General features: G+C 42.4%; 46 protein-coding genes, 1 tRNA gene and 1 pseudogene (1 of these 48 running past the window's edge). 33 read left to right on the forward strand and 15 right to left on the reverse strand.

The features are described from left to right. Positions 1-243: 243 nt before the first annotated feature. Positions 244-2,235, forward strand: a complete 1,992-nt coding sequence (gene tkt, locus ASN18_RS05645; RefSeq protein ID WP_085051775.1) for a transketolase — start codon at positions 244-246, stop codon at positions 2,233-2,235. On the opposite strand, the gene lgt is transcribed toward tkt, so the two are convergent. Continuing rightward, complete coding sequence (lgt, locus tag ASN18_RS05650; RefSeq protein WP_085051776.1) at positions 2,204-2,992, reverse strand: prolipoprotein diacylglyceryl transferase; 789 nt, start codon at positions 2,990-2,992, stop codon at positions 2,204-2,206. The two genes, tkt and lgt, sit on opposite strands and share 32 nt — an antisense overlap. 296 nt (positions 2,993-3,288) lie before the next feature. Here lgt and ASN18_RS05655 point away from each other — a divergent pair, with 296 nt between their 5' ends. The 4 genes from ASN18_RS05655 (at position 3,289) to ASN18_RS05670 (ending at position 7,630) form a co-directional block, all read left to right on the forward strand. Continuing rightward, a complete protein-coding gene (locus ASN18_RS05655) occupies positions 3,289-4,095 on the forward strand; it encodes a hypothetical protein (protein WP_085051777.1) in 807 nt (268 codons plus the stop codon). Between the two features lie 289 nt (positions 4,096-4,384). Beyond that, the gene (locus tag ASN18_RS05660) at positions 4,385-5,866 is read left to right on the forward strand and encodes a methyl-accepting chemotaxis protein (protein ID WP_085051778.1); all 1,482 of its coding nucleotides are present in this window, start codon (positions 4,385-4,387) and stop codon (positions 5,864-5,866) included. A gap of 84 nt (positions 5,867-5,950) precedes the next feature. Further along, positions 5,951-6,937 (forward strand): Tim44 domain-containing protein, encoded by a 987-nt coding sequence (locus tag ASN18_RS05665; protein ID WP_236861546.1) that lies wholly within the window; start codon positions 5,951-5,953, stop codon positions 6,935-6,937. Between the two features lie 21 nt (positions 6,938-6,958). Next, positions 6,959-7,630 carry a YkgJ family cysteine cluster protein gene (locus ASN18_RS05670; protein ID WP_085051779.1) on the forward strand — a complete coding sequence of 224 codons (672 nt, stop codon included), beginning with the start codon at positions 6,959-6,961 and terminating at the stop codon, positions 7,628-7,630. Here ASN18_RS05670 and ASN18_RS05675 read toward each other — a convergent pair. Next, positions 7,624-8,943, reverse strand: a complete 1,320-nt coding sequence (locus ASN18_RS05675; protein ID WP_157072850.1) for a hypothetical protein — start codon at positions 8,941-8,943, stop codon at positions 7,624-7,626. The two genes, ASN18_RS05670 and ASN18_RS05675, sit on opposite strands and share 7 nt — an antisense overlap. Before the next feature lie 82 nt (positions 8,944-9,025). On the opposite strand from ASN18_RS05675, the gene ASN18_RS17080 reads away from it, so the two are divergent. Further along, a complete protein-coding gene (locus ASN18_RS17080) occupies positions 9,026-9,259 on the forward strand; it encodes a hypothetical protein (RefSeq protein WP_157072851.1) in 234 nt (77 codons plus the stop codon). A 294-nt stretch (positions 9,260-9,553) separates the two neighbouring features. On the opposite strand, the gene ASN18_RS05680 is transcribed toward ASN18_RS17080, so the two are convergent. Continuing rightward, positions 9,554-11,581, reverse strand: coding sequence for an LPS-assembly protein LptD (locus tag ASN18_RS05680; protein WP_085051781.1), 2,028 nt, complete (start codon positions 11,579-11,581; stop codon positions 9,554-9,556). 87 nt (positions 11,582-11,668) lie between these two features. Between ASN18_RS05680 and purH the strand changes: the two are divergent. The 3 genes and pseudogenes from purH to ASN18_RS05695 all read left to right on the forward strand — a co-directional run. Next, positions 11,669-12,247: pseudogene (gene purH, locus ASN18_RS05685) on the forward strand (bifunctional phosphoribosylaminoimidazolecarboxamide formyltransferase/IMP cyclohydrolase); the annotation flags it as partial. Positions 12,248-12,258: 11 nt separating this feature from the next. Further along, positions 12,259-13,131 (forward strand): damage-control phosphatase ARMT1 family protein, encoded by an 873-nt coding sequence (locus tag ASN18_RS05690; protein WP_085051783.1) that lies wholly within the window; start codon positions 12,259-12,261, stop codon positions 13,129-13,131. A gap of 3 nt (positions 13,132-13,134) precedes the next feature. Beyond that, positions 13,135-14,427 carry an IMP cyclohydrolase gene (locus ASN18_RS05695; protein ID WP_085051784.1) on the forward strand — a complete coding sequence of 431 codons (1,293 nt, stop codon included), beginning with the start codon at positions 13,135-13,137 and terminating at the stop codon, positions 14,425-14,427. Positions 14,428-14,504: 77 nt separating this feature from the next. Here the strand turns inward: ASN18_RS05695 and ASN18_RS05700 are convergent, their stop codons facing one another. Then, complete coding sequence (locus ASN18_RS05700; protein WP_236861547.1) at positions 14,505-16,127, reverse strand: methyl-accepting chemotaxis protein; 1,623 nt, start codon at positions 16,125-16,127, stop codon at positions 14,505-14,507. Positions 16,128-17,212: 1,085 nt separating this feature from the next. Between ASN18_RS05700 and ASN18_RS05705 the strand changes: the two genes are divergently transcribed. Both ASN18_RS05705 and ASN18_RS05710 read left to right on the forward strand, forming a co-directional pair. After that, positions 17,213-18,484, forward strand: coding sequence for a glycosyltransferase family protein (locus ASN18_RS05705; protein WP_157072852.1), 1,272 nt, complete (start codon positions 17,213-17,215; stop codon positions 18,482-18,484). 30 nt (positions 18,485-18,514) lie between these two features. Then, positions 18,515-19,231, forward strand: coding sequence for a class I SAM-dependent methyltransferase (locus ASN18_RS05710; protein ID WP_236861548.1), 717 nt, complete (start codon positions 18,515-18,517; stop codon positions 19,229-19,231). Positions 19,232-19,240: 9 nt separating this feature from the next. On the opposite strand, the gene ASN18_RS05715 is transcribed toward ASN18_RS05710, so the two are convergent. From ASN18_RS05715 to asnB, 9 genes are all read right to left on the reverse strand, one after another. Continuing rightward, a complete protein-coding gene (locus tag ASN18_RS05715) occupies positions 19,241-20,191 on the reverse strand; it encodes a methyltransferase domain-containing protein (protein WP_236861549.1) in 951 nt (316 codons plus the stop codon). A 111-nt stretch (positions 20,192-20,302) separates the two neighbouring features. After that, positions 20,303-21,739 carry a B12-binding domain-containing radical SAM protein gene (locus ASN18_RS05720; protein ID WP_085051788.1) on the reverse strand — a complete coding sequence of 479 codons (1,437 nt, stop codon included), beginning with the start codon at positions 21,737-21,739 and terminating at the stop codon, positions 20,303-20,305. Positions 21,740-21,751: 12 nt separating this feature from the next. Then, complete coding sequence (locus ASN18_RS05725) at positions 21,752-23,173, reverse strand: B12-binding domain-containing radical SAM protein (protein ID WP_085051789.1); 1,422 nt, start codon at positions 23,171-23,173, stop codon at positions 21,752-21,754. Beyond that, positions 23,170-24,075 carry a glycosyltransferase family 2 protein gene (locus tag ASN18_RS05730; protein ID WP_085051790.1) on the reverse strand — a complete coding sequence of 302 codons (906 nt, stop codon included), beginning with the start codon at positions 24,073-24,075 and terminating at the stop codon, positions 23,170-23,172. Before ASN18_RS05730 ends, ASN18_RS05725 begins: the two co-directional genes overlap by 4 nt. A 69-nt stretch (positions 24,076-24,144) precedes the next feature. Then, positions 24,145-24,933, reverse strand: coding sequence for a polysaccharide deacetylase family protein (locus tag ASN18_RS05735; RefSeq protein WP_085051791.1), 789 nt, complete (start codon positions 24,931-24,933; stop codon positions 24,145-24,147). After that, positions 24,930-25,796: an alpha/beta hydrolase gene (locus ASN18_RS05740; RefSeq protein WP_236861551.1), complete on the reverse strand. Its 867-nt coding sequence runs from the start codon at positions 25,794-25,796 to the stop codon at positions 24,930-24,932. The genes ASN18_RS05735 and ASN18_RS05740 overlap by 4 nt, the downstream gene beginning before the upstream one ends. Further along, a complete protein-coding gene (locus ASN18_RS05745; RefSeq protein WP_085051793.1) occupies positions 25,786-26,922 on the reverse strand; it encodes a radical SAM protein in 1,137 nt (378 codons plus the stop codon). The genes ASN18_RS05740 and ASN18_RS05745 overlap by 11 nt, the downstream gene beginning before the upstream one ends. Next, complete coding sequence (locus tag ASN18_RS05750) at positions 26,915-27,946, reverse strand: glycosyltransferase family 2 protein (protein ID WP_236861552.1); 1,032 nt, start codon at positions 27,944-27,946, stop codon at positions 26,915-26,917. The genes ASN18_RS05745 and ASN18_RS05750 overlap by 8 nt, the downstream gene beginning before the upstream one ends. Next, positions 27,939-29,864, reverse strand: a complete 1,926-nt coding sequence (gene asnB / locus ASN18_RS05755) for an asparagine synthase (glutamine-hydrolyzing) (RefSeq protein ID WP_085051795.1) — start codon at positions 29,862-29,864, stop codon at positions 27,939-27,941. Before asnB ends, ASN18_RS05750 begins: the two co-directional genes overlap by 8 nt. 132 nt (positions 29,865-29,996) lie before the next feature. Here asnB and nuoI point away from each other — a divergent pair, with 132 nt between their 5' ends. From nuoI to ASN18_RS05775, 4 genes are all read left to right on the forward strand, one after another. Beyond that, entirely contained in the window at positions 29,997-30,728 is a 732-nt protein-coding gene (gene nuoI, locus ASN18_RS05760) for an NADH-quinone oxidoreductase subunit NuoI (RefSeq protein ID WP_236861554.1), read from the forward strand. Then, positions 30,725-31,123 carry a bacteriohemerythrin gene (locus tag ASN18_RS05765; RefSeq protein ID WP_085051797.1) on the forward strand — a complete coding sequence of 133 codons (399 nt, stop codon included), beginning with the start codon at positions 30,725-30,727 and terminating at the stop codon, positions 31,121-31,123. Before nuoI ends, ASN18_RS05765 begins: the two co-directional genes overlap by 4 nt. A 317-nt stretch (positions 31,124-31,440) precedes the next feature. Further along, positions 31,441-33,264, forward strand: coding sequence for a tetratricopeptide repeat protein (locus ASN18_RS05770; protein WP_085051798.1), 1,824 nt, complete (start codon positions 31,441-31,443; stop codon positions 33,262-33,264). A gap of 11 nt (positions 33,265-33,275) precedes the next feature. Continuing rightward, a complete protein-coding gene (locus tag ASN18_RS05775; protein ID WP_085051799.1) occupies positions 33,276-35,063 on the forward strand; it encodes a tetratricopeptide repeat protein in 1,788 nt (595 codons plus the stop codon). On the opposite strand, the gene ASN18_RS05780 is transcribed toward ASN18_RS05775, so the two are convergent. Further along, entirely contained in the window at positions 35,056-35,841 is a 786-nt protein-coding gene (locus tag ASN18_RS05780; protein ID WP_085051800.1) for an ATP-binding protein, read from the reverse strand. The two genes, ASN18_RS05775 and ASN18_RS05780, sit on opposite strands and share 8 nt — an antisense overlap. Before the next feature lie 17 nt (positions 35,842-35,858). After that, on the reverse strand, positions 35,859-36,494 hold the full coding sequence (locus ASN18_RS05785; RefSeq protein WP_085051801.1) for a DUF2155 domain-containing protein: 636 nt from the start codon (positions 36,492-36,494) through the stop codon (positions 35,859-35,861). Positions 36,495-36,896: 402 nt separating this feature from the next. Between ASN18_RS05785 and ASN18_RS05790 the strand changes: the two genes are divergently transcribed. The 18 genes from ASN18_RS05790 to ASN18_RS05875 form a co-directional block, all read left to right on the forward strand. Then, complete coding sequence (locus tag ASN18_RS05790) at positions 36,897-37,478, forward strand: hypothetical protein (RefSeq protein WP_085051802.1); 582 nt, start codon at positions 36,897-36,899, stop codon at positions 37,476-37,478. 116 nt (positions 37,479-37,594) lie between these two features. Further along, positions 37,595-37,870, forward strand: a complete 276-nt coding sequence (locus ASN18_RS05795) for a hypothetical protein (protein WP_157072853.1) — start codon at positions 37,595-37,597, stop codon at positions 37,868-37,870. 583 nt (positions 37,871-38,453) lie between these two features. Beyond that, complete coding sequence (locus ASN18_RS05800) at positions 38,454-40,049, forward strand: alginate export family protein (RefSeq protein WP_085051804.1); 1,596 nt, start codon at positions 38,454-38,456, stop codon at positions 40,047-40,049. A gap of 143 nt (positions 40,050-40,192) precedes the next feature. Beyond that, a complete protein-coding gene (gene extKL, locus ASN18_RS05805; protein ID WP_085051805.1) occupies positions 40,193-41,470 on the forward strand; it encodes a multiheme c-type cytochrome (seleno)protein ExtKL in 1,278 nt (425 codons plus the stop codon). A gap of 84 nt (positions 41,471-41,554) precedes the next feature. After that, on the forward strand, positions 41,555-42,619 hold the full coding sequence (locus tag ASN18_RS05810) for an FG-GAP-like repeat-containing protein (protein WP_085051806.1): 1,065 nt from the start codon (positions 41,555-41,557) through the stop codon (positions 42,617-42,619). 427 nt (positions 42,620-43,046) lie between these two features. Further along, on the forward strand, positions 43,047-43,673 hold the full coding sequence (locus tag ASN18_RS05815; RefSeq protein ID WP_085051807.1) for a class I SAM-dependent methyltransferase: 627 nt from the start codon (positions 43,047-43,049) through the stop codon (positions 43,671-43,673). Between the two features lie 114 nt (positions 43,674-43,787). Next, complete coding sequence (locus ASN18_RS05820) at positions 43,788-45,755, forward strand: 4-alpha-glucanotransferase (protein ID WP_085051808.1); 1,968 nt, start codon at positions 43,788-43,790, stop codon at positions 45,753-45,755. A gap of 46 nt (positions 45,756-45,801) precedes the next feature. Beyond that, positions 45,802-47,913: a glycogen debranching protein GlgX gene (glgX, locus tag ASN18_RS05825; RefSeq protein WP_085051809.1), complete on the forward strand. Its 2,112-nt coding sequence runs from the start codon at positions 45,802-45,804 to the stop codon at positions 47,911-47,913. A 226-nt stretch (positions 47,914-48,139) separates the two neighbouring features. After that, positions 48,140-49,243, forward strand: coding sequence for a DUF262 domain-containing protein (locus ASN18_RS05830; RefSeq protein WP_085051810.1), 1,104 nt, complete (start codon positions 48,140-48,142; stop codon positions 49,241-49,243). Continuing rightward, positions 49,243-49,785 carry a HEPN domain-containing protein gene (locus tag ASN18_RS05835; RefSeq protein WP_085051811.1) on the forward strand — a complete coding sequence of 181 codons (543 nt, stop codon included), beginning with the start codon at positions 49,243-49,245 and terminating at the stop codon, positions 49,783-49,785. Before ASN18_RS05830 ends, ASN18_RS05835 begins: the two co-directional genes overlap by 1 nt. Before the next feature lie 170 nt (positions 49,786-49,955). After that, entirely contained in the window at positions 49,956-52,178 is a 2,223-nt protein-coding gene (gene glgB, locus ASN18_RS05840; protein ID WP_085051812.1) for a 1,4-alpha-glucan branching protein GlgB, read from the forward strand. Positions 52,179-52,403: 225 nt separating this feature from the next. Next, positions 52,404-53,375 carry a peptidylprolyl isomerase gene (locus ASN18_RS05845; RefSeq protein ID WP_085051813.1) on the forward strand — a complete coding sequence of 324 codons (972 nt, stop codon included), beginning with the start codon at positions 52,404-52,406 and terminating at the stop codon, positions 53,373-53,375. Positions 53,376-53,520: 145 nt separating this feature from the next. Continuing rightward, complete coding sequence (locus ASN18_RS05850; RefSeq protein WP_085051814.1) at positions 53,521-53,793, forward strand: integration host factor subunit alpha; 273 nt, start codon at positions 53,521-53,523, stop codon at positions 53,791-53,793. Between the two features lie 6 nt (positions 53,794-53,799). Next, a complete protein-coding gene (locus ASN18_RS05855; RefSeq protein ID WP_085051815.1) occupies positions 53,800-54,207 on the forward strand; it encodes a MerR family transcriptional regulator in 408 nt (135 codons plus the stop codon). An 11-nt stretch (positions 54,208-54,218) separates the two neighbouring features. After that, positions 54,219-54,293: transfer RNA gene (locus tag ASN18_RS05860), tRNA-Pro, on the forward strand. A 141-nt stretch (positions 54,294-54,434) separates the two neighbouring features. Then, the gene (locus tag ASN18_RS05865; protein WP_085051816.1) at positions 54,435-55,961 is read left to right on the forward strand and encodes a CheR family methyltransferase; all 1,527 of its coding nucleotides are present in this window, start codon (positions 54,435-54,437) and stop codon (positions 55,959-55,961) included. Positions 55,962-55,972: 11 nt separating this feature from the next. After that, the gene (locus ASN18_RS05870; protein ID WP_085051817.1) at positions 55,973-56,980 is read left to right on the forward strand and encodes a chemotaxis protein CheW; all 1,008 of its coding nucleotides are present in this window, start codon (positions 55,973-55,975) and stop codon (positions 56,978-56,980) included. Positions 56,981-57,004: 24 nt separating this feature from the next. Next, positions 57,005-57,671 carry the 5' end (the start) of a methyl-accepting chemotaxis protein gene (locus ASN18_RS05875; protein ID WP_085051818.1) on the forward strand. The gene runs 1,496 nt beyond the window's last position, so the window shows 667 of its 2,163 coding nt (coding positions 1-667); its start codon is at positions 57,005-57,007; its stop codon lies beyond the right edge, outside the window.

The raw sequence follows: 57,671 nt of genomic DNA on the forward strand, positions 1-57,671 counted from the left end.
TCGGATACCTATCCCCAGCCGCTTATGAAAAACAGCTCTAAGAACTGTGGCATGAAGAATTTGGTGTCCACTATTGATATCACAGCTCAGTGTTGACAGGACTACTGCCGCCGTACTTCTTACCACCGGCATTTATCGCACAGATTTATTCACGCCGCCCCTAATAATCAAAATATTTTAGTTTGACAAAACATATTCCAGAGGAATAAACTTAGTGGATTCGATTTTACCTGGAGGCAATAGATGACCAAACTTGATGAGTTATGTATCAATACAATAAGGATGCTTTCAATCGATGCTGTACAGAAGGCTAACTCAGGGCATCCTGGAATGCCTATGGGCGACGCAGATATGGCATACGCATTATGGATGAAGTTCTTAAAACACAATCCATCTAACCCTAACTGGTTTAACCGTGACAGGTTTGTTCTTTCGGCAGGGCATGGCTCGATGCTGCTATATAGTTTACTGCATCTGACTGGTTATGATATTTCATTGAATGATATAAAAAATTTCAGGCAATTCGGCAGTAAAACCCCCGGACATCCTGAGTATGACGTGGAAACTGGTATAGAAGTATCTACCGGGCCGCTTGGTTATGGATTTGCCGTTGGAGTAGGAATGGCAATGGCCGAGCGCTACCTTGCCGAGACATTCAACAGGCAAGGGTTTAACATAGTGGATTACAATATCTATGCCATAGTAAGCGATGGCGACATAATGGAGGGGGTATCATACGAATCAGCATCGTTGGCCGGTCATCTGAAACTCGGTAAAATAATATATCTGTATTCTTCCAATAATACTACTATAGATGGCTCTACGGATTTGACATTCAGCGAGGATGTCGCCAAGAGGTTTGAGGCAATGAACTGGCATGTCGAACAAGTCGATGGATATAAACTGCCAGCAATTGAGAAGGCGCTCTCCAGAGCAAAAGAGGAAAAGAAGAGGCCGTCATTAATAATAGCGACCACACATCTGGGCTACGGCAGCCCCAACAAACAAGATATTTCTGACATTCACGGCGCCCCTCTTGGAGAGAAAGAGGTTGAGCTTACGAAAGAACATTTCGGCTGGCCGCAAAAGACTTTTTATGTCCCGAAAGAGGTCATAAAGCACTGCCGTCAGGCCATAGACAACGGGAAAAAAGAAGAGGCAGAGTGGAATGCCCTGTTGAAAAAATACAAGACAAAGATGCCGGAGCTTGCAGTGCTGTTTGAGCAATTCATGAGCGGTAAGCTAAACGCTACTTGGAAGGACGCCCTTCCTCAGTTTGACACGACAAGCGGAGCCATAGCAACACGCAGTGCCTCTGGAAATGTCCTCAATGCCTTATCCGAGGAAATCCCCAATCTGATAGGCGGCTCTGCAGACCTGTCACCATCCAACATGACCTGTTTAAAAAAACATGGACGTTATGGTCAGACGAAAGTTGGCAGAAACATCCACTTCGGCATTAGGGAATTTGCCATGGGTGCAGTCCTCACCGGTATGGCCTTAAATAAATTGTTAATACCGTATGGCGGGACATATCTCGTGTTTTCCAGTTTCATGTACCCGGCAATCAGAATGTCTGCGCTGATGAAGGCGCACGTCATATACATATTGACCCATGATTCGATAGGTGTAGGGGAGGACGGCCCAAGCCACCACCCTATAGAGCAGTTGACCACGTTGAGGCTGATTCCAAATCTCCTGGTACTCAGGCCTGCTGATGCCAATGAAACTGTCAAGGCGTGGGAAGTAGCCCTTGAATATGAAGGCGGCCCTGTGGCATTGGTTTTGACGAGGCAGAGTGTGCCTGTGCTTGACAGAAAGCAATATGCCTCACATGAGGGGCTTTGTCAGGGGGCTTATGTGCTTGCAGATTCAGGTAAAACGCCTGAGCTGATACTGATTGCTTCTGGCTCAGAGGTACATCAGGCACTTGGGGCATATACCCAGTTGCTCAAAGAAGGCGTTGCAGTGCGATGTGTTAGTATGCCATCGTTTGCGTTGTTTGAAAGGCAATCGGATGAGTACAAGGAATCTGTCCTGCCGTCAAGCGTAAGGAAACGCCTTGCTGTTGAGGCAGGGTCTTCACTTGGCTGGTATAAGTATGTGGGACTTGACGGGGCCGTAGTTGGCATTGATACATTTGGGATTTCTGCGCCGGCAAAGCAGTTGTTTGAGCATTTTGGCTTTACGGTTGAAAATGTCCTCAAGCACGCGCGTGTGCTTTTAGAGAAATAGTCAGACCGGCAGCGCCGACTAAAATCATAACTGAAGACAGGAGCTGTCCCATAGTCAGGATGCCTGCAAGCATACCTAACTGTGGGTCAGGCTCTCTGAAAAATTCAACAGTGATTCTAAAGACGCCGTAGAGGATTACAAACAGGCTTGTCAGGGCACCGCGTCTTGTGCTTAACGTATCCTTTATAAACCACATGATGCCGAACAGGACAACGCCCTCAAGGAAAAATTCATAAAGCTGCGATGGATGCCTCGGCAGATGCCCACCCCCCGGAAAGACCATTGCCCAGGGGACATCGGTTACGCGCCCGAAGAGTTCTGCGTTAATAAAATTTCCTATCCGCCCAAGTCCAAGCCCGATGGGGACAGTAACGCTGACCATATCGCAGAGCATCAGAAAATCGATATTTTTACGGCGGCAAAAGATGAACCCGCCGGTAATTGCCCCAATCAGTCCACCGTGAAAAGACATCCCCCCGTGCCAGACGGCAAATGCCTCAAGCGGATTGCTGAGGTAATAGCCGAAGTTATAAAACAGGGCATATCCAAGCCGTGCGCCCACAATCAGGCCGCTTACGGTAAACAGGTACAGGTTTTCGAGGTCTTCGCTTTTTATGACAATGCTGCGGCGTTTCAGTTGATATTTAACGAGGTAATAAGAGCTGACAAATCCAATCAGGTACATAAGCCCGTACCATCGGATTTGGACTGGGCCTAATTTTATAAGATAAGGCCGTATCTCAGGATAAGGCAGCATAGTTGCAGGTAATCTAACATAACCTGTAGAAAAATGTAAGGCTGCAATGGCAGCCCAACTTCCGAAAACTGGACAGAGTTAATATTAAAGATTTTGACAATAGAATTCCAGAGATGGTAACCTGAAGTTAGCAGGCGAACGGAGACAGGCTCTGCTTAGGAGCAACTGTCGAGGGATAGCGTGTTAGGACTAATCAGACTGTTAGCTGGGCGTGAACGAAGATTTGCGCTCTACAAAAACATTAATGTGAATCGGGGTTGTCCAATTCACGCTGAACCAAGAAAAAGGAGGGTGTTATGCCAAGGTTAATGAGTGGGCCTAGTGAAGAAACACTTCTGGAAGATATGTATTCTAATGTCAGTGGTAAATGTTGTGATGAAGAAAATCTTAAATTGAACGGTTTTCTTTCTATGGAAGGTAGTAACTATAATGCTTGTGAAGAGATACGCCTAATGGTTGTTGGACAAGCTCCTAATGGATGGGGTGATGTTATTGATTGTCCTAGTGGAGGAGGAATCTATTCGCGAGTTAAAGACAGTGTTACAGAGAGAATACATGGTAAATGTCCGATGTCGTGGGTTAATCTTTGTGATTTATCTCCGATATCTCCACGATTTCCACTCATGGCGATAGGACCACATTATCCTGCAGCAGGAATTGATTTTTGGGCAGTTATTAAATGTGTTGCCTGTGGATTAGGATTTAAATGTGACGACTGGTATTCATATATCGTATACTCTAACCTTTATAAACTATCGCCATCAGGTAAGGGCAATCCAAAGGGATGCCTCAAAAGAGCACAACTGTATGATTGCATAAAAATGTTGAAATTAGAAATTGAGACATACAAACCTACCCACTTACTTTTCTTAACTAACACAAAAACTAAGACAGAGTTTTGGTTTGATAATTTTGAGTGTATTTTTGTTCATCCATTATTAAGTGTCACTTCTGGTTTTGTAAAAAAATATGACCGTAGTTGTAGCCTTGGTCATCCTACTACTTTTACAGATAAATTCAAGATTGTTGTCACTGAACACCCCTCTAGGGCTAAAGGTACGGTTGTTGCGACCAAAGTTAGAGATATATTAGCTTATTTTTAAGAAACTATAGTGAGAAAGTTGGTGATTTTGTGTTTGTTGTTTTTCTTCTTATTCCAAGCAGTGGAAGTAGCCACAATTGACTATAATAAGATTCACTCTTGTCCAAAACGGCATTTACAGTTGACCTCTGATACAGTGTCAGAATAAAGACATAATGGTGGTATTCGCTTAACCTGTCAATTGCCTATCAATTGTTTGGAACTCGAAATTGCGCTGAAGAAACTAATTATTGTATAATGTAAGAGGAGCGAGCAGCAGTAGTCACAAACAAAAAGGGAGGAGCGGGATAATGGCAAAGCTATCTATCTCTACCAGGACAGTCATTCCTATTGTGTTGGTATCACTACTGGTTATATCAGCCATAGTTACCACAACGGTAATTATGTCCAGGCAAATGGTTGTAGACGAAGTAAGAAATGGTGCGCTAAAAGGGTACAAAGACACGATATTAAATACCCTCACTACGATGATGCTTAACGGTAGTATCAAAGAAGGGAAGAAGGAATTTTTTGAGCAGATGAAAAACATATTAGACGTAAAGGTACTAAGAGCCGATGCGCTGGACAAAGACTACGGCAAGGGAGAGGCACATGAATACCCCTCAGACGCAGTTGAAACTGAAGTAATTAAGACAGGTAAGGAAAAAATTGTAATTGAAGGCGATAAGATACGCGGTGTTTACCCCTATATAGCAAGCAAGAACTTCATGGGGAAGGACTGTCTGCTCTGTCACAACGTAAAAGAAGGTGAGGTGCTTGGCGCAATAAGCCTGGTTGTTTCTATGAAGGCCTCGATGGATGGAATTAGCAAGGTTAAATATATCTTCATATTGGTTGGGGTTGTCGGCTTGATAATCATAATCATCGTTTTTTCGATAACATTCAGGATCACCCACAAACCATTAGTTGAAATGTCAGAACAGATTCAATTGGTATCTGACGGCTATTTAAACGTTCACTGTTGTGAGTATGATGTGGACGATGAGTTAGGGGTCCTTTCGAGGGGAACTAAGAAGATGGTCGAAAAGGTCAGAGAAGTCATCTCTGAGGTCAGAGAGACAGCTAACACATTGACTGACGCCAGCGGGAAGCTCTCGATGGGGGCACAGCACTTATCTGAAGGGGCCTCCGAGCAGGCGGCCTCTGTCGAAGAGACATCGGCTTCGATGCACGAGATGACCTCAAACATCAGCCAAACTACGGACAACGCAAAGCAAACAGAGGCAATAGCAACTTCTGCGGCAAAAGACGCTATCGAAAGCGGCAAAGTTGTATCAGAAGCCGTAAGCGCTATGAAGGAGATAGCTGGTAAAATATCAGTTATAGAGGATATTGCAAGGCAGACGAATCTCCTGGCTCTGAATGCGGCGATTGAGGCAGCCCGTGCCGGAGAACACGGCAAGGGATTTGCAATTGTGGCCTCTGAGGTCAGAAAACTTGCGGAGAGGAGCCAAAAAGCAGCGGCTGAGATCAGCCAGCTTTCTGTCACAAGCGTAACTGTTGTTGATAAGGCCGGTTCTATGCTGACCAAGCTAGTGCCTGAAATAAGAAAGACGGCTGACCTTGTGCAGGAAATAACTGCAGCGAGCAAAGAGCAAAATTCGGCAGCAGATCAAATCAACAAGGCTATTCAGCAGTTAGACCATGTAGTTCAGCAGAATGCCTCAGCCGCAGGTGAGATATCCACAACCGCAGATGAGTTATCCTTGCGCTCAGAGCATCTCAGAAAGACTGTTGAGTTTTTTAAGTCTGGTACCGGCAGTGCCATATGATTTAAGGAAAAGCTCCTGATAGTCAGGAGCAGAGGTAGCGTGACTACACGCATATTAACCGGAATTCACCAATTGGAGGTGGCTGTGAGTAAGTTTGATATGAAGAGATACATAATTGGGTTTGTGGCGGTTTCTGTTATTGGATTGTTTTTTGCTGATGAGACTTTTGCCCGTGCTGGAAAAAGCAGCGGGAGTTCAAGCAAGAGCAGCATAGGAAGCAGAGGCTCACGGACAAATGTTCCCCCGAAGCAGCCAACAAGTACTGCTAGACCCTCACAACAACAGGCACAACCTGTTCAGCCTGCTATGCAGCCTGCCCCCGCAGCCGGTGGTTTTTGGCGCGGTCTTGCCGGTGGTATGATTGGCGGTATGCTTGGCGGAATGTTGTTTCACTCCCTCGGCTTTGGAGGCAGTGTTCATGGGGGCTATGGTGGAGCTGCTGTCGGCGGCGGTGGTATCGGTCTTTTCGATATTATTGTTCTTGCCGTCATTGGTTATGTCATTTATAGAATCGTCAAATCGAGAAGACGGGAGAATTCTTACAATGTAGATTATGCCGGTGGGGATTATTCAACGCAGTATCAGGCAGGGCAGCCACCTGATGATCTGCCATATCAGCAGACTGAACTGGAGGCCGGTCTTGAAGATATACGCCGCTATGACCAGTATTTCGACGAAGACAGGTTTAAGGGTATTGTCTCTGATATATTTTATAAGGTACAGACCGCGTGGTCACGCAGGGATTTAAACCCGGTGAGAAATATCATGGCATCTGATATTTTCGGGGACCTCAACGCAGATATTGAAAAGATGAAGGCAGAGGGACGAGTTAACAAACTTGAGAACATCGGCGTCAGAGAGGTCAGGCTGTCTGAGGCATGGCAGGAGACCGGCAAGGATTTCATTACGGTTGAGATTGCTGCCTCAATGCTTGATTATACTACAGATGAGACCGGCAGGATCATCGACGGTGATAACAATGTGCCGGTAGGATTCCTTGAGTACTGGACGTTTGTCAGAGACAGAGGCTCATCTAACTGGCAGTTGACAGCGATTCAACAGCCTCAGTAATAATTTGTAAAAGGAGAAACTATGGAGATCATAACCCCCGGCACTAAGACCGGATGTACACGTTGTGGGGAGTGCTGTGTAAAGGGAAGCCCCACGCTTCACTTTGGAGATTCCAAGCTCATAAAGGACGGCACGCTCGACTATAAAGACCTGTTTACGATTCGTGAGGGCGAGCTTGTTTACAATAACATGGACGATGAGTTCATTGCTATCGATTGTGAGCTTATCAAGATAAGGGAAGTGAAGGGTTCCCGGAAGTGTATCTATTATGACGAAGGGGCGGGCGGTTGCGGCATATATGAACTAAGGCCGACTCAATGCCGTGCCTATGAGTGCTGGGATACGGAGAAGTTCATGACAGCATTCACTGAGGAGAAGCTAACACGCGCCGAGCTGCTAAAGGGACAGACAACGCTTATTGATATTGTAAATTCACACGGCGACAAGTGCTCATATAGTAAACTCCTTGAACTTTTCACTGCAATAGGAGACGGGAAAGATTTAACAGGCGAAGTCCTTGAAATACTAGGTTACGACACATACATGCGCCCACTTTTAGTGGAGAAGACGGGCGTTCCGGAGGAATATCTCGACTTGCTGCTAGGGCGTCCACTCATAGATACTGTAATTATGTTTGGCTATAAAGTGGAAAAAGATGACCAGGACTGCTACTGTCTTCTGCCGCTTCAGTGACGCCTGAAGACAAGCGCTATGAACTCTGTGGGTTTATAGCGCTGCTGTATGGTCTTTTCTATTTGTTCCGGTAGTTCAGGCATGTTTAAAGGCAGTGGCGGCTTCTCCAGTATGAATGGTGGTGCTGCATTGCCTTGTGGTGAGGCAATTACGGCGTCAAGCGTATAGTTGGCGATTATCCATTTATATAAATCTTTTGCATACGATTGAAAATTGCTGTATCCAAATATCTGCATCGAATCGTTTGTGATAACTATGTAGTCGATTTTCTCGTCTTTAAGTAATCCAATCATTTTATCCTCGCTGATCATGTTTAGTTCCGGCGGCACAAAGGTATAATATCTCAGCGGATTGTCTCTCTGTGCCAGCAGATTCACGCTTACGCCTTCAGGAAATACAACTAATGTAGATTGAGGGGGGGTTGAGACACGTAAATATTGATAGAGCAAAGTTATTTTCATTGTCCTGTTATTATCGAAAAAGTAAAGCGCTCCATAATTTGTATCTAATCGTAAGGTTCTTATTTGATAACAGGCATGGCTTATAGAATAAAATGACAGCGATGTCTGTACTATTAATATGATTACTGATATATAGTAACTGTGGTAGTCAATATTTTTAAAATTAAACAACTGTTCACATATAGAAGGGAATGTTTTAAAAAAGAATATATAATAACATATCAACCCCATCGGCAAAAGATAAAAACCATATGACGACGGTACATAGTTCAGCAGTATTCTAACTGTTAATGTAAATGACACTAAAAAAAGAGTAAGCAGGATTAAATAGTCTTTTTTATAAATCTCTGCGTGTATAAATTTATAGAAATAGCTTATAATACCTCCAATAAATATCAAAAATAATATTTTTAATTGGTTGTAGCCGTTATATTTATACAGCATTTGGCCAAGTAGAACTGTTAGTCCGGCCATTATGGAGTATAATATCAGCTTTAAAAAGAGATTATTATTGCAGTTTCTAATTGCCTTAGCTGTCGATATCAGGACAAGCAGAGTAGCTATTTGCAGTGCAGAACTTTTTAATATGCTTAGGATACTACGCTGTGGGTTGTCAAAACCTGAAAGTACTTTTATAAACGTACTTTCACCTTTTAAACTAGCCATTATAAAATCAACGACATCGGATTTAAATCCCGCAAATGCGTTATTAAAAAACAGATAAGCGCCATAAGATAAAACAGTCAGTATAACAGGCAGCAAAAAGTATAATATTTCGCGGGCATGGAGTCCTTTTTTATAAAACAGGCATATGCCAATTAAAAAGAACGCTGCCCAGACAGTTACTGCCATATCTGCCCTGCACAAAAACGCCGCCCACAATGTGACAACCCAGAGGGACAGATATTTTAATTTATCACAATACAGATAATGAATGAAAGACAGTGTAGATGCCAGAATAAACACAAAATACAGAGTCGAGTTCGAGTTGTATGGAATGATAAAGTTAAGAATACCCAATAAAGTGGTATTGTTAAACGCAAAGATAAATAGGAAATTTATCGAAACTAATGCCGACAGCCCTCTGTCTAGAAAAAATCTGGATAGTTTATACAGCATAAGGCTTACGCTTAATGTAATAACTATGCCAAGAAATACAACGGTATAAAAACTCTCGCCGGTAAATTTGAAAAGGAAAGCAAGTAAATATGGCTGTAATAGTCCAACATTAGTATAGATATCCTTATATAGAACGGCCCCTTTTAAAATCTTATCCGGTATATAAATATTAGTTGTAAAGGTATCGACAAGTATATCGCCCCATTTAAGCCAGCTTGTATTAGTGAGATATAATAGGCACAGCAGGATGGATAAATAGTATAAGTACCGGTAATACAGTTTCAGCCGTGTAGCTTCTTTAGAAATAAAAATCATTCAAGAATGCTTAATAACTGCTGCGGCATCAGCCCCCGGTATTGCCAAACGTGAACAGCTGCTGCGTTCCAATGCCCTTTAAATCTAGCAGCATATATACGCCAAATGAATCAGGTGTGCGTGCAACTCTGAAATTAAGCCCCCAACACTGTTGCTTATAAAACAAATCCAGGCTGTAGTACTTGGCCTCACCGATTCTCGCATCATACCATGTGTTGGTTCTTAAGGCGTATTCCTTGCTTAGTACGAAGTCAAATGTGCCGGTTAGATACGTAATATTGTTGGGCACGTTATATCGCTCCCCTAGTGAGAATGTAACTTGGTCAGACAACTTTAGGCTGACTGTTGAGTTGACTTTAGTTATTGTGCCGGTTTTGAAATCATAATATGCCTCGGCCTTCAAGGTAAACGGTTTTTTAAACGTCAGTTGTAGTTTCATTGGCTGAAGCCTGTAACTTGTGTCAAGGGCGTCATATGAGTTTACAAGATTAACAAATAGAAATGTCCCGTTATTGTTCCTGAGATAATTCATAAGGGCAAGCTCGGTAGAGGCGGTCTTTTTGAACAGCTCCGTAGAGTCCAAAATCGGGGCAGGGTAGGTGTCGTTGTCCGTGTATATGTCGTTTGATATGTAGTTGAATCTCACCGACGGTTCAAATATATGCGTAAATGATGAGTAGTCTTTGACCAGTGTGGCATCGAGTGAGGCGTTATAGACCCCGGCAAAATTGTTTATAGTGTTCCTGCCATCGACAGTCTGCGAAAGTTTGTAAAAGGTCTCGCGCGCGCCAAGCGTTTGGGTGAACCTTATGCCGTCTCCTATTGACCAGTAAACCTTTGGGTATATGTCGAACCGCTCTCCTTTTATGCTGTGTTCGGAGATGAAGTTCGTCATCGCTGACCTCATAGAAAAGGCGTCTACCGGTGTTATTTCTATAGGATGGACGGTAAACCCAAGCTCAGGGACACGCTGTGATACGTAGCCGTTTGAGTTTTGCAAATCCACCCAGTACTGTGAAAGCAGATATGTCCTGATTTTCTCGGTTGAATACGCAACCTCGCCTGTGGATTCGATGTAACGCGAGATGCTCTTTTGAACCGATGGGCTGTACAACTGGTAATAGTCTTTTTGATTCAGATAATTAACATCCAACATGGTTGAAAACCCGCTCTCTGTAATATGGTTGTGCTTCCCTACGATTTGAAAATAGTTCTTGTCGTCTTTTCTGTCTCGCAGATGATAAAGCCACCATCTGCCCTCGATGCCGCCTTTCTCAATGTATCTATATTCGATACCCTGGCCTTCGCCTCTTTTTGAATAATATTCCGGGACTATAGTCATGTCCCTGTTTTCAGATATTGCCCAAAAAAACGGTACGCTGACAAAAGTCCCTTTGAAAGAATTATAACCTACTACCGGCATCAGGAAGCCGGTCTTTCGCCTTAGCGCCTGAGAGAATATAGGTGAATAAAGTAACGGGACGTCATTTACACGCATAGTAACGTTTTTCGAGACTACCTCTTCATTCAACTGTATTGAGGTCTCATCTGCATAAAAACACCAGGCCGGTACAGGGGCGTCACAGGTTGTTATGGAGCCTTTTTCAACGTAGTAGTTGTCGGAGTTGAGTTTTTGTATTGTCTCGCCTCTGACGTGGTAGTTGTCTTTTTTGAAGAGCAGTCTTGCTCGGGTCAGAAAACCGGTGTTATTATCGGTATAGAGTTCTGCCTCTTCTGCAAGCGCCCTGACATCGTTGTCTTCATATATTACGTTTCCCTTGAGTACGGCCAGAGAGCTGTCCTCGTAGAATTCGGCGTAGTCTGCTGTGACTGTAGAGTTGTCTTTCTTTGAGGATATCTCAACGTTGCCGGTGAGATAGTATATTTTTTTTGCGCCGTCATAGTCGAGTTTATCGGCGTCTATGACAGTGCCGCCGCCTTTATTCCAGCTTATTGCAACTGTAGAGGCGTTGTCGGCTGGTATGGCTGTCTCTTCGGCACCGGCTGATAATGCGCTCAGGATGATAAATATTATTATTACCGCTATCTTCTTCATAATTTGATGGGATACATTCTAACATATTCTTTACCTGAAATAATATAAGATGTTAAAATCAATTATTAATTATTGAGGAGGTATGGCTTGAGCAAGATAGAAAATGCCGTTATCAGCGTATCAGACAAGACAGGTGTTGTGGAGTTTGCTAAAAGACTTCAGGAGATGGGTGTAAAGATATTTTCAACCGGTGGAACCGCCAAATCGCTGAGAGATGCCGGTGTTGCTGCAACTGAGATATCAGAATACACTGGGTTCCCTGAAATGCTTGACGGCAGGGTCAAGACACTTCACCCAAAGGTGCATGGCGGCATACTTGCCCGCAGAGACAATCCCGCCGATATGACTGTTATTGCAGCACACGGCATTAAGACCATTGACCTTGTTGTGGTAAATCTCTATCCATTTGAGAAGACAGTTGCAAAGCCCGGCGTAACTTTTGACGATGCCATAGAGAATATCGACATAGGCGGCCCGACTATGCTGCGCGCTGCGGCTAAGAATTTTAAGGACGTCGCCCCGGTCATAGACCCAGCCGATTATGATAGAATTATTAGTGAGATGAGTACATCAGGCGGCGGGTTGAGTTATGACTTTCGCTTTGGGCTTGCCTTAAAGGTGTTTAAAGTGATCTCAGGTTACGATGCAGCCATTGCTAACTACCTGAAGACGGCGAAATGATAAAAGTTTCCTTAGATTGTTTCCCGTGCTTTTTACGGCAGACTGTTACTGCGCTTTCTCAGCTTGATGTGGATGATGCCGCGCGCTATCAGATAATCAGGGAAGTGCTTGGCATACTAAGAGATGTGGATGTCGAGAGGACCCCGGCATATGCAACCACCTTTATGTATCGGACAATAAAGCAGAGGACGGGGCTTGATCCGTATGCTGTATTGAAACGCAAGTACAATGAGTTTGCACTGGGGCTTTATCAGGGGCTTAGGCATCAGGTGTTTAACAGCAGAGACCCGCTTTGGAGCGCTGCGCGTATAGCAATTGCTGGAAACATCATCGACTTCGGCATATACGAGTCCTTTGACGTGGAAAAGACAATCGCCCGCGCCCTTGAAGATGTAATCGCGGTGGATGATTTCGATTTTTTTAAGGCAGAGCTGCAAAGGCATGACGAGATTCTATATTTGTTTGATAATGCCGGTGAGATAGTCTTTGACAAGCTGTTGATTGAGGTTCTTACAGGGATGGGTAAGCGTGTTACTGCGGTTGTCAAAGGCGCCCCGGTAATAAATGACTCAACAATGGAAGATGCCCTGATGACTGGTATTGACAAGCACTGCCATGTGATGGACAATGGATCGGATGCAGTGGGTACTGACTTAAACTTTTGCAGTCAGGATTTTATTAAGGAATATGAGAGGCATTCTTTTGTGATAAGCAAGGGGCAGGGGAATTTCGAGACCCTTGATGGCTGCAGGCACAAGAATATTGTTTTTTTATTTCAGGCAAAATGCGACGTCATAGCCTCGCATCTGAATCTAACAAAAGGCTCTATGCTGTTAAAGGGCCAGCTTAAACACCAACAGGAGCGATAAACAATGGCAGAACTTAAAAAGATGTATAAGACAATCCTTGATGATCACTTTCCGGATGACTTGACTATAACGCTTGGAGATACAACACTGGTTTATAGAAAAAGGACATGGAAAATCCCGGACGAAAAGACCGGTGAATTAATAGAAAAGGGTCTGCGCTACGGGGAAAACCCCGATCAGGAGGCGGCTGTCTATGAGCTGGTAAACGGGAATCTCACTATTGCCGGGTGCGAGTATATAAGGCCGGGGAAGGGTCTGGTAAGCGCTATCACTGAAGAGGACATGGTTCAGGCTGGGAAACATCCAGGTAAGACAAATCTTACTGACCTCGATAATGCGCTGAACATACTGAAGTATCTTACGCAAAGACCGGCAGCCGTTATATTAAAGCACAATAATCCCTGCGGGGCTGCCTATGGAGGCACTATTGAAGAGGCATACTTAAAGGCAGATATGGCTGACCGGATTGCTGCCTTTGGCGGGTGTCTTGCCTTGAACAGACCGGTTGATAAGGCAACGGCTGAGGCAATTGCGGCCAATTATCTGGAGGTCGTGGCGGCGCCGGAGTTTGAGGGGGGGGCATTGTCTGTTTTGACGAAGAAGAAGAATCTCAGGATAATACGTCTCAGACAGATGGCAGAGCTTGCCGGATACCGTGATATGAAATATATTGATTTTAAGGCGCTTATAGATGGAGGGTTGATAATTCAGCAGTCACAGACGAACAAGATAAGAAAGAAGGAGGATTTCCAGCTTGCAAAAACTACCTTTAAGGGCGTTGAATATACAATAGAAAGGCACCCGACAGACAGTGAATATGAGGATATGCTGTTTGGCTGGAACATTGAACAGGGGATTTCTTCAAACTCCGTGATATATGTAAAAGACGGCGTTACTGTAGGTATTGGCACAGGCGAACAGGACAGGGTAGGGGTAGCCGAGATAGCCGTGTTTAAGGCCTATACGAAGTATGCCGATGCGCTTTGTTTCAAGCGGCATGGAATTGCGTTAAAGGTATTTGAGCTGGAGGTCAAAGAGGGTAAACGCAAGAGAGATGAGCTTGATGAGATTGCTGTGGAGACAAAACAGGCTCGTGGCGGGCTGATTGGTTCGGCGATGATTTCAGATGCCTTTTTCCCGTTCAGAGACGGAGTAGATGTAGGTATTGAGGAGGGTGTAAGTGCAATAGTTCATGCCGGGGGGTCTGAGCGCGACTTTGAATCTATAACCGCATGTAACGAGGCTGACCCAAAGGTGACGATGGTTTTCACTGGACAGAGGGTGTTTAAACACTGACTAGGTAAATTCCGGCAAGGCAAATTACATAGAGGCCACCGGGGAGGTTTTCTCTCCCCGGTGCTTTACTCTTTATGTTATCCTTGTTTGACCAGTGGTTTGGCGTGTGTAATTTGTTTGATTATTTTGGGCTTTCTTGCTGCAGCAGTGCGAATGGGCGTAGTCATTTCTCCTATTCTGAAGAAACTGATTGCAGACTGAAGTTCTTCTGCCAGTGAGTTTAGTTCTTCTGATGTGGAGGCTAGTTCTTCGGCGGATGAGGCATTTTGTTGAATCACCTGGTCGAGCTGCTGCAGGGCCTTGTTAATCTGCTGGGCCCCGGTGTTCTGTTCGTTGCTTGCAGCGGCGATTTCCTGAATCAGTTCTGAGGTCTTGCGAATATCTGGTACAAGTTTTGACAGCATGTCTCCTGCTGTTTCGGCTATGTTGACGCTTGTTGCCGAGAGTTGGGTTATTTCTCCTGCGGCTTTTTGTGAACGCTCGGCGAGTTTTCTTACCTCAGAGGCCACGACTGCAAATCCCTTGCCGTGTTCACCAGCGCGTGCGGCCTCTATTGCTGCGTTTAGGGCAAGGAGGTTTGTCTGTCTGGCGATTTCCTCTATGATGGATATTTTGCTGGCAATTTCCTTCATTGCACTAACAGAGTCTGTTACTGACTTGCCGCTTACTGCCGTGTCTGAGGAGGCCTTTGATGCAAGTTTTTCTGTCTGCACGGCATTTTCTGTATTTTGCTGTATGTTGGAACTCATCTGATGCATTGACGACGATGTCTCCTCCACTGAGGCTGCCTGCTCTGTGGCCCCTTCAGATATTCTCTGGGCGTTTGCGCTTAACTCATTGCTGCTTAGCGCTACACTACTGGCCGTTGTTCGCACGTTTCCAATTACTTCCTTTAGTTTATCGACCATATTTTTCATCGCATTTAGAAGCTGTCCTGTCTCGTCGTTGCTTGTGATATTAATATCTACGTTAAGGTCTCCATCTGCAAGGCTGCCTGCTACTTTTAGCCCCTCTTTTATTGACCTTGTCACGTTGTTTATTATCCACCATGCAAAGAGAATCGAAAGTGTCAGGCATACTATAATTGTGACTATCGACAGATTTTTGATCCGGCTGACTGTCTGTGTATTAGTAGCATCAAGTTCAACTGCGATTTTAAATTGGAGGGCTATCAGTTCATCGAAGCTGCCTTTGGCCTTAGCATACAATGGCAGGATTTTTTTTACGGTAAATAAATTCGCGTCGTTAAACTCCCCTTTTTTGAGGTAAATGATACCCTGTTTAAGGCCTTCGCTTACAAACTTTTCTCTGTCATCGGCAAATTTATCAGCCAGTGTTTTTTCTTCGGGTGTCAGGTATGTGGCCATATAGCTTGTCCACAATTTAGTTATCTCGCCTAGATTGGCCTCGATTTTGTCTGTATGCTTAGTTATAGGGTGGTCGGAGTTATGTACCTTGCTGACCTCCAGTATCGGGTCATGGAACGAGGCAAGCAGCAACTGCTGGATATTTTCGCGCATTTTGTCGTTTATAACCGCAAGGTCTCCAACGGGAACCATTCTGTCGGCATAAAGAGTGTTAAAGTTCTTGTTAATGCTTGCTGATGAGCTAAGACCAAAGACCCCAAGCAAGACAACAATTACCGCCATAAACCCAACCAACGAAAACAAACGAACGCTAATCTTGACATTCTTAAACATACTTCCTCCATTCATTGATTTTTTAAGCAGCCTATTCAGCAACCTTATGCTGCCGATATTATAATGTATGTACATGTAGAGTTGTCAATAGCATCATGTCAAGCCAAGCTCCTGTATAGTAATTTTAGACCTATGGCTACTAAACAATCATGACTATCTCATAATTAGCTAATATTCCATGATATATATTATTTATATAAGCCTATCTTTATTTATATCCGTTAAGACATCAAGGCCAATCCCCATATCACCTTTAATTTCTCTCTTTGTGCCTCTCAGTCCCCCTTAGCTGTCTTTGGGCTGTTAAGCCAATATGACATCTTGCTTTGGCTTGACAGCTTGACATACGTCTATTGACTAATTCTCTGTACTTTATCTATATTACTGTCAGCGTTAACGAATTATCACCATATGGAAAGAACATGACACTTATAAAATCAATTATCTATTTCATTATATCGTATATAGTCTTTAGTGCTATTTATCTTTATTCACACTACGTGAATTTCAAAAGACTGTTCAATACCAGTGATTTCACTATATTTATTAAGAAATATGCAACTGAATATTATTGTGAAAATAAGAATTGCATTACTATCTTTGGTTTTTATGAATTATATAGTATACCAATTATTGTATTAATATTAGTGCTTTTAATTTATATTACTCGAAAATATTTTATTTCTCAGATTTTCCATGAGAAATGCTCATATTATATAAATAAATACGCATTTGCTGTTATGATTTTATTTGTAATATCTTTTCTTTTTTATATGAATATATACTTATTTACAAATCCATATACGTTTAGCATATCGGGTGGCGGAGATTCTGCCTGCTTTAATCAAATGCTATATAATCTAACGCATGGCTTTAAACCTGAGAACGCTATTTACTCATCTATGAGATATTTAATCGGTACTCCATACTATTATGCCTCGATCTTTTCCATTGGACAATATTGGCTGCCTATATTATTGTTGACCCCGCTATATTATTTGCATCCATACCCACCGATGAATATATACTCTATAGCGTTGGTTGTATTTCCTTTAGGCTCAATTGGTATGTATATTGCGATTAGGATGCTGAAAGCTAGTAAGGCCCTGTCGGTTATGGGTGCTGCTGGATATTTATTGCTGCCTCAGCTTGAGCACTCCGTATTTTATCATGGGATATTTGAGAATATAGCCTATGGAATATTACCATATGTATTTGCATCATTATTTGCGAGGAAGTGGGGTTGGTTTTATTTTACTGTGCTTATGTTTTCGCTTATTAGTTTACCATATTCCATTATGGCAATGATGATAGGGATAGTTACAGCGATATTTTATAGAGCAAAAATTAATGGAACAATTGCATTTATGATAGGTTTTGTAGTAACGCTTTGTGATAAGATTGTTTGGAAACAAAGCTTGTGTGGTATGACACTGTCTACTGTAGCTAACGTCAACATAATTAATGATTTTGTTATAAAACAAATACAGGGCTGGGTAAATAATGGTCAAGCTGTCGATACGCTTTTATGGAGACAATTTGACCAATTAGAGTATGTTAGTATAATGTTTCTTACAGTAGCTTTTTTACCAATATATGGGCTGAGAAGGCAAGGCAGATGGAATTATTATATTATTGGTCTAGTTTTATTGGCATTGATAAATGCTTTTGTAAATTCATTTCGCTTATCCGGATGGGATGTACATAGAACTGCTGCATGGGTTGTTCCAATTTATCTGTCGGCATTTGTAGCTTGTATAAATACTGAAACAGATAAGGATAATACGATAGCAGTATCAAGCCGTATTAATATATCTAAAATATTTTTATTTGCATGCATTATATCAATGACTCTGTTGACGACATTAAGATATCCATGGCTCGGACTGAATAATTATTTTAAAAGAGACAATCTAACAAAGGTAGCAAATTATCCTACCAATATCAGACAGGTGCTTAAACCACTTGAAATGACAAAAGAGAAGCATCTGATATTGTCTGATATTAAAAGAATGGTACCTGACAATGCATCCGTAGCATATTTTGATGACATATTCTTAGCAAACTATATTGCAAATCGCCAACATGCATGGCAAATGGATTATAGGTATCCAGATAGTGTTGAGTACTATATATTTACAGTCCCTGATTTTAATACACGCTTAGCTATTATTCATGATATAGAGTTCAAGGAAAAGATCAGTATGATTTTATCGGATAAGATGAAAGATGTAACACTGCTTTACAAAGACAATGCATTGCAGATATATAAGAATAACAAACCAACTCGCATTCCCCGATTGGAAGATACTTTAGGTTGGAGTGCAGTGATTCCTTTTAAGTCTTGCAATAAGTAAACAGATGTTGATATATCTAAAAAAATGATTATGAACACTAATGACAATAAAGATATCCTCAGAACATGGAGAAAGGTCTTTAATAGGGATTACTCTTCTATTTCAATACATAGTTTATTATGGAGATTTAAATATTTTACTGCACCTATTTATGAAACAGAGATCCTCTTGCCTGATAAAGGTGATATTCTGGACTTAGGTTGTGGAGAGGGTAACTATTGCAGATTTATCTCAGAAGTATCTAGTGATAGAAATATATTAGGTTTGGATATAAATAATGAGAGGATAACAAGGGCAATAGGTGATTTCAATAATAATAAAAATATCAAATATATCTGCTCATCGATTCATGAAATTGATGAAAGCTGCTTATTTGATGCAATAGTTATACATCATGTATTATATCTAATTGAGCATCGAGAACAGATTAGATTGTTAAAAAAGTGTTTTGAAATATTAAGGCCTGGCGGCAAGCTTGTGATTTTATCACTAGATATTAAGCAACCATTTTTCAATGTACTGATTCATAGTATGTTTTATGGTATATCTGCAATTACCACAATTGCAAAAAGATATTTAGGTATTTCCACGGAAAGACTGACTGGCATTCGGTTGAACAAGCCCACATATCTCAAAGATACAGATTACATAGAAATAATGAATGTTATCGGATTCAAGCTTGATAAAATTACAGAGAATAATCATTTCCCATTACCTTACTTGATTTTGTGTTTTAAAAAACATTGAAATAATGATTCATAACTTCCGCACTATAAAATTATGATGATACCCCAAGTTGCCAATAAAATATTTAACAGGTTTTACTCCATACTGTTCAAACCACTGTAAAACCTCATTTTTTGAATGAAAGGTAGCCTGCGGAGTTATATATCTGTCATAAAAATAGTTTCTGTACTCGCCTAGTGTGCTACTTTTAAATGTTCTAAATTTTATCATCTTGCCAGCATAAATAAAAGGAACAAACAATGGTACAATCACTTTGTCAATCACATTATTGCCTAAATTATTTTTTGAAATAGTTCGTAGTATTTTCCCTATAGTTGAATATTCTATATATTGAAACGATTCTTTTCTGTATATGAGCAAATAAAGCAAACCGCCAGATTTTAGCACCCTGATCAATTCACTTACCGACTTTTGTGCATCTGGTGTGTGGTGTACAACGCCAGAAGATATCACTATGTCAAACATCCCATCCCGAAAAGGCAGACTTAAGTTAGATGCATGAATGGTATTTATCCCGGTGGAGATTGTAAGACGCAATGAAGTTAAACTTAGATCTACAGAAAATACTTTTAACCCTTGCTCATGTAAATAACGGCTTATTATCCCCGCGCCGCAACCGCAGTCCAGTGATGTTTTTGAAACAACTATCTCATCATGATATTCCTTTAAGAACCTGCCTGCGCCGGAATGCATAAGATATTTTTCTTTGATTCCGGATTGTCCCCATAAAAATGGTGTCTCCTGATAATGATTTTGAGTATCTTTTTGAATTTCAATAGAATTTGTAAAAACAAATGATGGGAATTCATCGATGAAATTATAGATAGCTCCACATTGGCTGTTTAAGCATAAGTACCTGGGTGGGGTGACATTGTATAGTAAATCCGATTTACATCGGGGACAAACCAATATTTCTAACAAACTCTGGCAGGGGTCCGAATCGACTTGTTTATCAACCACATCCTGATGCATGTCCATATTATAATTAATATTGCAGACAATTTGCAAATAGAGCCCACCAGCGTGGCTTAAGACACAACAATTCATTTAGCCGTTCTAATTCTTTGTTAATCATAAAACCTTTGGAATAACAATTTTGATAAATACCATAAATGCCCGTAATAATGAAAGAATATCTCTGGTTGAGCGTATACCCTTGATTTTATTTAATATATAATTAGGTCGTAAGTAGAACTCTTTCATGGCTTTTTTTTGCCAATAATGCAAAGTCTCAGGAGGCAAGTTCGGCAGTATTAATGGTGGATTGTTGTTTCCGTATGCTAAAAGGTCTGTATATGACCAATCTTTTCTTAAATAACCCAGGTCGTTTGCCATTGTGTATAATTTAGTGCCAGGATATGGCATAGCGATAAAAAAAGCTGCGCTATCGAGGCCGAGAGTTTTTGAATATCTGATAGATTCCTTGATTGTATCCTCGGTTTCGCCAATGTTGCCTATCATGAAATTGCCCATGACTTTCAATTTGGCTTTCTTGCATATTTTTACTGCCTCGATACCTTGTTTCACTGTAGTCTTTTTGTTTATGGACTTCAATATCTCATCGGAGCCTGATTCAAATCCAAAATTTACTATTTCGCAGCCAGCATCTTTCATCTTAATCATCGCGTCTTCCCATACGTAATTGACCCGGGTCATGCAGGTCCAGTGTATTTTCATATCCTTACTGATAATTTCATTACAAATATCTATTGTCCTCTGTCTGCTGATTGGGAAAATATCATCGTTAAAATTAAATTTAGTTATATTAAACGTCTTATAACACTCCTCTATTTCATTTACTACATTCATTGCGCTTCTTATGCGAACCTTTCCACTCCAGATATTGCGGGACGAGCAGTAGACACAATCATATGGACACCCCCTGGACGTAAAGATATTGCTGAATCCTCCTTTATGAGTTATGTCCTTTGCCGTAGATGGTTCATAGAGGCTCATGGGAAGTAAATCTCTTGCAGGGAATGGGATCATATCTATATCACGTATATACTCTATCTCGTGGTTGAAGATGATTTTCCCGTCGTTTCTATAAGCGAGGCCTTTTATTTCAGCAAAACTCCAGCCATTTGAAATCGCATCCAATAAATAAGCGAAAGGTTTTTCCCCTTCACCTATTATGGAAAAATCTATCTGAGGAATTTCATCCAAAAGTTCTTTAGGAAACGCCGATGGATGTGCCCCGCCTACGACGGTAACAATGTTCTTATTAATCTCCTTGGTCATTGTGATGATTTTCTTTGCAGAATTGTAGGCTGGGGTTGTCATGGTTACAGCAACAATGTCTGGCGCATAGTTTGTTATCTTGTTGTGTATCATGTCGAAATCATATTCGAGCGATTCGGCATCCAATATTTCTATGGCAGTCAGCGAATTTGAATATTTTCGTGCATAGGCAGCGATATAGGCTATATTTAATGGAGCAGTTTTACCGCCTTGCCCACTAAAATTATATATTTTAGTAAACGGAGGATTAATTAATAATATTCTCATTTCTCTAATATCCTAATGTCTGTTTTTCAGTATCTTAACTGCTGCTTTAGCTTTTTCCCTAAGCTCTCTAATGCTTTTTATGGATGATATCTGCCTTAGAATTCTCTTCCCGCTGAAATAATATTTTCTATATGTATCAGTTAACATTTTGTTTAATTCGCCAGTTGTAAAGTTTTCTGTCCATACAGGCATCTCAAATTCAATCGTCGGATCTTCAGCTAATTTCTTCCAAACATCTTCAAAGAGATTCCTTTTTATCCCTTCTTCATAAGACTTTGTCTTAGGATAAGGTGTAAAAATAGAAATCATCACATAGTCTGGGTCTATTAGTTCCATAAACTCGTGTGTTAACTTAATATCTTGTCTGGTCTCCCCTGGATTTCCAAACATAAAATAAGCCGTTGTAAGGATGTTATGTTTTTTGGTGATCTTAACCGTATCATGAATCTGCTGTAACGTAATTCCCTTGTTCATTCTGTCGAGAATTGTCTGGCTTCCCGACTCCACTCCGTATTGAATGCCTAGACAGCCTGCTTTTTTCAGGTAATAAAGCATTTCTTCATCCACAGTGTCCACCCTGGACCTTATATTGAATTCAATGTCAAGCTTTGAGTCTGTAATAGCTATACAAAAATCAATAACCCGTTTCCTGTTGACCGTGAACGTATCGTCATAGAATAGAAAACTTTTAATTCCAATATCGTTACAAATTTTCAGTTCGTGTATTACGCTTTCCACGCTTCGTGGCCTGAACGCTTTGCCGACAGAGGGTCTGTCGCAGTAGTTGCATCGGAATGGACATCCACGGCTGGAAAGAATACTTGTTACCGGCGATTTTTTCATAATTATGGACGAATATTTTTTGTAAGGCAGAATTGTCCTGTCTGGAATGGGTAAAGAATTTAAATCCTTAATATAATCAGCTCTTTCATTATTTTCTATTACGCCGTCACTATCTTTATAGATAACGCCCTTTAGTCCCGAGGCATATCCTCTGTTGCTGAATTCTCTTAGGAATTCCCCAAAGACTATCTCCCCTTCGCCGTGGATTGCGTAATCAACGTCCTTCCATGCAGCGGTTTCCAAAGGATAACAGTTTACGTGAGGTCCTCCTACTACTATCTTAGAGTTGGGACAAATCTTCTTTGACATTTGAATTGTTTTATATGCGTCTCTAACTGTCATTGACATTGCTGTAATACCTATTATGTCAGGGTTAAACTGTGAAATCTTGTTAGCCAGAGATTCATAAGATAAACCCTCAACCTGAACATCAATAAGCATGGTGGTGTAATCAGTGTTTTGCATTGCCTGTGCTGCGATGGACAGTATGCCAAGTGGAGGCGTCACTCCCTTGCCTTCACTGACAAAGTATGGCAAGGGAGATTGTATCTCATTTTCACTTGACGGATTTATTAAAAGCAGCCTTTTCATTGAATAGATTCTTTGTTTTTATCTTTATTTACCTGTGAGGCTGACTCCAGCCTTAACATGGAAAGCTGGTCGGCAAGCAGTCCAAAGAAAAAGATATTTATTGCTGAAATAATAAAAACAATTCCCATTTTAGGCATAGAAATATTAGCTATTATATGATATAAACTGTACATCCCGCCCACGATAAACATTATCAAAGCAAACGGCATAAAGATTTTTAATGGATTAAAAGTCATTATCATTCGTAATATCAGCAAAAGTGTTTTAAGTCCGTCCTGAAAAAATTTTACTTCGCTTTGTCCGTCAGTCCTTTTATTAATATTGATAGGAACGTATGTGATATCGTATCCGTTCTTTATAAAGGCCAGCGTCATTGTTGTTGTAATTGAAAAGCCGTTGGGATATAGATTGATAAACTCAAAAAACTTATCCTTGTTAAAAGCCCTTAATCCTGAATTGATGTCAGGGATGTCTATGCCGACAAGTATCTCCGCTATATTTACGAGGAACCATTTCCCGATGTTTCGTATGGTGAGGGCCTTGTTCTTCTGCCCACGGTCGCCAATAACCAAGTCGGCACTTTCCATTTTATTAATGATTTTCTTGATTTCATCGATATTATGCTGACCGTCCGAATCCATTAATAATACAACATCGTTGAACGAGGCCCTTACCCCTGTTTTTATCGCGGCACCATAGCCCTTGTTGTAAGTGTGAGAGAGTATTTTTACATTAGGGATATTTGAGTTATCAGATAATATCCTTGAACTCCCATCGGTTGAGCCATCGTTTACTAATATAATCTCACAGCCTTCTTCTAAAGGATATACCTTTATCTTTTCAATCAAAGCAGGCAAACTTGCCTCTTCATTATATACAGGTATAATTATGCTGTAGGACACTTCCCGACATTACCTCGCTATAATCATCTGCATGTTACAGTACTATTAATTCGATACTTATATCAAGTATTAAAATATGTTGGCATGGTTGATTATCTTTTGGCGTAGAGGCTCAAACTTGAACCCCTTACCGGCTAACCCTTCTATTAGTCTGCAAAGTGTATCTTTGATTTTTGTATCTGCCATAATATAGTACCAAAAGTTTACTTTCATAGAGAAACGTCTGTCGTAATTTTTTTTTACCAAGTCAAAAGGATGGGCATATATGATTATCCCGTCCTGTACTGCGGCGCTCTCTATAAAAGACCTATGTCCCATGTTGTGTATCCACACAAGCCCCATAGGCAGCTTAAGTCTGTGCCACACGCCAACTTCATATTCCTCAACAGGGCTTATGTTTTGTACTCTTATTTTTTTTGTACGGGAGATGGGACTCCGACATATTGATGAGTCGTATTTAAAGTTTAACTCATCTAATAGTGCAAAAAGGTCTTCTCTAAATCTGAACTGAGGTGTTCTAAACCCTAACGGCTCTTTCTCTGTAAGCCGCATCAACGCTTCTTTGGCCTTCAACACATCGTTGCGCAACTGCTCTTTGCTTAAAATGTTGTAACTGTGCCTGTGGCAAAATCCATGTACAGCCAATTCATGACCCAAAGGTTCAATTTCTTTTAATATGTCTTTACAGTGTTCTATAATCTCGCCAGATATAAAAAAAGTCGATCGCACAGAGTATTGTTTTAATATTTCTAAAAGCCATGGCATACCTTCAAGTATCCCTGTGAGGGTTCCATTTTCAGGAGCTGTGCGTCCTCCCCAGTCTGTTTCGATATCGAACGTAAGATAGGCAGTCTTCATCTAATCCTTTCATTTTGATCACTGTATTTTAAGCTTATCGATTCACAAAAATTGTAAACAATGTTTGCCAGTTGATTTGGAGCTTCAATGAAAGGGCTGTGTCCGGCGCCTTCTACAACTTCGAACTTATTGAATTCCCCTGTTGTGGATTCATAAAGGGTTCTGACATTTCTAACAGGAATTTGTTCATCTTTTTCACAAGCTATAAATAATAATGGTTTATTTATATGGCAAATAATTTGTTGGTTATTGAGTCCAATAGCATAGCGGCATATCTTAATGTTTTTCATAGGGGAGGCAAAACCTATTTCTTCCGCTTTAAGAGCATTTTGAGGATTATAAAATAATTTATTATAGTTAACGCTGTTACGTATATATATATCCGGTAAAAAAGGTAATATATTATATAGGATTCCAAATGTATTGAATATGATTTTTTTTAAAGGACTAAGACTGCCGCCGCTTTTTATCTGAGGAGCCAGGAGTATGGCAGCTTTTACGGTATCCGCCTCTTTCGCTGATAAGGCCGCGGCAAAAGCCCCAAAGCTATGTCCTAAAAGAATAATCCCGCTGTCTTGTTGGCCTGATATGAATCTTGAGGCTGCAAGGGTATCTTCCATGTGGATTTTTCTATCTATATAAGATATTATTCCTTCACTTTTCCCGTGTCCGCTAAAGTCAAATGTTAAAACAGACATACCTTTAGCGCATAGTATCTCTGGGAAAACGCCGAATTCCCGGCTGTCTGTAAATATGCCATGTAAAAGCACTATGGGGGGGATTCTGGAGACGTTTTTATTATAATACCAAGTGCCATGAAGTTTATTTCCAGCATACCCCTTTAAAATTACTTCACTTTTCACAGTTCCGAAATCCGCGTCCTCCAAAAATAAAAAGATATGCCATATAAAATAAAATTACAGGATAGTATGAAGGGTTAAATATTATGTTATCTAATACCACACACCCCCATGTGCAGTGGCATTTCTTTGCCCCTAAGTACTTACTCCTGAATTTAGACATTGACTCTGAGTTCAGGATATTTGAAATTATGTAGCCGTTATCTCGTACATTTCCCACCGGCGTCCAGAGCGGTTCACATGGAAAGACATCGCCAATATCGTCAATAACAGCAATTCTTCTGCCTGCCCCGCACAGCCGTCCCATATCGCCTTTTTTTATTATTCTGAGCAGAGACTCATCCCTTATGATTTTAATAGCCCTGAAAATCAAGGAATGCAGGTCATATTTACTTCTAAATTTCATATAAATCTGTATCTGTCTGGAGAGTTTATAAAACGCTTTATAGTTGAGCTCGTTGATTTTTTCTTTAAGGATATTGTAACCATGAGGGAACGTAATTTGAAAACGGTCAAAGATATACTTTGCGTCAAAATCCCTTGCCATATCCCAAACTACATCTTCATTGCCCTGCTGATAAGTCAGGTTCATCTTAATCCTTAAATTTGTAAATTGACTCTGTAACACAGAAAGCTGCTCGTAGGTGTATATGATCTTTTTATAAAGGCCCCTGATATTACGCAGCCTGTCATGCGTATCTTCCGGACCATCGATTGAAAGCTGTATCTCCAGGATAATATTCGGATTGTTTTCAAGGATTGCTTTCGTTTGTTTTAGTATTGAATCTGTATAAAAACCATTTGTAGGAATATCGATTATATTGGTTTCACAGTGGTCGATAAAGGCTTGTATTATCCTTGCCAAATCATTGCGTATAAACGGTTCTCCACCGCTAAGGGACAGCTTTGATAATTTGCCGTAATTTTTTGCAATAAGCTCTATCTCTTCGGATGTCAGCTCGCGTTTTTTTCTTTCAGGGTCTTTTATCTGTTCGATAAAATGACAGTATTCGCACCTTGCATTACAGTGGGAAGTAACAAAAAAAATGAGGTCAGGCGGCATCTCCGGCTGCCTGATAACCCTTAATATCGATTTTATATATGAAAATATCTGAGTTAATTTATTCAAATCTCTTAAACCTTTCTTTTTTTTGTATAATCAATTTTTGCAGATTATGCCAATTGAAAATCCCTCTGATAAGCCCGAATGTGAATCCAAAATACACCATAATATGGGTAATAAAAATGCCCAAAGGCAGAGAGAGAAAGAGTTTATATTCTTTAACGTATTTCAGAGATGAGACTATAACGGCAATAAAATAAATTATTCCAAAAGCCAGCAGAATTTTATATCCCCCGTATAAAATCAAAAGAGGACCTGCTATGTAAGACAACAGAACAAGCATTATTTGAAAAGTATCAGTATATAAACAATAATACAATGGGAATACCTTTCCTATTTCATATCTGGTTTTATACTTGTAGTAAAAATAAGGGGAAAATGCCGGCCTTATATCATGTTGCACCTGAAGAGCGCTGAGCATAACCAGGCGGTAGCCGAGATTGACGGCAATATAGTTGAATTCCACATCGTCGAGAAAATATGTTATGTCTTCGTTGAATCCACCAATATCAATGAACGTTTCCCTGAGCATTGACACATTACACAGGGGCAGGTCGTGAATGCCTACGGTTCTGAGATTGCTTTGTAGATTCTTGTGTGATACCAACCCTTCAGTCAGATAATTTTCTTGAATTGCGGATGGCAGCCGGTACCTATAATCCTGGCGAAAATCTCTGTTAGGACCGCCAACTATATCGCGCGGGTTACCCTTCAGATGCTCAACTATGACGCTTATCCAGTTTTCAGGAACTAATACATCGTCGTCAATAAAACATAAGATGCCGCATTGCGCTGTCTGAGCTGCACGGTTGCGCTTTACGCTGGGTGATATTGCCGGTTCTGTCGTCATAAATTTTATATTCAAGTTTATATTCAAGCTGGCAGGCAGTTCAATTGCTGCGTGTTTTCCGACGAGGATTACTTCTTTTGGCTTATCAACCATCGCATTCAGGCTTTTAAGGCAATTTAAGAGCGTAGTATTGTCTCTGCCTACGGGTATTATTATCGATACAGGTAATATTTCATTCATTTTGAGCAAACACCGTATCAAAATGTTGATTATTAAAAAACATCTTATACCAAAGCTGAAATATAAGGATATTCCATATCTGGCGCGCATAGAACTGTGCCGCAAGTTTATTGTGGCGAAGTATATATCTGTATGAAGGGGTGTTTTTATAGTTTAAAAGATTAACTAAGGCCTTACTATTAAAAATAGTATTATTAAGCTCATTGTCCTCGGTAAAAATCCGCCTGCAAAGATTGTCATAATGGGCAGAAAAGAAACTATTAATAGGCGTGTTAAATCGCTGCTTCGTCCTGTTTCTGATTTCATCGGGCAAGAGCCCTTTCATTGTGGTGCGTAATAGCTGTTTATCTTTAAATATATGTGTCTTAAGGCTCATCGGCAGACTCATAACAAATTCCACGATGCGGTAATCTAAAAAAGGAAGGCGTCCTTCTACCGACCTGGACATGGTCATTCTATCCACTCTTAGTAATATATCTTCACTCAACCACCCTTGAAGCTCAAACCTTAGAATCCCATCCGCTATATTATTTACACCCCTAAAAGCCTTTTTTATTCTTTCCAATATATCAGCAGTTGCGTGGCTGACTTCTTTATCCTCATTTATAAGCAGCATGGACAGCTCAAAATTGTCCATTACACTTATCAGATAGAAGAAATTTAGCTCATGGTCGTTGAGGGAGCCGACATATCTTTTCAGGCGCTCGAAGGCGTTGTCGTATGTAAGCAGCGATTTCGTTGAACGCAATATCTTGTTAAGAAAGTATTGTGTTAGAGGATTTCTAAGCAATTGTGATAATTTCTGAATCTTAATTTCTTCGTAACCTGCGAATATTTCATCCGCGCCATGACCAAGCAGCAGGACTGTGGCATATTTTTTCACCTCTTTCATTGCCAGATAATATGCTACAGAAGAAGGCCCTCCGACAGGTTCATCGTTATACCATATGACTTCAGGTAAAGATTTTATATGGTCGGCTCTTATTAGTATATCCTGATGGTGTGTGTGGAATTGCTTTGATATCATATGCGCATACGAAAATTCATTATCCTTTTGTCCTTCGAATCCAATGGAAAAAGTATGAATATTATCCATGTCTGACGATGCAAGCGCGCAGATAGCAGAGGAATCTATGCCTCCTGAAAGCATAATTCCAACTGGAACATCAGATATAAGCCTCATCTGGACGGAGTCTTTTATAAGGTAAAGGAATTGCTCTTGTGCTGCCTGCTGGCCCAAATTAGCCGACAAGTCAGGCAAGCTCCAGTAAGCGTCCACCACAGGTGGTTTGCCTTGTTCGTAGATGAGATAATGTCCTGGTTCCAATTTATAAACATTATCAATTACGGTTAGTGGATTATGGGTGTAACGTAACATAAGTAGCTCGTAGAGAGCCTTGTTGTTGAGTCTTTTTTTTACTTTTTCACATTGTAGAATTGATTTTATCTCAGAGGCAAAAACGAATATTGAGCCATCATAGTAATAATACAATGGTTTAATTCCAATCCTGTCACGCGCTAAAAAAAGTACGCGATTCTTTTCTTCCCAAATAGCGAAAGCAAACATACCATTAAGGCTTGAAAGACATTTAACCCCTATCTCTTCATATAAATGTAATATTACCTCTGTGTCAGTGTCGGAAGCAAACTTATGTCCTCTTTGAATTAAATCTTTTCTTAGTTGTCTGTAATTATATATTTCTCCATTATAAATTATCTTAAACGTATCATCCTCATTTGTTAAAGGCTGTCTCCCCCGCTCGGACAGATCAATAATACTTAGCCTCTGGTGCCCTAACGATACATGCTCAGATACGTAACTCCCCATGTCGTCATTACCTCTATGTGAGATTACCTTCATCATTTCCTTCAGGGTTTTATCATTACGGAAGCCTACAAAACCTGCAATCCCACACATAAAGCTGAGTATAACATAGTTGTATTTATAATACAAGACCAAATTATGCCAAAATAGTTAATATGTTCTTATTGTATGTCCTTGATTTTTATTGCCATCATATATTGGCAAAATACCATGAATCAATAGATTATGGATAGAACAAAATTACCATCTCTTCTGATTAGTTTTTATCTTGACATAGGGCAGGACATAGTGCTAAACTTGCATATTATGGAAGATGTAGAAACAAAAGTGTCTGAACCGGTGGCAGTTGAGCCTCAAGCGCAGGGCCGGACATCTCCGAAACTTGTTACAAAGGCTGAACCGGATGTCTGGTGGAAGGGTTTTCTGAAGAGGGTGTTTTTCGTTGAAATCCTCAAGGGAATGTCGCTGACTATGTCGTATATGTTTAAAAAACCTGTTACCAGGCAATATCCGAAGGAAAAAAGGGAGTCAATGCCGGGATTCAGGGGGATGCACGCCCTTGTCAGAAAGCCGCTTACGCGCAGGGCGCGATGTGTGGGCTGTGGTCTGTGTGCCGCTATATGCCCATCAAAGTGTATCACGATATATACGTCTGAAGGGAAGACCCATGAGAAAGTCGTTGACCGTTACGAGATAGAGATTCTCAGATGTTTGTTCTGCGGATTATGTGTCGAGGCGTGTCCGTTTCAGGCCATCGTACTGACAGGACATTATGAATACGCAGACGCCTCAAAGGATACCTTTCGCTTAACAAAGGAAATGCTCATGGACAACTGGGATAAGTATATGACAGATGAGAAAGGTAAATTCTACTTTAAGAATTTTTGGGCGCCAAGAAGAAACCATTTTGAGACCCCTGCAGAACAGGCTGTCTTTAAAGGTAAACCTTCCTCATGATGTTCCAATGGACTGAGAACTTGTCCGTAGGTGTAGAGCTGATGGACGAACAGCACAAGGAGCTGTTTCAAAGGGTGAACGCCTTTGTCGAGGCGGTAGCGCAGAACAAGGAAAGCGTATTCGTCGAGGAATTAATCAAAAATCTTGAGAGTTATATTGAGACACACCTGACCCTTGAAGAGACATACATGAAGCAGTACGACTACGACGAAGAAGACACTGATGCGCACCTTAAGCAGCACAAGACTCTGAGGACAAACTTCCAAAGGCTAAAGGCAGAATATCAGAAAAAAGGCTCAAGCAAGGATTTAAACCAAAAACTCCAGGAACACCTTTGCAACTGGCTTATAACCCATGTCAACAAAATAGACAGAAAGCTGGGCGATTATTTATAAGGAAACGTTGGTTGCCAGTTGTCCCCTGTTCATTAAATGTTCATCAAATCTGAGCGTTAGCTTACCCTTTAATAACAGCGGCACAGCAATTCTCAATTGGTGCGCAAGCTTTTTCCATTGTGTTGTAGGTCCGCTTGCCATTTTCTCCGAAGGGAGGTTATTATTGGACATTGATGTTATGGGCTAAAATCGGGCCTGACACAGTTTAGTTAACAGACCCTTATTAACTGGATAGGACATTTCTACTTTGCTGTGACAATCCCACGCGCCGCTTGTTGAAAATAACCGCACCATTTACTTATAATAACTGCAGCCGTATGAATCCCCATAGAAGAAATTTAATTATCGCGCTCTTATTGGTTGTCATAACTTTTGGCGTTTATTGGAATGTCAGAGACAACTCATTCGTCAATATTGACGACCCTCAGTATGTTACCAGTAATCCATTCGTAAACAAGGGACTTACTTCCAAAAGTGTGCTTTGGGCATTTAAGACTACTTTCTTTGTCAACTGGCATCCGCTGACGTGGCTTTCTCATATGACCGATGTTGAGCTCTTCGGGCTTAATCCTGGTGGGCACCATTTGACAAGCCTTGTTATTCATATAATTAATACAGTATTGCTGTTTTTCCTCTTGAATCGCTTGACTTCATTGCCGTGGCAGAGCGCGTTTATAGCAGCGGTATTTGCCATCCACCCGCTTGCCGTTGAGTCTGTTGCCTGGGTATCCGAACGAAAAAATGTCCTCAGTTCGCTGTTCTGGTTCATTGGTCTATGGGCTTATATAGAATATCTCAAAAGGCCGAATTTTATCAGATACGCCGCCGTGTTTTTCTCTATGGCTATTGGGCTTATGGTAAAGCCTATGCTTGTCACATTTCCCGTGACGCTGTTGCTGTTGGATTACTGGCCGTTCAATAGATTTAAAGTGGGTGAGCAGACGACACTTCCACATGTTGTTCGTCTATTTTTTCGCGCAGTAATAGAGAAACTCCCGTTGTTTGCCCTCGCCGTCGCCTCTGCTATTGTGACATATGTAGTTCAGCTTCATGCGTATGCTGTTCAGCCCTTTAGCCAGCTTCCACTGAGCAGACGTTTTGCCACTGCTGCTGATTCTTACACTCAATATCTGAAAAAGATGGCGCTTCCATATGACCTTGCCATACCATATCCATACCCGGATACGCTGCCAGCGCTAAATGTATTCCTATCAGCGGCGTTTCTGACAATCGTAACCATTGTGGCAGTCCGGTTTTGGCGGAGCCGCCCGTATGTGCTGTTTGGTTGGAGTTTCTATCTGCTCACCATGCTGCCTGTGATACGCTTCATTCAAACTGGCAGGGAGGCTATTGCCGATAGATATACCTATGTGCCTATGATTGGGATTTTCTTAATAATTGCAATGGGGGCATCTGATATTTTATCAGGAAATCGTTTTAGAAAATACATTTTAACCTCTGCTGCCGCTGCGTGTCTCATATATCTGACCGCCTTTACTTGGGTTCAAATCGGCTACTGGAAAGACTCTTATACCCTGTTTAGTCATTCCATTAAAACGGTTGAAGGAAACTACATGGCGTATAACAACTACGGCGCGGCCTTTCTTGATGACCATAAACCAGAAAAGGCGGTGGAATTTTTTGCTAAGGGTCTCCAGATTAAGCCCGACAGCTCGGAACTCAACTATAGTATGGGCGAGGCCCTCACAAGACAGGGGAAGTTCGAGGAGGCCATTACCTACTTCGCCCGCTCCTCATCGCTCATGTTCTTCGACGGTGAGGCCGTCCTTAATAAGCGCTACGGTATAGTCCTTCTCAAAGAAAAAGACTACGCCGGGGCAGTCTCATATTTTAAGATTTCCCTCGCTATTCATCCAATGGACACCGAAGTGCTGAATAACATGGGGATTGCCCTGATGGGACTAAATAAGTCTGGAGAGGCGCTTGAGGCGTTCTCCCGCGGTGTTGCAATTAAGCCCGACAGCGGCACTCTGCGATTTAACAAGGGGCTGGCCCTCAAATCAATCGGCAAACTAAACGAGGCCATCGCAGAGTTTGAAGAGGCTGCGCGTCTCAACCCCTCCTCTGAGACCGTTCGTAACACCCTCAACTCAGCAAGGCACCAGGCAGCAGGGCCTTAAAGTCGGGGACTGTGCCTAATTACTTAAATTACTTGACAGCGATTTTTCTTGCGGCAGCAGTGTTTATCGTATATATTCCACTTAACACCAGCGACTTTGTGAGCTTTGATGACCCCAATTACATTACAATAAATTCATATATAAAAAGCGGCCTTACGCTGAATAATATAATGTGGTCATTTAAGAGTACATACTTTGCAAACTGGCATCCCGTCACATGGATTTCTCACATGGTAGACATCACTCTCTACGACATGAAGCCGATGGGACATCACCTGAGCAGCGTGTGTTTTCATGCCGGAAATACCGTGCTGTTATATCTGCTACTGTTGTTAATGACTGGTAAGTACGGCCAAAGCGCCGCCGCTGCTGTACTGTTTGCCTTTCATCCGTTTGCCGTAGAGTCTGTGGCCTGGGTGTCAGAGAGGAAAAACGTGCTATCGACTTTCTTTTGGCTCCTGACAATTGTAGTATATGTGTATTACACGCGGCGTCCTGCCCTTATAAAATATGCAGCAGCTCTCATGATATTTGCCTTGTCGCTGATGTCAAAACCGATGGCTGTAACACTGCCACTTACGCTCCTGCTTGTTGATCATTGGCCGCTTGGACGTTTTCAATCGGGGCAGCGCTCTGTCATTAAGGTCGCTGTTAAGGTCATTGTAGAGAAGATTCCGTTTTTCATATTGTCGCTTGCCAGCGGCATAGTTACAATACTAGTTCAGCAGAAGGAGGGGGCGATTGTCACGCTTGAGAGCCTGCCCTTTAGTCATCGCCTCATGAATGCCATTATGTCGTATTGGGGGTATTTAGAGAAAACCATTGTCCCGGCAGGGTTTGCCGTGTTCTATCCGCACGGGGATGTAGTAAGCGGGGCGGTCACAAAAGGGCTGTGTCTTTTACTAATTACTGTGACCGCATTTCTATTGAGAAAGAGGGCGCCGTATCTGCTTATGGGATGGTTGTGGTACATGCTGACGCTTGTACCAGTTATTCAGTTGATACAGGTTGGGGGGGCTGCAATGGCAGACCGCTATACCTACGTGCCGTTGATAGGGATTTATATAATGATATGCTTTGGGTTAGGCGGACTTGCCGGAGGGCGTCCGGTTGTTCAAAAGTTAGCTGGTGTAATGTTTGCGGCAGTGGTTGTTGTCCTTGCGGCATTAACGTGGCAGCAGGCAGGGTTCTGGAAGAACTCAGGGACACTTTTTAAACATGCTGCGGATGTGACCAAAGGAAACTATGTAGCCCACAACGAGTACGGTATGTATCTCATAAAGGAGGGGCGGCTGGATGATGCGATTGCGGAGTTTTCAAAGGGGCTTGAGGCTGCACCAGACAATACACTTTTAAATTTCAACATGTGGGAGGCCCTAAACACAAAGGGCCGCAAAGAAGAAGCCGAGAAGTATTTTCTTAAGGCAGTGCCGCGAACAACATATAACACAGCCGGGCCGTCTCTGTTTAAAGCGCGCGGAGTCGAACTGATGAGGGCAAAAGACTACAACAAGGCCGTCCAGTATTTTTTAAAGGCGCTGCAAGCAGCCCCGGACGACCCTGAACTTTATAATTACTTAGGATTGCTCCTCGGCGCTCAGAAAAAATATAAAGCAGCACTTGAATGTTTTGCAAATGGCTTAAAGGCCAATCCTTCTTCGCATATCTCGTGGGAACTCTATTTTCACAGGGGGTTGATACTCAGGGAGATGGGTAGAGAGGCAGAGGCCGAAGAGGATTTTAAGGAAAGCCTGCGCCTCAATCCTGACTCGCCGATTGTTCGTGCTATGGTTAAGTAGCTGACGCAATCAGCGTCTTTAGCACATCGTCTAAGATGGCATAATATGACTTTAGTGACGGTGCATCTTTAGGAATTTCTGCAACCGGTCTGCCGTTTAGGTCTGTATCGAAGACAGTCTTGTCATCCGGTATTACACCGGCTACGCTGAGGCCGAGTTCTGCGGCGTAGGCTTTTAGTTGAGCTGCGTCGTCAGGCCCTTTAACCCTGTTGATAATTAAGAATCGCTTGCCGGTTTGAAGTGAAAGCTCTTTAATGAGGTCATCTATTCTTTTTGCCGTTTTTATGCCCTTTACTGTAGCGTCACTCACAGTAAACATGATGTCCACGGCGCTGCTGGTGCGTCTGCTTAGGTGTTCCATACCGGCCTCGTTATCTATTACGACAAAGGAATAGTCGTCGGCTAGTTTATCTGTGTATTTTCTAATAATATTGTTGGCAGCGCAGTAGCAGCCCTGTCCTTCGGGGCGTCCCATGACAAGAAGGTCAAAGCCTGATGCCTCGACTATTGTTTGCTTTATCTGATAGTCGAATATCTCCTCTGTGGTGAGACCACCGGGGCGGTTCCCTAATCGAATGGTCTCAAGTGCTGTCTCTCTGATACTGCCGATTGTGGCATGGACATCAACACCGACAGCGAGATTAAGACAGGAGTTGCTGTCAGCATCAACGCCAAGTACAAGCCTGCCGGTTCTCTCGATTATGTATCGAATAGTCAGCCCTGCAAGGGTAGTCTTACCTGTTCCACCTTTCCCTGAGAATGCTATTATTTGTGCCATATCAATTCTCCCTCATCTCATTTCTGCGGGCCTTCAGCCATAACCGCTTCAACCATCACAATTGCAAATCTGTCGTGCTGAAATGGATGGACATCCGGATATTTAGAGTATAGCCAGCCCTTAAATAGTTCTTTACCAGAGTCTGAGATAATCACGTTGACAGCCGGATTGTTCAGCTCTGCGGAGACAGATGTTATTGTGAGAGAGTCCATTCTGAAATCAGGGAGAAACACAACAGGCTTAACTGTCATCGATGAGTCTGGAATCTTGTATTCAGAGCCGAGTTTGACGGATACAGCTTGAGCCTTGCTATTTTTTTTATCTGTAATGGAGAGTTTCACGGATTCCCACTTGCCCTTAACGTTGTCTGGTACGACGATTTCGGTTTGATGTTTCTCGCCACTGGCGTGGCCTTCGGGACGGCTGTCTGGTGTGGCGGCTTCATTGTTGTCATGATGCGCATGGCCTTCATGGCTTTTGTCAGAATCAGCAGATTGATTATTGGAGCGTGGAGCTTCTGTCTTTTGCTTTGCAAGGGTCTCAGTATTAATGCTAACCTCAGGGGCAGGTGATGGTTTGTCAGAACATGCACTTATAACCATCACCAAAACCACTGACATCGATATGTTCAACATATTTTTCATAAACCTCATAATAATAACCCCCACATAATAATATGTATACTTACCAGCATACAACGAAGTTTCGCACTATTGGCATGGTAATGTCAATAGTATAGCAGGAATTTGTCACAGCATAACAGGAAATGGTCGGCAGAGATATTGCAATAACCATTCGATGGGTGTATTATAATGGCTACGGCAGTTGCTGTACGGAAGCAGTATAATATAGATGAATGAAATACATTGATGAATGTGTCACTTTAGGATTTAGCAGGTAAACGTGAATATAACTGAGGATTTTGACAAACTAAGAACCGTGACTATGGCAGCAATATTAAAGTTATTCTTTAATTTATAATGAATTGTGAAATCAAATATCCCAGGCGTATAGTTTCTCAATTCGTAGTAATTGTATCCGCGTTGATGTTAGTTATGTCTATGGGCGGGTGCCTCGTTCAATCACAATATGGGATTGTCTCCGATGACAGGTCTAATCTCTCATATAATAAAAATTTGTACGGTCAGTGGACAAATGAAACTAATCTGTATAATATTTTTTATAATCCTAATACTAAAACCTCCTATTATTGGGTTGTTGAGGCTGATGAAAAGATTGGACTCGCGGCCAAAAGTGATATTGTGGAGTTTAATCTGGTTAAAATCGCCGGTTCCCTGTATGTAGATATGCAGTTAACTGAATACAAAGGCAAGAAAACACACAACATCTTAAAAATAGAGTTTATTGACCCAAACACTCTATATGTGTATCTCTTTAATCTTGATAAAGACTATCTCCAGAGACACTCTGATGAGATAACATTTGCAAATTCAAAAGGGGCCGCAGACTCCGAAGACTTCCTGATTACCTCTGGTACAAAGCAATTACAGCAGTTCATAAAAAAGCACGATCACCTGTTTGATGGCAATCCGTTGGTCTTCAGAAAGGTCAAAGGCACAAATAACGATACCGTAAAAGGCCTCCTTAAGTCTTATTTTGGTATTAAGAACAACTAACATCCCCGTTAAGGCGTGGCCTGTGCGTTGACCAAATATTTTTTATTAATAAGACTTGACATTAGCGTATTCTTCTTAGTTTAATAATAGATATGCGAAGGACATTAAGATTCAAGGTGGCACTGATATTGGCGCTCGTGATGTGTTTATCGCTTGTAGCGCCGCCAGTGACGCTTAATATGGTGAGCAACGGTGGAAAGACTGCTATTGCTGCACTAGACGTATGTAATGCATCGAAGACGTTTCTCTCAGCCGCTGAACTCCCTTTAGTATATCCTATGGCATATGACTACACTGCTGTTGTGTCTGCTGATAGTTTTGTGCCATATTCTGAACGTATAGCCGCAACGCCGTTTTCCTTCACAAAAGACCAGCCTCCAAAATCCGTGTAACACATCTGTACAGCTTCTTAACTTAGCTGTGTGAACAGCTATATAGTGGCTGCGCCGTATTTTCAAGTAATAGTGGCCAGTGATTTGAATACCGGCTTTTTAAAATGTTGTTACTAAATTACACGGAGAAAGGTTTACAATGGAGAAAGTTCTATTAGTTATTGGCTTAATATCATTAAATTTATATGCAGTTGGCAGTAATGTCCTCCTCCTCACAATACACCGCCATTTCGACTCAAACGGCTCTTTAGCCGTCATAACGGGACTGGGAGTTGTTTCGATCTCCTCGACACTCTTTATCCCGTTATGTTCTCTTTTTTTTGATAATAATTACAATCTTAATATACAGCGCCTTTCCAATTTAGACAGCCTGATTGTCGGCATAGCGGGACGGGAATTGTTCAGCCCCCTTCCTGCTCCCGTTGTGTTTTCCTTGAGAAACTCGTTCAAAAAATCTCACTTGAACAGAATTACATCATGGTGTACAGCTGGTCTTAAAGCTTGATTATTAACAATATTTACCAATACCGCCTTTGGCGGAATAATTACTCTGTGTTTTAGGAGATACAAGGAGGAACTGAAGATGAGGAAGTTTGCAGCAGCTGTGATGACAATGCTGTTAGTACTCAGTTTTGCACTGACGGCACGCGCCGCAGACGCGCAGTCGGATACAGCCGTAACAGCAAAAGGAAACACCAAGATAACAATTGGTGGAATGATTATGTTTAGGGGTGAGTATACTCACAACAGATCTAACCAGTTAAACGATGGCAATCAGTATTATAGCTCAAGAATTGTATCCCCTTTTGGGGTAACTCTCTCAAAAAACAGCGGTCCAATAACCCCAAACAATGACCATCAGGCATATTATGACGGTATGTTAAATCTTAATATAGACGTAAAAGTATCGGACAGCGTTGAGGGTTATGTTGAACTGCAATCGGGTACTGCAAACAACACCGACATGTGGATGTGGGGCAACATGGGTGATTCCACATACGGCGGTACGATGGCAACCGGCACAGGCGCAACAGGCGTATACCAAAGCGGCAACTCGAAAGTAGGCAGTATGTTCATCCGTCAGGCATGGATTAAGTATGAACAGCCAATGTACGGTATTAAGGTTGGACACCAACTGCTGATGCTCGGCAATGGACTGTTTTTTGACCATACAAAGTTCGGAGACGATGCAATCGTAATATGGGTAAATCCTATAAAAAACTTCCACATCGGAGCGTTAACGGCGAAGTTCAGAGAAGGCACGGGCGCAACCAGCGCATATGTAGCCCAGACTGCAGCAGCAACCCCGGGTGGCACCGGTCTGGCTAACGATTCAGACGCATATGTATTATTAGCTACATACAAAGGCACCAACTACAACGTAAGCGCCGATGTAACGATGGTTAATGACCAGTCCATATCAGCAAGTACACCGGTTGCCGGAGGCCCTACGTTTAACGACAACGCGCATCTTTGGAACCTCGGTCTTCGCGGCGATGCTCAACTCAGCGCAGCTACATTAAGGGGCGACCTCGAATTCCAGACCGGTACGTGGATTCACAATTCACCTGGTCAGAACAATGGACGTTTCAGAGGTTGGGCAGCACTGGCAGGCCTTGATTATAAGGTTGGACCAGTTAAACTTACTGGTGAGTTTGCATATGGCAGCGGTAAGGCAGGCGATGACACTGGCAGTGACATCAACCAGTTTGTCACCTCATTAGGAAATACCCAGCACTACACCTATGTATATGAGTATCGCGTTAAGTCGGCAGCTGGTGGAATCAGCACAGGTCTTTCTAACACAATATATGTAAAGGGTGGTGCAAAAGTAGACATAACAAAGCAGCTGAGTGCCGAGGCATATTTGTACTGGTTGTACGCAGCTAAAGCAGTAGCGCTTAATGATGCAGGCGGATTTATAGCCGGTATCCCATACAACCCTAACATGTCAAGAGACCTTGGCTGGGAACTCGATGCGAAGGTCACCTATTCATTCGCAAAGAACCTGAAATACTGGGTAGAGGGCGGCTACTTCTGGACGGGCACAGCGTATGACTATAGAACCAGCCAAACGACATATGTAAATGCTTCAGCCCCAACACCTACGTACAACACCTATACATACTCAAGAGATAACGCATATGCCATAAGAAATGGTATTTGTTTAAACTTCTGATAACATATGCACCGCGCGGCACTTAATGTGCCGCGCGTAATACTTATTGCTGGGAGGTGATTGACAAAAAAGGTATGAACATGACGCTGAAACATGTGTAAAGAAAGACGCGTAAGTAAAAAATTATAAGGAGGAACTAATCAATGAGAGTGATTAAAGTATTGGTAGTATCTGCCATTCTATGCGCGCTTATGATTCCTGTGTCAGCAATGGCGAAAGAGTATGGGACGTTGAAAGAGGTAATCGATGCGTATGACTCGTCAAGGTGTAAGCAGTGCCACGAACAAATCTACAAGGACTGGGAGAAAGCAGCCCATTCGATGCCAATTATGGGACCGTTTAATAAGACACTTGGTACTCTTCAGGATTATCTGAAACAGCGCAATCCCGAAAAGGGCGAGTTCAAAAAATCAAACGAAGTTACGAAGAGCATGAAAGAGTACATGATGCCGTGCTTTGTCTGCCATGTGCCTCAACTTAGAGAAATGTCTGAAAAAGCAGCTCATGAACTTGCCGATGCGGTGTTAAAAGAAAACTATGACGTGTTGGAGAAACTCCAGATCAACTGTATCGTATGCCACAATCAAATCCCCATACTAAGGAAATTCAGAGATGGTAATCCAGAGCCTGATACGGTATATGGCAATAAAGACCTCGGCGGTGCACATCCAGATAAGGTATTTACAAAATCGAAGCGCCATGAGATGATAGAAGACTCCTCGTTTTGCGGGCAGTGCCACCAGGGGCCGAATGTTGTAACCTCCCTTGTCCTGCCCTCGTCTGAACCTATGTGGTGTGTATCAAATTATGATAGCTGGCTTCAGAACTACATACCAAACGGAGGGGATAAAAACTGCCAGGACTGCCACATGAGGGCGCCAAACACCGGTCATCGTTTCCCGCCAAACTATCAGGACTATAAGTATGAGATGGAAAGGCTTAAAAAGCACATAAAATTTGATGCAACGGCTATGGCCTATACTCAGCAAATAAAAGTGCCTGAGCTAATATCCATCCCAATGGTCGTTATAAAGACCAAGACATGGACTGAGGAGATCGGACACAGGTTTACAGACGGATGTCCGTCACCGTCGCACTTTTTGTTAAAGGTGACAGTGAAGGGAAAGGACGGCAAAGAGCTTTTCAATGAAACAAAGTACTATTTCCCGCAGAAAAAGCGCGCTGACGCGGAGAACAAGGTAATATTTGCTTCATTAAGAAAGCTGACTCTTCTGAGGGATACAACGCTGCAGCCTTTCAAGGCTAACGAAGAGACATTTGAGGTGAAGCTGCCAAAGGATGTAGAAGATGCTACAGTTGAGGCAACTCTGACATTAGTCATAGAGCCTGGCGTGAAGGAAGCCGTATATGAGCTAGGAAAATTCTCGAAATTTGTGAGTATAAAAGGCCGCAAGCAGTAATTTAAAGCCAATGCACTCTGTAGCGTGATATCCAGGGGGGGCTGGTCATAATGCCAGCCCCCCATTAATAAAGGAGACTGATTGATGAGAAAGAGTAAACTGTTGTTAGTAATGTTTTATGCCGCAGTGACGGCAATCTGCCAAACACATGTCTATGCAGCCAGTGATGGGGTATCGCTCTATGAGTCAAATTGTATCCACTGCCACAACGCAATCCCGGCAACTGACCCACGTTTTTATAACGCAGCCACTTCAACCATAAAAAGTGCTATAACAAATATCAGTGCCATGAAAAGCACCAGTTCTATTCAAACCCTGACCTCAACGCAGGTTCAGTCTATTGCCGATTACATAAACAGTACAGGTATGACTTCAAACTGGATAGCCGCCGCAGTGGGCGATTTCAACAGCGATGGAAAAACAGACATATTATGGAGGGACACATTAAACGGCTATAACTATGTATGGCTAATGGATGGAACCACTGTAAGCAGTGGATATTTTCTGCCGACATTTGCAAACAAGGCATGGTATGTTGCAGGAGTAGGAGATTTCAGCATACATGGCCATGCAAAGCACCCAGACGGTTACGCGGACATTTTATGGAGAAATCCTTCAACCGGAGAAAACGCGATATGGAAGTTAAAGAGTGATAACGTAACAAGTACAGTAGTCCTTCCTGCCCTAAGCGGCAGGAACTGGGCGGTGACCGGGCTGGGGCATTTTGATAACGACACGGTTAGCCTTGACATCCTTTGGAGGGATTTGGCTAATGGTTACAATGCTGTATGGTACTTAAGCGGCACCACTGTAAACAACATTGGTGTACTGCCTGATTTAACTGATGATATGTGGGTAGTGGCTGGCACTGGCGATTTTAATCGCGATGGTTTAACCGATGTAGTATGGAGACATAAGATGTACGGTAATAATGCTGTATGGCTTCTCAATTGGACATCGATAGCCAGCGCGCAGTTGCTGCCGACAGTGGCCGATATGAACTGGACAATTGTAGCCATAGGGGATTTTAACGCTGATGGTTATCCAGATATCCTGTGGAGAAATCAAAATATCGGGGCAAATGCAATCTGGCTGATGAACGGCACAGCGGTGAATAGTACAGTAGTGCTTCCATCATTCGGGCCGTAGTAATTCGCCATAATAATTCTATTAATGGGCCTGTCTTTTACGGCGGGGCAGGCCTTTTCACATATGTAACACCATGTTGTCCTACAGTGTTCCGAAACAAAATCATTGCATGAATCTACACACGATATTGTATAATAATAAAGCAGCGCTGAACCCATTGTTAAGGAGGACCGTCGAGATGCCGCAAATAGATATCAAGTGGGTCGTACCTCATGTATTAAGGGCAAGCTGAGTTGCTGGCGCTCTGCCGGAGACAGGGCTAAAGTCCAGTGATGCAATAATACACTTCCTAAGCAGTGCCCCAAAGCACTTGTGGTCATTAGACATTAACTTCAACTGTTCAAAGAGTAATTCCAAAATCAAACTAACACCAGCTTCAGACTATGTCCTGATCACTGGTGCTTATTAAATTCAAAGGATGGATATTATGAATAACAAACTTGAGCGTAAAGACTACTGGGACGATGTTTATAAAAACAAACTGCCGAATCAGGTGAGCTGGTATGAAGAGTTTCCTGTGGTATCATTTGATATGATTGAAGCTTCAGGAGTCGGGCCTGACGCCAATATTATTGACGTTGGGGGAGGTGCGTCAAACCTCGTAGATAATCTCCTATCCAATGGATATAGAAGGATAACTGTCCTGGATGTCGCTCCCTTGTCAATAGACAAGGCAAAGGAGAGGCTTAAGGGTAAGGCCGGTAGTGTTAAATGGCTGGAGGCCGATATTACAGAGGTCAAACTCACTGAAGATTATGACGTTTGGCACGACAGGGCGGTTTTTCACTTTCTTACTAATGCAGATGACAGAAAGAGATATGTCAGCGCTGTCAGGCAGTCACTGAAGATAGGCGGTCATCTCATCATTTCAACGTTTTCTGTAGACGGCCCAATGAAATGCAGCGGTTTAGACGTGGTAAGGTATAGCCCTCAGACGTTGAGTAGTGAGTTTGGGGATGATTTTCAGTTGATAGAGTCTTCCCATGTTGAACACATAACACCAGCAAAGGTGGTGCAGAGGTTTATTTTTTGCCGCTTTAAGAGGGTTAGATAAAAAACTTGGGTCTTCCCCCTTTATTATATAACGGGATTTATACTATACTTTACGAGTTAAATATGTATCTCGTTGGGCAGGGCCGTAATCCAATATTTTAAAGGGGGTAGAGCTATGAAGTTTGGCGGTATAACGCGTTTTCTCACGGGAGTGGCAATCCCGGTGTTTTCGATAAGGACGGAGGAAGGCTGCGGGGTAGGTGAATTCCTTGATTTGATAAAGATGGGCTCGTGGTGTCAGAAGTCAGGTGTGGATGTCATTCAGATTTTACCGGTTAACGACACCGGGGCGGATTCGTCTCCATATAATGCAATAAGCGCCTTCGCGCTCCATCCGATTTATGTACGGCTAATGGAGCTGACTGCTTCTGTTAAGGTTTTTAAAGAGGAATATAAAGAGGAAATCAACGCAGCCACCTTGCGTTTTAATGCCCTTGAGCTTGTCGATTATCAAGCCGTTCGGCAATTTAAAGAGCAGATGCTCAAAAAGATATATGAAGACAACATCGATTCCATAAAGAAAGATAAGACCATTAAGACATGGCTAGATTCCAACCAGTGGGTAAAGCACTACGCTGTATATCGCTGCTTAAAGGACATTAATAATCAAAACTGGTGGAAGGCCTGGAGTACGCTGAAAGACCCAAAGGCTGGGGAGATCGACGCCTACTGGGATGACCAGCAAGATGATGTCATGTTTTACGCATGGGTGCAGTTCGAGCTTGAAAAGCAACTGAAGAAGGCTGCTCAGGCGCTTGAGTTCAAGGGGCTTCGATTAAAAGGTGATATCCCGATAATGATAAACGAAGACAGTGCCGATGTATGGGCGCAAAGGAAATACTTCGATCTCAGTATGAGGGCAGGGGCACCGCCCGATATGTTTTCAGAAAGCGGCCAGAACTGGGGTTTTCCCTGCTATAACTGGGAAGTGCTGGAAAAAGAAGACTATCAGTGGTGGCGCCAAAGGCTTAAGCAGGCGTCAAAATTCTACCACGCCTACCGTATAGACCATGTGCTGGGGTTTTTCCGCATCTGGGGAATTCCTGAGAAAGAGAAAACCGGCATACTTGGGTATTTTGCCCCGGCAGTTCAGATCAAGAAGGCCGATTTAATAAAGTATGGATTTGATGAGGAGAGGATAAAGACCTTTGTACATCCGGTATTTACGCGGTCATATGTGACGAGCCTCTTTGGAAATGCCTCAGAGGGTGTGATAAATAAATATTTCGAGACTACAGCCACCGGTCATCTGGCCTTTATAAGCGCAATTGAAGGTGAAAGGGCAATAGCCGCACTGCCGGAAGACCATTCAGTCAGGGATAAACTTACCGGGCTCTATCACAATAGAATCCTGCTTGATGCAGGCAGTGGCTATCTGCCGACATGGTATTACTACAGGACGATGACGTTTAACAATATGAATGATGACGAGCGCAGGCGGATAAGGGAATTAGTCGAGGCAAGCAATACCGCACAAGAGGATTTATGGCGAATAAACGGTAAAAAGCTCCTGTCCATGATGTGTGAGACTACGGACATGCTGGTCTGTGCCGAAGACCTCGGTGCGATACCAAAGTGTGTCCCTGGCGTTTTGGAAGAACTGAAGATTCTTGGCCTCAAAGTAGAGCGCTGGGCAAGAGACTATGACAAGCACAACTCCCCATATATAGACACGTATCACTATCCACGCCTTTCTGTATGTTCACCGTCGGTACATGACACATCGACGCTGCGCGGCTGGTGGGAAGAGGCCAACTGGGACAGAAACCAGTATTACTACACCATTGGGATGCACGGTGAGTGTCCCAAATACCTGACAACTGAACTGGCGGAAAAGATAATATGGCGCAGCTTAAATGCCGGCTCAACCCTAACGATTCTACTTTTCCAGGACCTGCTGTCACTCTACTATAATCTGCGTACAAAGGACCATGAGCAGGAGAGAGTAAACGTCCCCGGCACTGTAACGCCAAAAAACTGGGCATACAGGATGAAAGACAATATGGACAAGATGATAAATTACGACGAGTATAACAGCTATCTGAGCAGGCTGATTGAAGAACGCCGTAGGCGCTCTTTTTGAACAATGACTCAGCCGTCGAACTAAACTGAGGATGGATATACTGTAAATGAAAGAGCTAAAACATGACAACTTACTGTCGAAATCAGGCAATATAGAAATCTACAGAGGCACTCCAGCCTATCTTGGCGCGACCCTAATGCGTGATGGTGTGAATTTAGCAGTGTTTTCCAAACACGCTGAACACGTAACCCTTGTGATTTTTCAGGCAGGGGTACGTAAACCGACAGCAGAGATAATACTTAACCCCTCTTACAATAAAACAGGCGACATCTGGCACGTGTTTTTGCGTGGCATCGACACCACGGCGCGCTATGGCTACCGCATGGGCCGCACGTCGAAAAAGGATGCGAATCTCCACAGGTTTAACGACAAGAAGCTGCTGTTAGACCCATACGCAAAGGCCATTGTTGGTGCTGCAAAATGGGGGAAAGTTTATCACCGACGCGGCGGCGAGGCTGAAAATGCCAACGTAAATGAACGCCGTTCAATAATTATAGACGACGATTTTGATTGGGGTTACGACCAGCCGCTAAATATTCCCTTAAAGGATTCAATAATCTACGAGATGCACGTGCGCGGCTTTACGCAGCATCCCACCTCCGCTGTGGATAAACCAGGCACATATGCCGGTATTGTTGAAAAGATCCCATATCTGAAAGAATTAGGCATAACGGCTGTAGAGCTTCTCCCTATTTTTGAGTTTGAGGAGATGGACTCTGACAGACTGAATCCTGTAACCGGGGAGCGACTACTTAATTTCTGGGGTTATCAGCCCATATCGTTCTTTGCCCCTAAGGCATCATACGCCCATGACAGCGTCAACGGCGGTCAGGTCAGTGAATTTAAGTCGATGGTTAAGAAATTCCACGAGGACGGCATAGAGGTCATCCTCGATGTTGTGTTCAATCACACGGCAGAGGGGAATGAAAAAGGCCCGACGTTTTCGTTTAAAGGAATCGACAATTCGATATATTATATAATTGAACCGGGAACCGGTGATTACCATAATTACTCTGGCTGTGGTAATACGCTGAATTGCAACCACCCGGTGGTGCGTGATATGATAGTGAATTGCCTGAGATACTGGGTGATGGAGATGCATATAGATGGTTTCAGATTCGACCTTGCCTCTATACTGGGCAGGGGGCGTGACGGTTCGGTTCTTAAAAATCCCCCACTACTGGAGAGGATAGCCGCAGACCCTGTGCTTGCCAATACGAAGCTGATAGCAGAGGCATGGGACGCCGCAGGTCTTTATCAGGTGGGCACATTTCCCAACTGGGGCAGATGGGCAGAGTGGAATGGGAAATTTCGAGACGATGTCAGGCGCTTTATCAGAGGGGAAAAGGGTCTCGTACCGGTCATGATGAAAAGGCTCACCGGCTCCCCAGACCTGTATGCACAGGGTGGGCGCGAACCCTATCACAGCATTAATTTCATAACAAGCCATGATGGATTTACCTTAAAAGACCTTGTCTCATACGACAGGAAACATAACGAGAGCAACGGTGAAGACAACCGAGATGGTTCGGACGACAATCAGAGCTGGAACTGCGGCTGGGAAGGGCCTACTGATTCATGGGATATAAATAATTTGCGAATGAGGCAGATGAAGAACTTTACAGCGATTCTGCTTATCTCACACGGGGTGCCGATGATACTTGGCGGCGATGAGCTGGGGCGTACTCAGCAGGGTAACAACAACGCCTACTGTCATGACAACAAAATCAGCTGGGTTGATTGGAAGTTGACAGAAACAAACGGCAGCCTCGTCAGGTTTTTCAGATTATTAACAAAGTTCAGGAAGAGGATGCCATTATTAAAACCTGAGACATTCCAGGAAAACGGGACAAGTACGGTGTCGTGGCATGGCGTAAAACTCAACAAACCGGACATTGACTATCACTCAAGAACCCTGGCTATGCTGCAATCCAGCTCATCTGATGGAAGTGATATGTACCTGAGTATGAACGCCTACTACGAGCAATTACGGTTTGACCTGCCGCCTCTTCCTCAGAGCAAAAAGTGGTACCGGGTCGTTGATACTAATCTTGAGCCGCCGCATGATATAGAGGATACAGGTGAGGAGGTAGTACTCAACGAACAGAGGTTTTACTATGTTGCACCGCGTTCGGTTCTGATACTGATAAGCAAGTGACATTGCCGTATAAAAATTTTTGAGACAAATGTTATAATAACTTATATAGAGATTAAGGGTCTCATAATAATATAGATTCAAAGGGGCGAAGCCCCGTAGATGGGGTGCAGGGGACAAGTTCCCTGCCGGGAGTTTGAGGGCAGAGCCCTCATTCTTCAAGTAGGTTCTATTATGAGATACTTAATAACACCTCGTGAAATTAATCATAGATTATAGAGGAGGAAACATGGATACACGCACAGAAGAGGATATAACAGAAGAGGAACTAATAGAAAACTTAGAAGATAAAGAAAATAAACTTTCTCAACAAGATGATTATAACGAAATACCTCCTTCTGATATAGTATCATTCAATGAATTGCGATCTTGTGCAGAACTTGTGCGTATGTATCAAACTAATCAGATAGTTATTAAGCCTGAGTTTCAGCGGGATGTTGTATGGTCAAAACCGTCTAAAACACGGTTTGTAGATTCTTTGGTGAAACAGTTACCGGTTCCTAGTATGTGCATTAGTTTGGACTATAAAACAGATGAGCGTCTGGTTATAGATGGTCTTCAGCGAATTGATACCATCATTAGCTTTCTAATGAAAGATAATGTGGCACTGTCGAGGCTTGATGATGTAGATGAGCGTATTTCCGGAAAGACACCTTTACAAATAAAGAAAGAACATCCTGATATTTATAGTCGCTTTCAGAATTTGATGATTCCTATTACAGTTATACGATGTGATTATTCAAAAAAGAATCACAAGAATTTTCTGTTCAAAATATTCCATAGGCTTAATACTGGAGGGAATAAATTAACTAATCAAGAAATAAGAAATTGTATATATCAAGGTAAATTTAATAATTTACTAATGTCTCTTGTTACTTATCCAAAATTTAGAAAATTATATAGGTTAGAAGATGATAAGACATATAGGTTTGCTTACGAGGAGTTGATCTTGAGATTCTTTGCCTTATATGAAACATATGAATCATATAATGGAAGTCTTGCCAGATATCTTAATGATTATATGTATGATCACAAAGAAGACGATTCAAATATAAAAAAGGGTTTATTTTATCGAGTAGTCGATCTGATGGTTTCAATATTTGAGAACTATGAACAAGAGTCAAGATTAAGCAAGGCATTAAGCGAGGCGCTTTTTGTAGGTATAGGAAAAAATATTGAGAAGCTTGAAAAAGAAGATAAGAAGGCATTGCTCCATCGGTTTACTGCGTTGAGAGATGATGATAATTTTTCAACAGATAGTTTAAAGAGTGGACTTTCCAAGAAAGAAAGTGTTACCAAAAGAATCAAGCGGGCGGTTGAGATTTTTAGTTAATGGTAGATAAGGAAAGTATATCTGATATTCTGAAGGAATTAGATAAGAGCTTTAAAATCTCACTTTTATCACCAAATTATATTGACAGTGTCTTTATTGCTAAACTTGGGGTCTTGGAGTTTTGCGGTTGGATTGAATATACAATGGACAGTATCGTCAAGAGCGCTTTAGATGGTAAATTGCAAACAGATAAATATAAAAAAATGTTGTCAGATGACATTATAGGTAAGACTTATGGTTTCCAATATATAACACATTTCAGACCTATGCTAATAAAGGCATTGGGTATTGTCAATATGGAAAAAATAGAAATTAGTTTAACAGTTCAGTTGGGTACACTTAGTGGTATACTAAATACGTTGATAAAACAGAGAAATAAAGCAGCTCATACATTTGGCAGCAATATACCCAAGAATTATGATGCACCATCAACCATGATAGGGTATCTCGAACAAATATGTCCCATATTGGAAGCCATTGATGAAATGATTACGAATAATGATGAAGAATATTTAATATTGGGATTACCACTATATGGATGATAGCAACTTCTTGAGAGTTCTATATATCGAAAGATGCTGATTCCCATCCCGGAGTTTGGAGCGAATGGCTGGTTGACAAAACACTGTTTTATAGGGTACTATCTGCATGAGATGGTTTTGTGTTGAACCGTTAAACGATAACCGGCATAATGACAACGAGGAGGCAATGAATGAACATTAACGAGCAAATAGACATGGTAGTACAGTCGGTTCACTCTGATCCATTTGCAGTGTTAGGGGCGCATCCCATTAAGTTTAATAATAAAGACGCCATAGTGATAAGGGCGTTTCTTCCAGGGGTGAAGGAGTTATTCGTCGTAAGGACAGATGAACAAAAAAAAGTATATGCCGCTACAAAAATACGCCAGGAAGGTTTCTTTGAGGCTATCGCGGAGGCGACAACTGAGATATTCCCATATAATTTAAAGGCCACATACGAAGACGACAGAGAGCGTGAATTCATAGACCCATATACGTTTCTACCGGTATTGACAGATTTTGACCTTCATTTAATGGACGAGGGGACGCACTATAAGAAGTACGAGAAACTCGGCGCACATGTGATGACAATAAACGGTATCGATGGTGTATTTTTTGCGGTATGGGCGCCCAATGCCATACGTGTCAGCGTAGTAGGGGATTTCAACAACTGGGATGGAAGGGCAAATCCCATGCGTATACGAGGGATGCACGGCATATGGGAATTATTTGTCCCTGGGATGCAAGAGGGCGATGTCTATAAGTTCGAGGTAAAGGGCAGGTATCAGGGATATATTGGTACGAAGTCTGACCCCTATGGGTTTTATGCCGAGGTTAGGCCAAAAAGTGCCTCTATCGTTTACAATATTAATAAATACACGTGGAACGACGACGAGTGGATAGCAAAAAGGCGTGAAAAAAACTGGCTTGAATCGCCTATAAGTACGTATGAAGTGCATCTCAGCTCATGGATGAGAATGCCGGAGGAAGAAGGACGGTGGCTGACATATCGTGAATTGTCAGAAAAACTTATCCCTTATGTGAAAGAACATAACTTCACGCATATTCAGCTTCTCCCCATTACAGAACATCCGCTTGATGCATCATGGGGGTATCAGCCGGTAGGGTATTTCGCACCGACGAGCCGCTTTGGAACGCCGGACGATTTCATGTATTTTATAGACAAGTGCCACGAACAAGAGATTGGCGTGATAATGGACTGGGTTCCGGCACATTTCCCAAGGGACTCGCACGGCCTTTCCTATTTTGACGGCACTGCCCTGTATGAACACGCAGACCCGCGCAAGGGCGAACACAGGGACTGGGGAACACTGATATTCAATTATGGCAGGAACGAAGTCCAAAACTTCCTGCTGGCCAATGCGCTGTTTTGGATTGACAAGTATCATCTTGACGGACTCAGGGTTGACGCGGTTGCCTCGATGCTCTATCTGGATTATTCGAGAAAACCTGGCGACTGGATTCCAAACCAGTACGGCGGCAATGAAAACCTCGAGGCAGTTGCGTTCTTAAAGCGTTTTAACGAGGTTGTACATGGCTACCACCCCGGCGTGATGACAATAGCCGAGGAATCGACGGCATGGCCTATGGTCTCACGCCCTACATATATTGGCGGGCTTGGTTTCAGTCTAAAGTGGAACATGGGTTGGATGCACGACATACTGCTCTATTTCCAAAAAGACCCTGTACACAGGAGATTCCATCACAATAATCTGACATTTGCCCTTCTCTATGCCTTTACAGAGAATTTTGTTAATGTGTTTTCACATGACGAGGTGGTGTATTTAAAGCGTTCGATGCTGGATAAGATGCCTGGGGATATGTGGCAGAAATTTGCAAATCTGAGGCTGCTCTTTACGTACATGTACGCGCAGCCCGGTAAGAAACTTATGTTTATGGGAAGCGAATTTGGACAGTGGAGAGAGTGGAACTTCGACGCGAGCCTTGATTGGCATCTGCTAGATTACGAGCCGCATCAGAAACTCCTGAGATATGTAAAAGACCTGAATGCGCTCTATAGGGACGAAAAATCGCTGCATGAAATCGATTTCAACCATCATGGATTTGAGTGGGTAGATTTCACCGATTACCAAAACAGCCTCATATCGTTTATAAGAAAAGGGAAAGACCCTGATGACATAATGGTCTGTGTGTTTAACTTTACGCCGGTACCACGGCAGAACTATCGGATAGGCGTCCCGGTAGAGGGATTTTATAAGGAGATGTTAAACAGCGACGCCGAAACCTACTGGGGCAGCAATGTTGGAAACTGGGGTGGATTTCATGCCGACCACATATGGTGGCAAGGTCGGCCGTATTCGTTGTCTTTGCAGCTGCCGCCTCTTGGTGCAGTACTGTTAAAGCCAATAAGAAAGACAGAAGAAGTGGAATAGTAAGCCATTACAGCGGCGCACGGGTTTACCAGCGGCGCCGCTTTAAAAAATATTAATATAGAAAGTGTTGATTTTATCGCGCTAACTATGGCATCATTTCGTAGGTAGGTCAGCGCTATTACGGCACGTCTGAGTGGCAGATTAGAGTTGTGTAAAATGCTGTTTTAGTGGGCGTTAGTGTTTATATGAGGAGTCTGGCAATATAACAGTGGTGGGGGTGTGGAGATGAAAAAGGCGGCGGTGTTGAATAAGTTTCTTTTCGTATTACCATTACTGTGGGTGTTGTTAATATACCCTGGAGTGTCTCATGCCGTAATGCTCGATCAAATCGTTGCCCTTGTCGATAAGGAGGTCATAACCTGGAGCGACTTATATAAGGCAATGGAGTTCGACCTCAAAGATAAGGTAAGGGATATGTCAAGTAAAGAACGCCTTGCCTTTCTGAAAAACTATGAGAAAGAATTCCTTGAAAGATTGATAGAGATGAAGCTGCAGTTGATGTACGCAGAATCTGCCCATATAAGCGTATCTGATAGGGAAATTGATGCGGCAATTGAAGATATAATGAAGAAGTACTCGTTAACAAAGGAACAATTTAAAGATGCACTAGAGAAAGAAGGTTTTGTGTTTGATGAGTATAGAAAAAGGTTGGGCGACCAGATACTCCTGCAAAAGGTTGGCAGTGTAATAGTTGCTGAAAAGCTGATTGTGACCGATGAGGAAATATCAAAACGCAAGAAGACATCGAAGATGTCAAAAGGCCCGCTGAAGTATAAGTTAAGGTTGGTATTAGTTGCGAAAAAGGCTGATAAAGAAGAGAATTTACTGACAAAGAAAAAAGCTGAGGATATATATGACAAGTTGATAAAAGGGGCAGATTTCAAGACGATAGCCTCCCAGTATTCAGACGCACCAAGCGCGCCAACTGGAGGGGACATCGGTTTTGTGGGTGAGGACGAGATGGCTAAGGAGATGCTCGCAGTAGTTGAGGGGATGAAAGAAGGTAGTATAAGCAAAATATTTATCTCGCCAGCCGGGTATAACATAGTCCAGTTAATTGAGAAGAAGACGCTGGACACAGAAGAGAAATTAAATACAGAAGTCAGGGCGGAGTTACTCAATGAGAAGTCAAGGCAGGTTTATAAGGATTGGATAAAATCCCTTAAAGAAAAGCGCTTTATTAAAATAATTCTATAAAATACTTTAAATAATTCTTGACAAAAATATGGTGTTTTGCTATAGTAAGCAACTAAGAGTAAGGCAGCAGTAACGACGGTATAAATAATGAAAGCAGAGATAACGACATGATAAAGACTGATAAAGCAAAGGCAGATACAGTAGAATGACAAAGGCAGATATAATTAATTCGTTGTTTGAGAATGTCGGCCTTCCGAAAAAGGAATCTGAGGAGATCATAGAGACGATTCTTGATGCCATGAAGAAGACATTTTCTGAGGGCGAATCTATAAAGATTTCAGGATTTGGGACTTTTAATGTAAGAAAGAAGCGTTCGCGCCGTGGCCGCAATCCCAAGACGGGCGAAGACATAGAGATTACGCCGCGGACAGTCGTGACTTTCAAGCCTAGTAACCATTTAAAGGCAAATGTGGAGTAAGATTCGATGATAAAGCCTCAAGCAGCAAATTCAGGTAAAAAAGCAGAAGATACCCCGCATAAGCTCTTCTATAAAATAGGGGAGGTCAGCCGCCTGACCAGTCTCGAGCCGTATGTGTTGAGATATTGGGAGACGGAGTTTGGTTTTCTAAAACCTCGAAAGGGCAAATCCAAGCAGCGAATGTATCAGAAAAAAGACATAGAGATGCTGTTGGAGATAAAGAGGCTGTTGTACGATGAGCGCTTTACGATAGAAGGGGTGAGGAAGAAGCTATCGGGCAAGTTTGAGGAAGAGATAGACTCAGTTGTAGTTGAGGTAAAAGAGCCTGAGACTGCCGCTCATACGACGGCAAAGCAGCGAATAGAAAATGTAAAGTCACGCCTGAGAGAACTCCAGTTAATACTAAGAAAATAAAAGGGAAATACCGGGGCGTAGCGCAGCCTGGATAGCGCACTCGCTTGGGGTGCGAGTGGTCGCCCGTTCAAATCGGGTCGCCCCGATTTATCAAAGATAAGTATGAAAGTACTGTTGCAATTTATAAAGAACCACTCTGGCTATGATGATAGAAAATGGCTGTTATTGTTTGTCAACTCAATCGGCGTTCTTCATAACGGTTAGCTGCCAGGTATAACAGGTATAATATGAACACTCCATCAATGGCATACATTCAGGAGTTTATCTCTGAGCGCACTGGTTTGAGCGTCAGCGATAAGGACCTAAAGACAACCGTTACGTCGAGGATGAAGGACCTTGGGTTTGAATATGTTGACGAATATTGCAGATTTTTGGAGACCGACACCCCCAAAAGCAAAGATGAGTGGAAGCAGCTTTGCCAGATAATCACAACCGGTGAGAGCTTTTTTTTTCGAGACAAGGGACAGTTTTATCTTATAAGAAACACAGTTATTAAGGATATTCTCAACACAAACAAGGACCGCCGGACGCTTCGCATCTGGAGCGCTGGATGCTCAACCGGTGAGGAACCATATTCTCTGGCTATAACTGTCTTAGAGCTGCTCCCTGATTTGAACCACTGGGATGTCGTCATCATTGGCTCTGACATAAACGAAGACGCTATTGAAAAGGCACGCAAGGGGCTCTACAGCGACTGGTCTTTCAGGATGGTTGACCCCACGATTATATCCACCTATTTTAAGAGGCGCAAGGACATGTATGAACTGGACGAGCAAGTCCGCCGTATGGTTGTCTTTAAGCCGCTGAATCTTATCAGGGACAACTTTCCAGACACCGCCTCCGGTATTTGTGACATAGACATGATAATATGCAGAAACGTATTTATTTATTTTCAGCCGGAGAACATCGCCCTGGCTCTGGGGAAACTCTCCCAGACGCTTAATAAGGCAGGGTATCTGATTACAGGGCACGCCGAACTGCAGTCTGTCAAATTACCATCCGGGCTTATACCAATTACTTACCCTCAGAGTGTCGTATACAGGCGCTTGGTTGACCGGCCAGTGGAAGAGTTACGGCAGCAGGAGATTTTTAAACCGGCTAAACAAATATCAGTCATAAATATTAAGAAAAATGTTAAAATCAGTGTGCCAGTAAGCGCGCCGCAAAAAACTACTTTGTACAAAAAGGCGGCAGCATCTAGCGATAAGGTCAAAAATGATATAAAGGAATTACAGGGTGAGGCTTTATATGCAGAGGCTCAGGCTATGTACAAGGAGGGCAAATATCCCTTGGTGATAGACAAGGCTGAGAGGTTCTTAAAGGACAATCCCAGACATTACGGCGCCCATGTCCTTGCAGCGCAGGCATATGCCAACACGGGCGATTTAAAGCGGGCCGCTGCCTACTGCTCCAACGCTATAGGGATTAACTCGCTGAGAAAAGAGCCATACTACATGCTGGCACATATAGCCGAAGAACAAGGCAATACAGACCAGGCCATGGAGATGTTTAAACGGGTTATTTACCTCGATGCAGATTGTGTGCCAGCCTACGTTGAGCTGAGTACAATATATGAACATGAGGGCGATACCAAAAGAGGATTCAAACTAAGGGAGTCTGCCGTTAAAATCCTTGAGGGGCTGCCCGCAGACAGCTCTGTTGAATTTTACGACGATATGAAGGCGGGGGAGTTGCTGGCACATTTAAAGAAATACTTAAAACGGAGGGCTAGCGACTGGCAGATCAGTTATTAGAATCCTATCTGGTGTTTCGCATTGGTAGATTCGTATATGCAGTACCGGTGATTGAGGTTCGGGAGATAATTCATTTGCCAGAGTTCAGGCAAGTGGACGAGGCCCCTGCACATATTGCGGGGCTTGTCAGCATTCGCGGTACTGTTGTTCCTTTAGTGGATATTGATGTACGTTTTGGACGGCCTCAATCTGCACGATATCTGACGACGGACAAGGTGGTCGTATTCCATTGCGATGGCGCCCCGACGGGGATTATCATAAATGAGGTCATCGACATATATGAAATTCCCCCCGATTCAATCGTAGATACCCCTGCATATGGCCGCAGCAGCGCATCTGCAAGCGTATTTATCGAACAAGTGGCAAAGATAGACGAAGCAATTATTATGATTCTAAATCAAAAGAGATTATTTGACTCCAGTTATAAACCAGCAGTAGAGGATTTAAACAGCGCCTCTGATGCAGAGCATTTTTCCTGCCACACATCTTTTAACACGCTGACCCATGAGACAGATAAATCTGTCTTTCACAAACGCGCCTTAGACCTTGCAAGTTCAGACTCAAGGGACGACGAAGAGGACGATAGAATGCCGCTTGCCGTTATAGAGACAGGCGGGGAGTTGTTTGGAATCGAACTTGAAGTGGTACGTGAATTTATTAATATCAACGACTACAGGCAGGTGCCGTGCTGCCCAAGCCACATTGTTGGGAATATCAACCTCAGGGGCGAGATATTGACGCTGATAGATATTACCGGTGTGTTGTCACTGACCAGGGGGAATATCAAGTCTGCTGTCGTTGTGTCGATAGATGGTTTTACCGTAGGCATATGCATTGATAATCTTATCGATATTATGTATCTGCCGTTTTCTGGATTTAAAGAGCTGCCTGCGGCATTAGGGCAGACCAGCGAGGACTATTTTGAGTTCACCGCGCTTTACGAGGGTAGGGCGGTTGTCGTTATTAACATCCAGAGTATCTTATACAAGGGGAATCTCATAGTAAATGAAGTATTATAATATAATATCAAGGGAGGAAGACTGATGATAAACTTAAAGATGTCATTGACATTAAAACAGAGACTGTTTGTTTTATTTGTATTAATAGGGCTTGTGCCATTTCTTGCCATTGGCACGTATTCCTATGTAAAGGCGAGGAATTCCCTAACTAAGGCGGCCTTTGACAAACTCATTGCATTGTCAGCAGCGAAGAAAACACATGTCGAGATGTTTTATAAACAAATAATACGACGTTCAATGACATTTACAGAGGACTATATGGTCATAGAGGCCATGAAGGAATTTCAGTCAGCCTTCTTTGCCGTAGAAAAAGAATCCGGCGCTAAATATGATGCTAATGCAAAATACAACGAAGACCTGCTAATGGCGAGGTATCAGGAGCAGAAAGAAAAGACACTTGACGTTCCAGACAATATTATTTCAATCTGGTGGCCTAAGAAAAAGGCAGTAAAGATACTCCAGCATCAGTACATATCGGCCAATCCATTCAAGGTTGGGAAAAAGAAAGACCTTGATTTTGCCGCAGACGATATCACTTACAACGCAGTACATAAGAAATACCAGCGTATATTTAAAAAATATGTGGATGAGTTTGGCTATGCAGATATGTTTCTGATAGAACCCGAAACCGGATATATAGTTTATTCCACTGCGAAAGAACTCGATTTCGGGACAAGCATGATGAGCGGCC

The organism is Candidatus Magnetominusculus xianensis (assembly GCA_001541255.1).
Taxonomy (GTDB): domain Bacteria; phylum Nitrospirota; class Thermodesulfovibrionia; order Thermodesulfovibrionales; family Magnetobacteriaceae; genus Magnetominusculus; species Magnetominusculus xianensis.

Bases quoted from the DNA above. Each gene is read 5' to 3' on its own strand.
- ASN18_RS05780 (WP_085051800.1), bottom strand. From the start codon at position 35,841: ATGGCACAAATAATAGCATTCTCAGGGAAAGGTGGAACAGGTAAGACT.
- ASN18_RS05695 (WP_085051784.1), top strand. From the start codon at position 13,135: ATGGCAGAACTTAAAAAGATGTATAAGACAATCCTTGATGATCACTTT.
- nuoI (WP_236861554.1), top strand. From the start codon at position 29,997: ATGGATAGAACAAAATTACCATCTCTTCTGATTAGTTTTTATCTTGAC.
- ASN18_RS05660 (WP_085051778.1), top strand. From the start codon at position 4,385: ATGGCAAAGCTATCTATCTCTACCAGGACAGTCATTCCTATTGTGTTG.
- ASN18_RS05790 (WP_085051802.1), top strand. From the start codon at position 36,897: ATGTCTATGGGCGGGTGCCTCGTTCAATCACAATATGGGATTGTCTCC.
- tkt (WP_085051775.1), top strand. From the start codon at position 244: ATGACCAAACTTGATGAGTTATGTATCAATACAATAAGGATGCTTTCA.
- ASN18_RS05670 (WP_085051779.1), top strand. From the start codon at position 6,959: ATGGAGATCATAACCCCCGGCACTAAGACCGGATGTACACGTTGTGGG.
- ASN18_RS05785 (WP_085051801.1), bottom strand. From the start codon at position 36,494: ATGAGGTTTATGAAAAATATGTTGAACATATCGATGTCAGTGGTTTTG.
- extKL (WP_085051805.1), top strand. From the start codon at position 40,193: ATGAGAGTGATTAAAGTATTGGTAGTATCTGCCATTCTATGCGCGCTT.
- lgt (WP_085051776.1), bottom strand. From the start codon at position 2,992: ATGCTGCCTTATCCTGAGATACGGCCTTATCTTATAAAATTAGGCCCA.
- ASN18_RS05725 (WP_085051789.1), bottom strand. From the start codon at position 23,173: ATGAAAAGGCTGCTTTTAATAAATCCGTCAAGTGAAAATGAGATACAA.
- glgX (WP_085051809.1), top strand. From the start codon at position 45,802: ATGAAAGAGCTAAAACATGACAACTTACTGTCGAAATCAGGCAATATA.
- ASN18_RS05735 (WP_085051791.1), bottom strand. From the start codon at position 24,933: ATGAAGACTGCCTATCTTACGTTCGATATCGAAACAGACTGGGGAGGA.
- ASN18_RS05680 (WP_085051781.1), bottom strand. From the start codon at position 11,581: ATGAAGAAGATAGCGGTAATAATAATATTTATCATCCTGAGCGCATTA.
- ASN18_RS05820 (WP_085051808.1), top strand. From the start codon at position 43,788: ATGAAGTTTGGCGGTATAACGCGTTTTCTCACGGGAGTGGCAATCCCG.
- ASN18_RS05705 (WP_157072852.1), top strand. From the start codon at position 17,213: ATGCTGAAAGCTAGTAAGGCCCTGTCGGTTATGGGTGCTGCTGGATAT.
- ASN18_RS05675 (WP_157072850.1), bottom strand. From the start codon at position 8,943: ATGGCAGTAACTGTCTGGGCAGCGTTCTTTTTAATTGGCATATGCCTG.
- ASN18_RS05855 (WP_085051815.1), top strand. From the start codon at position 53,800: ATGATAAAGCCTCAAGCAGCAAATTCAGGTAAAAAAGCAGAAGATACC.
- ASN18_RS05865 (WP_085051816.1), top strand. From the start codon at position 54,435: ATGAACACTCCATCAATGGCATACATTCAGGAGTTTATCTCTGAGCGC.
- ASN18_RS05750 (WP_236861552.1), bottom strand. From the start codon at position 27,946: ATGAATGAAATATTACCTGTATCGATAATAATACCCGTAGGCAGAGAC.
- ASN18_RS05770 (WP_085051798.1), top strand. From the start codon at position 31,441: ATGAATCCCCATAGAAGAAATTTAATTATCGCGCTCTTATTGGTTGTC.
- ASN18_RS05815 (WP_085051807.1), top strand. From the start codon at position 43,047: ATGAATAACAAACTTGAGCGTAAAGACTACTGGGACGATGTTTATAAA.
- ASN18_RS05710 (WP_236861548.1), top strand. From the start codon at position 18,515: ATGAACACTAATGACAATAAAGATATCCTCAGAACATGGAGAAAGGTC.
- ASN18_RS17080 (WP_157072851.1), top strand. From the start codon at position 9,026: ATGAAAGACAGTGTAGATGCCAGAATAAACACAAAATACAGAGTCGAG.
- ASN18_RS05690 (WP_085051783.1), top strand. From the start codon at position 12,259: ATGATAAAAGTTTCCTTAGATTGTTTCCCGTGCTTTTTACGGCAGACT.
- ASN18_RS05835 (WP_085051811.1), top strand. From the start codon at position 49,243: ATGGTAGATAAGGAAAGTATATCTGATATTCTGAAGGAATTAGATAAG.
- ASN18_RS05845 (WP_085051813.1), top strand. From the start codon at position 52,404: ATGAAAAAGGCGGCGGTGTTGAATAAGTTTCTTTTCGTATTACCATTA.
- ASN18_RS05720 (WP_085051788.1), bottom strand. From the start codon at position 21,739: ATGAGAATATTATTAATTAATCCTCCGTTTACTAAAATATATAATTTT.
- asnB (WP_085051795.1), bottom strand. From the start codon at position 29,864: ATGTGTGGGATTGCAGGTTTTGTAGGCTTCCGTAATGATAAAACCCTG.
- glgB (WP_085051812.1), top strand. From the start codon at position 49,956: ATGAACATTAACGAGCAAATAGACATGGTAGTACAGTCGGTTCACTCT.
- ASN18_RS05850 (WP_085051814.1), top strand. From the start codon at position 53,521: ATGACAAAGGCAGATATAATTAATTCGTTGTTTGAGAATGTCGGCCTT.
- ASN18_RS05800 (WP_085051804.1), top strand. From the start codon at position 38,454: ATGAGGAAGTTTGCAGCAGCTGTGATGACAATGCTGTTAGTACTCAGT.
- ASN18_RS05830 (WP_085051810.1), top strand. From the start codon at position 48,140: ATGGATACACGCACAGAAGAGGATATAACAGAAGAGGAACTAATAGAA.
- ASN18_RS05810 (WP_085051806.1), top strand. From the start codon at position 41,555: ATGAGAAAGAGTAAACTGTTGTTAGTAATGTTTTATGCCGCAGTGACG.
- ASN18_RS05655 (WP_085051777.1), top strand. From the start codon at position 3,289: ATGCCAAGGTTAATGAGTGGGCCTAGTGAAGAAACACTTCTGGAAGAT.
- ASN18_RS05700 (WP_236861547.1), bottom strand. From the start codon at position 16,127: ATGTTTAAGAATGTCAAGATTAGCGTTCGTTTGTTTTCGTTGGTTGGG.
- ASN18_RS05765 (WP_085051797.1), top strand. From the start codon at position 30,725: ATGATGTTCCAATGGACTGAGAACTTGTCCGTAGGTGTAGAGCTGATG.